Origin of the sequence: Catellatospora sp. NPDC049133 (genome assembly GCF_040648455.1) — a bacterium.
GTDB classification, from domain to species: domain Bacteria; phylum Actinomycetota; class Actinomycetes; order Mycobacteriales; family Micromonosporaceae; genus Catellatospora; species Catellatospora aurea.
Map to the genome: position 1 here is coordinate 115,344 of NZ_JBEZDT010000002.1, position 56,809 is coordinate 172,152.

At 71.6% G+C, this 56,809-nt stretch carries 49 protein-coding genes, 2 tRNA genes and 2 pseudogenes (1 of these 53 running past the window's edge); 27 read left to right on the plus strand and 26 right to left on the minus strand.

Annotated elements, in window-relative coordinates; all coding sequences use genetic code 11:
• Positions 1-7: 7 nt before the first annotated feature.
• Both AB0B35_RS02775 and AB0B35_RS02780 read left to right on the plus strand, forming a co-directional pair.
• Positions 8-1,282: an Ig-like domain-containing protein gene (locus tag AB0B35_RS02775; RefSeq protein WP_361039883.1), complete on the plus strand. Its 1,275-nt coding sequence runs from the start codon at positions 8-10 to the stop codon at positions 1,280-1,282.
• Between the two features lie 195 nt (positions 1,283-1,477).
• Positions 1,478-2,746 (plus strand): Ig-like domain-containing protein, encoded by a 1,269-nt coding sequence (locus AB0B35_RS02780; protein WP_361040273.1) that lies wholly within the window; start codon positions 1,478-1,480, stop codon positions 2,744-2,746.
• A gap of 212 nt (positions 2,747-2,958) precedes the next feature.
• Here the strand turns inward: AB0B35_RS02780 and AB0B35_RS02785 are convergent.
• A tRNA-His gene (locus AB0B35_RS02785) sits at positions 2,959-3,031 on the minus strand.
• 97 nt (positions 3,032-3,128) lie between these two features.
• Complete coding sequence (gene orn, locus AB0B35_RS02790; protein ID WP_360522949.1) at positions 3,129-3,734, minus strand: oligoribonuclease; 606 nt, start codon at positions 3,732-3,734, stop codon at positions 3,129-3,131.
• 105 nt (positions 3,735-3,839) lie between these two features.
• Here orn and AB0B35_RS02795 point away from each other — a divergent pair, with 105 nt between their 5' ends.
• Positions 3,840-5,051 (plus strand): glycosyltransferase family 87 protein, encoded by a 1,212-nt coding sequence (locus tag AB0B35_RS02795; RefSeq protein ID WP_361039886.1) that lies wholly within the window; start codon positions 3,840-3,842, stop codon positions 5,049-5,051.
• Between the two features lie 141 nt (positions 5,052-5,192).
• Here the strand turns inward: AB0B35_RS02795 and AB0B35_RS02800 are convergent, their stop codons facing one another.
• The 4 genes from AB0B35_RS02800 to AB0B35_RS02815 all read right to left on the minus strand — a co-directional run bounded on the left by AB0B35_RS02800 (position 5,193) and on the right by AB0B35_RS02815 (position 9,728).
• Positions 5,193-6,422, minus strand: a complete 1,230-nt coding sequence (locus AB0B35_RS02800; RefSeq protein WP_361039888.1) for a hypothetical protein — start codon at positions 6,420-6,422, stop codon at positions 5,193-5,195.
• 136 nt (positions 6,423-6,558) lie between these two features.
• Positions 6,559-7,254, minus strand: a complete 696-nt coding sequence (locus AB0B35_RS02805) for a YcnI family protein (RefSeq protein ID WP_361040276.1) — start codon at positions 7,252-7,254, stop codon at positions 6,559-6,561.
• A 39-nt stretch (positions 7,255-7,293) separates the two neighbouring features.
• Positions 7,294-8,967 (minus strand): copper resistance protein CopC, encoded by a 1,674-nt coding sequence (locus AB0B35_RS02810; protein WP_361039890.1) that lies wholly within the window; start codon positions 8,965-8,967, stop codon positions 7,294-7,296.
• Positions 8,968-9,080: 113 nt separating this feature from the next.
• The gene (locus AB0B35_RS02815; RefSeq protein WP_361039893.1) at positions 9,081-9,728 is read right to left on the minus strand and encodes a hypothetical protein; all 648 of its coding nucleotides are present in this window, start codon (positions 9,726-9,728) and stop codon (positions 9,081-9,083) included.
• A 190-nt stretch (positions 9,729-9,918) separates the two neighbouring features.
• On the opposite strand from AB0B35_RS02815, the gene AB0B35_RS02820 reads away from it, so the two are divergent.
• From AB0B35_RS02820 to AB0B35_RS02840, 5 genes are all read left to right on the plus strand, one after another.
• Positions 9,919-10,497 (plus strand): sigma factor-like helix-turn-helix DNA-binding protein, encoded by a 579-nt coding sequence (locus AB0B35_RS02820; protein ID WP_360522943.1) that lies wholly within the window; start codon positions 9,919-9,921, stop codon positions 10,495-10,497.
• A gap of 30 nt (positions 10,498-10,527) precedes the next feature.
• Positions 10,528-11,097, plus strand: coding sequence for a MauE/DoxX family redox-associated membrane protein (locus tag AB0B35_RS02825; protein WP_360522489.1), 570 nt, complete (start codon positions 10,528-10,530; stop codon positions 11,095-11,097).
• A gap of 21 nt (positions 11,098-11,118) precedes the next feature.
• A complete protein-coding gene (locus AB0B35_RS02830; protein WP_360522486.1) occupies positions 11,119-11,847 on the plus strand; it encodes a thioredoxin domain-containing protein in 729 nt (242 codons plus the stop codon).
• Positions 11,848-11,862: 15 nt separating this feature from the next.
• A complete protein-coding gene (locus tag AB0B35_RS02835; protein ID WP_361039895.1) occupies positions 11,863-12,987 on the plus strand; it encodes a hypothetical protein in 1,125 nt (374 codons plus the stop codon).
• A 191-nt stretch (positions 12,988-13,178) separates the two neighbouring features.
• Positions 13,179-15,014 (plus strand): hypothetical protein, encoded by a 1,836-nt coding sequence (locus AB0B35_RS02840; RefSeq protein ID WP_361039897.1) that lies wholly within the window; start codon positions 13,179-13,181, stop codon positions 15,012-15,014.
• Between the two features lie 25 nt (positions 15,015-15,039).
• Here the strand turns inward: AB0B35_RS02840 and AB0B35_RS02845 are convergent, their stop codons facing one another.
• From AB0B35_RS02845 to AB0B35_RS02855, 3 genes are read right to left on the minus strand one after another with little or no spacing between them, the layout of a single operon-like run.
• Positions 15,040-15,798: an ATP-binding cassette domain-containing protein gene (locus AB0B35_RS02845; protein ID WP_361039900.1), complete on the minus strand. Its 759-nt coding sequence runs from the start codon at positions 15,796-15,798 to the stop codon at positions 15,040-15,042.
• Positions 15,795-16,565, minus strand: coding sequence for a cobalt ECF transporter T component CbiQ (gene cbiQ / locus AB0B35_RS02850; RefSeq protein ID WP_361039902.1), 771 nt, complete (start codon positions 16,563-16,565; stop codon positions 15,795-15,797). Before cbiQ ends, AB0B35_RS02845 begins: the two co-directional genes overlap by 4 nt.
• 2 nt (positions 16,566-16,567) lie before the next feature.
• A complete protein-coding gene (locus tag AB0B35_RS02855; RefSeq protein WP_361040278.1) occupies positions 16,568-17,611 on the minus strand; it encodes an energy-coupling factor ABC transporter permease in 1,044 nt (347 codons plus the stop codon).
• 107 nt (positions 17,612-17,718) lie between these two features.
• On the opposite strand from AB0B35_RS02855, the gene bcp reads away from it, so the two are divergent.
• Complete coding sequence (gene bcp, locus AB0B35_RS02860) at positions 17,719-18,195, plus strand: thioredoxin-dependent thiol peroxidase (RefSeq protein ID WP_361039904.1); 477 nt, start codon at positions 17,719-17,721, stop codon at positions 18,193-18,195.
• A 95-nt stretch (positions 18,196-18,290) separates the two neighbouring features.
• A tRNA-Leu gene (locus tag AB0B35_RS02865) sits at positions 18,291-18,363 on the plus strand.
• A 7-nt stretch (positions 18,364-18,370) separates the two neighbouring features.
• Here AB0B35_RS02865 and AB0B35_RS02870 read toward each other — a convergent pair.
• Positions 18,371-18,724, minus strand: a complete 354-nt coding sequence (locus AB0B35_RS02870) for an MmcQ/YjbR family DNA-binding protein (protein ID WP_361039907.1) — start codon at positions 18,722-18,724, stop codon at positions 18,371-18,373.
• Positions 18,725-18,905: 181 nt separating this feature from the next.
• On the opposite strand from AB0B35_RS02870, the gene AB0B35_RS02875 reads away from it, so the two are divergent.
• Complete coding sequence (locus AB0B35_RS02875; RefSeq protein ID WP_361039910.1) at positions 18,906-22,013, plus strand: M14 family zinc carboxypeptidase; 3,108 nt, start codon at positions 18,906-18,908, stop codon at positions 22,011-22,013.
• An 86-nt stretch (positions 22,014-22,099) separates the two neighbouring features.
• A complete protein-coding gene (locus tag AB0B35_RS02880; RefSeq protein WP_361039912.1) occupies positions 22,100-22,615 on the plus strand; it encodes a GNAT family N-acetyltransferase in 516 nt (171 codons plus the stop codon).
• Here AB0B35_RS02880 and AB0B35_RS02885 read toward each other — a convergent pair.
• Positions 22,608-23,447 (minus strand): MOSC N-terminal beta barrel domain-containing protein, encoded by an 840-nt coding sequence (locus AB0B35_RS02885; protein WP_361039915.1) that lies wholly within the window; start codon positions 23,445-23,447, stop codon positions 22,608-22,610. The two genes, AB0B35_RS02880 and AB0B35_RS02885, sit on opposite strands and share 8 nt — an antisense overlap.
• A gap of 219 nt (positions 23,448-23,666) precedes the next feature.
• A complete protein-coding gene (locus tag AB0B35_RS02890; protein WP_360522456.1) occupies positions 23,667-24,509 on the minus strand; it encodes a class I SAM-dependent methyltransferase in 843 nt (280 codons plus the stop codon).
• A gap of 123 nt (positions 24,510-24,632) precedes the next feature.
• Between AB0B35_RS02890 and AB0B35_RS02895 the strand changes: the two genes are divergently transcribed.
• From AB0B35_RS02895 to hutH, 6 genes and pseudogenes are all read left to right on the plus strand, one after another.
• Complete coding sequence (locus tag AB0B35_RS02895) at positions 24,633-25,490, plus strand: MurR/RpiR family transcriptional regulator (protein ID WP_361040281.1); 858 nt, start codon at positions 24,633-24,635, stop codon at positions 25,488-25,490.
• 12 nt (positions 25,491-25,502) lie between these two features.
• Positions 25,503-27,152: a urocanate hydratase gene (hutU, locus tag AB0B35_RS02900; protein ID WP_361039918.1), complete on the plus strand. Its 1,650-nt coding sequence runs from the start codon at positions 25,503-25,505 to the stop codon at positions 27,150-27,152.
• A complete protein-coding gene (locus tag AB0B35_RS02905) occupies positions 27,149-28,348 on the plus strand; it encodes an allantoate amidohydrolase (protein ID WP_361039920.1) in 1,200 nt (399 codons plus the stop codon). Before hutU ends, AB0B35_RS02905 begins: the two co-directional genes overlap by 4 nt.
• Complete coding sequence (locus tag AB0B35_RS02910) at positions 28,342-29,724, plus strand: formimidoylglutamate deiminase (protein WP_361039923.1); 1,383 nt, start codon at positions 28,342-28,344, stop codon at positions 29,722-29,724. Before AB0B35_RS02905 ends, AB0B35_RS02910 begins: the two co-directional genes overlap by 7 nt.
• Positions 29,712-30,827 (plus strand): annotated as a pseudogene (gene hutI / locus AB0B35_RS02915) (imidazolonepropionase); the annotation flags it as partial. The gene AB0B35_RS02910 and the pseudogene hutI, both read left to right, overlap by 13 nt.
• A gap of 98 nt (positions 30,828-30,925) precedes the next feature.
• On the plus strand, positions 30,926-32,461 hold the full coding sequence (gene hutH / locus AB0B35_RS02920; protein WP_361039926.1) for a histidine ammonia-lyase: 1,536 nt from the start codon (positions 30,926-30,928) through the stop codon (positions 32,459-32,461).
• Between the two features lie 261 nt (positions 32,462-32,722).
• Here hutH and AB0B35_RS02925 read toward each other — a convergent pair whose 3' ends face one another.
• From AB0B35_RS02925 to murI, 5 genes are all read right to left on the minus strand, one after another.
• Positions 32,723-33,922: an FAD-dependent oxidoreductase gene (locus AB0B35_RS02925; RefSeq protein WP_361040283.1), complete on the minus strand. Its 1,200-nt coding sequence runs from the start codon at positions 33,920-33,922 to the stop codon at positions 32,723-32,725.
• A 131-nt stretch (positions 33,923-34,053) separates the two neighbouring features.
• The gene (gene rdgB / locus AB0B35_RS02930) at positions 34,054-34,677 is read right to left on the minus strand and encodes an RdgB/HAM1 family non-canonical purine NTP pyrophosphatase (RefSeq protein ID WP_361039928.1); all 624 of its coding nucleotides are present in this window, start codon (positions 34,675-34,677) and stop codon (positions 34,054-34,056) included.
• Positions 34,674-35,450 carry a ribonuclease PH gene (gene rph / locus AB0B35_RS02935; RefSeq protein WP_361039931.1) on the minus strand — a complete coding sequence of 259 codons (777 nt, stop codon included), beginning with the start codon at positions 35,448-35,450 and terminating at the stop codon, positions 34,674-34,676. The genes rdgB and rph overlap by 4 nt, the downstream gene beginning before the upstream one ends.
• Positions 35,451-35,467: 17 nt before the next feature.
• On the minus strand, positions 35,468-36,214 hold the full coding sequence (locus AB0B35_RS02940; protein ID WP_203695014.1) for an MBL fold metallo-hydrolase: 747 nt from the start codon (positions 36,212-36,214) through the stop codon (positions 35,468-35,470).
• Positions 36,211-37,005: a glutamate racemase gene (gene murI, locus AB0B35_RS02945; protein ID WP_360522435.1), complete on the minus strand. Its 795-nt coding sequence runs from the start codon at positions 37,003-37,005 to the stop codon at positions 36,211-36,213. The genes AB0B35_RS02940 and murI overlap by 4 nt, the downstream gene beginning before the upstream one ends.
• A gap of 167 nt (positions 37,006-37,172) precedes the next feature.
• Here murI and AB0B35_RS02950 point away from each other — a divergent pair, with 167 nt between their 5' ends.
• The gene (locus AB0B35_RS02950; RefSeq protein WP_361039934.1) at positions 37,173-37,670 is read left to right on the plus strand and encodes a hypothetical protein; all 498 of its coding nucleotides are present in this window, start codon (positions 37,173-37,175) and stop codon (positions 37,668-37,670) included.
• 256 nt (positions 37,671-37,926) lie between these two features.
• Here AB0B35_RS02950 and AB0B35_RS02955 read toward each other — a convergent pair whose 3' ends face one another.
• The 5 genes from AB0B35_RS02955 to clpS form a co-directional block, all read right to left on the minus strand.
• The gene (locus tag AB0B35_RS02955; RefSeq protein WP_361039937.1) at positions 37,927-38,892 is read right to left on the minus strand and encodes a cysteine synthase; all 966 of its coding nucleotides are present in this window, start codon (positions 38,890-38,892) and stop codon (positions 37,927-37,929) included.
• Positions 38,893-39,076: 184 nt separating this feature from the next.
• Positions 39,077-39,391, minus strand: a complete 315-nt coding sequence (locus tag AB0B35_RS02960; protein ID WP_361039940.1) for a MoaD/ThiS family protein — start codon at positions 39,389-39,391, stop codon at positions 39,077-39,079.
• Positions 39,392-39,458: 67 nt separating this feature from the next.
• The gene (locus AB0B35_RS02965; RefSeq protein WP_361039943.1) at positions 39,459-39,974 is read right to left on the minus strand and encodes a M67 family metallopeptidase; all 516 of its coding nucleotides are present in this window, start codon (positions 39,972-39,974) and stop codon (positions 39,459-39,461) included.
• Between the two features lie 237 nt (positions 39,975-40,211).
• Positions 40,212-40,727, minus strand: a complete 516-nt coding sequence (locus AB0B35_RS02970; protein ID WP_361039946.1) for a DUF2017 domain-containing protein — start codon at positions 40,725-40,727, stop codon at positions 40,212-40,214.
• 10 nt (positions 40,728-40,737) lie between these two features.
• Positions 40,738-41,040 carry an ATP-dependent Clp protease adapter ClpS gene (gene clpS / locus AB0B35_RS02975; protein ID WP_120316753.1) on the minus strand — a complete coding sequence of 101 codons (303 nt, stop codon included), beginning with the start codon at positions 41,038-41,040 and terminating at the stop codon, positions 40,738-40,740.
• 152 nt (positions 41,041-41,192) lie between these two features.
• Here clpS and AB0B35_RS02980 point away from each other — a divergent pair, with 152 nt between their 5' ends.
• From AB0B35_RS02980 to AB0B35_RS02995, 4 genes are all read left to right on the plus strand, one after another.
• Positions 41,193-42,494, plus strand: coding sequence for a nicotinate phosphoribosyltransferase (locus AB0B35_RS02980; RefSeq protein ID WP_361039948.1), 1,302 nt, complete (start codon positions 41,193-41,195; stop codon positions 42,492-42,494).
• A gap of 93 nt (positions 42,495-42,587) precedes the next feature.
• On the plus strand, positions 42,588-43,163 hold the full coding sequence (locus AB0B35_RS02985) for an isochorismatase family protein (RefSeq protein WP_361039951.1): 576 nt from the start codon (positions 42,588-42,590) through the stop codon (positions 43,161-43,163).
• 118 nt (positions 43,164-43,281) lie between these two features.
• A complete protein-coding gene (locus AB0B35_RS02990) occupies positions 43,282-44,922 on the plus strand; it encodes a glycosyl hydrolase family 18 protein (RefSeq protein ID WP_361039954.1) in 1,641 nt (546 codons plus the stop codon).
• Between the two features lie 148 nt (positions 44,923-45,070).
• A complete protein-coding gene (locus AB0B35_RS02995) occupies positions 45,071-46,384 on the plus strand; it encodes an MFS transporter (protein ID WP_361039956.1) in 1,314 nt (437 codons plus the stop codon).
• Between the two features lie 98 nt (positions 46,385-46,482).
• Here the strand turns inward: AB0B35_RS02995 and AB0B35_RS03000 are convergent, their stop codons facing one another.
• The 3 genes from AB0B35_RS03000 to AB0B35_RS03010 form a co-directional block, all read right to left on the minus strand.
• Positions 46,483-47,310, minus strand: coding sequence for a DNA-formamidopyrimidine glycosylase family protein (locus AB0B35_RS03000; protein ID WP_361039958.1), 828 nt, complete (start codon positions 47,308-47,310; stop codon positions 46,483-46,485).
• Between the two features lie 168 nt (positions 47,311-47,478).
• On the minus strand, positions 47,479-49,203 hold the full coding sequence (gene ctaD / locus AB0B35_RS03005; RefSeq protein WP_203689164.1) for a cytochrome c oxidase subunit I: 1,725 nt from the start codon (positions 49,201-49,203) through the stop codon (positions 47,479-47,481).
• Between the two features lie 200 nt (positions 49,204-49,403).
• On the minus strand, positions 49,404-49,694 hold the full coding sequence (locus tag AB0B35_RS03010) for a hypothetical protein (RefSeq protein WP_360522402.1): 291 nt from the start codon (positions 49,692-49,694) through the stop codon (positions 49,404-49,406).
• Between the two features lie 108 nt (positions 49,695-49,802).
• Between AB0B35_RS03010 and AB0B35_RS03015 the strand changes: the two genes are divergently transcribed.
• Together AB0B35_RS03015 and fdhD are read left to right on the plus strand one after the other, a co-directional pair.
• A complete protein-coding gene (locus tag AB0B35_RS03015; RefSeq protein WP_361039961.1) occupies positions 49,803-52,073 on the plus strand; it encodes an FdhF/YdeP family oxidoreductase in 2,271 nt (756 codons plus the stop codon).
• Complete coding sequence (fdhD, locus tag AB0B35_RS03020; protein ID WP_361039963.1) at positions 52,073-53,140, plus strand: formate dehydrogenase accessory sulfurtransferase FdhD; 1,068 nt, start codon at positions 52,073-52,075, stop codon at positions 53,138-53,140. Before AB0B35_RS03015 ends, fdhD begins: the two co-directional genes overlap by 1 nt.
• 111 nt (positions 53,141-53,251) lie before the next feature.
• Here fdhD and AB0B35_RS03025 read toward each other — a convergent pair whose 3' ends face one another.
• The gene (locus tag AB0B35_RS03025; RefSeq protein WP_361039966.1) at positions 53,252-54,076 is read right to left on the minus strand and encodes an NUDIX hydrolase; all 825 of its coding nucleotides are present in this window, start codon (positions 54,074-54,076) and stop codon (positions 53,252-53,254) included.
• A 214-nt stretch (positions 54,077-54,290) separates the two neighbouring features.
• On the opposite strand from AB0B35_RS03025, the pseudogene AB0B35_RS03030 reads away from it, so the two are divergent.
• Positions 54,291-54,926, plus strand: a pseudogene (locus AB0B35_RS03030) (ATP-binding protein); the annotation flags it as partial.
• 351 nt (positions 54,927-55,277) lie between these two features.
• Positions 55,278-56,809 carry the 5' portion of a lysine--tRNA ligase gene (gene lysS / locus AB0B35_RS03035; protein ID WP_361039969.1) on the plus strand. The gene runs 193 nt beyond the window's last position, so only the first 1,532 of its 1,725 coding nucleotides appear in the window; it begins with the start codon at positions 55,278-55,280; the stop codon falls past the right edge of the window.

Here is a 56,809-nt window from a genome sequence, read left to right on the forward strand (position 1 = left end):
TGGCGTCATGGGTGCACTGCGCAGGTTCGGCATCGCCGCGGCAACGGCCGCGGTCCTCGTACCACTGGGCTCCTGCGACACCGGCGACCCCGCCGGCTTCAAGCAGAACGCGGCCCCCCAACCGGCCCCACCCGCCCAGACCCTGGAACTCACCCCGGCAGCCGAGCAGAAGGACCTGCCGGTCAGCACCGAGATCGGCATCACCACCGCGAACGCCTCGGTCCGCTCGGTCGCCCTGGCCGACGCCAAGGGCCGCCTCCTGTCGGGCCGGATGCGCCCCGACAACAGCGCCTGGATCCCGGACAAGCCCCTGGACTACAAGGGCCGCTACTCGGTCACCGTGACGGCCACCGACGGCCGGCGGGCGATCACGAAGTCGACCTCGTTCACCACGATGGCGGAGCCGCAGCGGCAGGTCGGCACGGGCATGTACCTGTTCGATGACCACACCTACGGTGTCGCGATGCCGGTGGTCGTGGAGTTCTCGGAGCAGATCCCTGAGAAGTCGCGGGCGCAGGTGGAGTCGCGGCTGTTCGTGACCACGACACCGGCCCAGCCCGGGGTGTGGCACTGGATGAGCGGGCGGCAGGTGACCTACCGGGCGCCGGAGTACTGGAAGCCGGGCACGGTGCTCAGCGTACGGGCGGCACTGAAGGGCGTGCCGATGGGCGAGGGCCGGTACGGCGACGACGACCGCAAGGCCACCGCGAAGATCGCGGGCGAGAAGCTGGAGCTGATCGTCAAGAACTCGAACAAGCACATCGACGTCTTCCGCAACGGCAAGAAGGTCAAGTCGATGCCGGTCAGCCTGGGCAAGGCGAGCACCCCGTCGTCCTCCGGCACCATGGTGATCATGGACAAGCAGGAGTCCACCATCTTCGACACCACCGGCGAGCCTGGCGACCAGTACCGGGTGCAGATCCAGTACGCGCAGCGGCTGACCTGGGGCGGGGAGTTCATCCACTCGGCTCCGTGGAGCGTCGGCGACCAGGGCAACCGCAACGTGTCGCACGGCTGCCTGAACGTCTCCCCCAGCAACGCGGTCTGGCTGTTCCAGAACACGCATGTCGGCGACCCGGTGACGGTCAAAGGCACGGGCGTGAAGCTGGAACGCGGCAACGGCTTCACCGCGTGGGACCTGAGCTGGAAGGAGTTCGTCAAGGGCAGCGCGCTGCCGGTGCCGCAGGAGCTGCTGGAGCCGGTGCCCGCGGTGGCTCCGTCACCGTCGGTGAGCGCGTCGCCCTCGGCGGCGGTCCCGTCCCCGACAGATTCGATCAACTAGCCCGTTTTGTCACTGTATGCGTCGGTGGTCGTGCTCACCGGATGCAACGCGTAACCTTGATCGAGCGTCTTTGAGGCAGTATTGGACAAGCGCCTCGCGCACACACCCCTCGATCTTGGTGAGGAGCCTATGCCCACCCCCGATCTCCCCGCCCCCATGTCCATGACCCGGCGGCGCGCGCTCACCGCGCTCGGCCTGGCCGGCGCGGGTGTCGCCGGAGTGGCCGGCCTGGCTGCCTGCACGGGCGACAAGTCCCCGATCTGGAACGGCTCGACCGGTGACGGCGACAAGCCGGCGGAGACGCCGCCGAAGGCGACCGTCACCATCAGCGGCCCGGCCGCCGACGCCAAGAACGTCCCGGCGAGCGCGGAGATCGTGTTCGCCGCGACCGAAGCCGTGCAGACCACGGTCTCGCTGAAGGACGCCAACGGCGCTGAAGTACCGGGCGCCATGCACCCCGACGGCGCCGGCTGGCTGCCGGAGAAGGCGCTGGCTTTCGGCGCGACGTACACGGCGACGGTGACCGCGACCGGTGACGACGGCAAGCCCGCCACCGCCACCAGCACGTTCACCACCATGGCCAAGCCGACGAAGCTGGTCGGCATCAGCAGTTTCCTCGCCGACAACGCCGTGATCGGCGTCGGCATGGTGCTGATCTTCAAGACCAGCCGGGACATCGCCAAGGCCGACCGGGCCGCGGTGCAGCGCCGGCTGATGGTGGAGACCCAGCCGCTCCAGGAAGGCATCTGGACCTGGTACACCGCCCGTGAGCTGCACTGGCGGCCGAAGACGTTCTGGCAGGCCGGCACGCAGATCAACGTGACGGTACGGGCCGGCGGCCTGCCGATGGGCGGCGGCTACTACGGCCGCCGCGACTCGACGCTGGTCTGCAAGGTCGGGCCGGACCTGCAACTGCGGGTCGACGACAAGACCCACAAGATGACGGTGCACAAGGACGGCAAGGTCATCAAGACGATCCCGGTCAGCCTGGGCCGTCCCACCATGCCGTCGTCCAGCGGCACGATGATCATCATCGAGAAGAAGCGGAACACCGTCTTCGACACGATGGACGCCCCGAACCCGGCCAACCGCTACCGCACCCCGGTGGAGTACGCGCAGCGGATGACCTGGGGCGGCGAGTTCATCCACGCCGCGCCGTGGTCGGTGCAGCACCAGGGCCGCCGCAACGTGTCGCACGGCTGCGTGAACGTGTCCATGGCCAACGCGGCCTGGCTGTTCGCCAACACGCTGGTCGGCACCCCGATCACGACCAAGGGCACGCCCCGCGAGCTGGACTACGGCAACGGCTGGACCGACTGGGACAAGACCTGGGAGCAGTACGTCAAGGGCAGCGCCATCCCGTACGTCCCCCCGGCCGACCCGACCCCGGACCCGTCGACGACCCCGTCGACCGACCCGTCCGCCACCCCGTCCCCGGCCGTCTCCGGCACCCCCAGCGCCTGACGCCCGTCGACGACCTCGCCACCACCTGGCGCAACTCTTGAATAGTCGCGCCGTCAGACCGCCTCTCGGGCCGCGACTCTTCAAGAGTTGCGGCCCGAAGCGTGTCCGGCCCGAAGTGCCGGGCGGGGGGCAGGGCCGGGAGGCCGGAGGGTGTGGGGTGCGGCGGGCAAGCGAAAAGCCCCGGCGGAATCCCGCCGGGGCTTTTTCATCTGGGTGATCGACGGGACTCGAACCCGCGACCCCCGGGACCACAACCCGGTGCTCTACCAGCTGAGCTACGACCACCATTGCACGCCGCTGACCGTATGGCCGCGGCGACTGACCAATGATAGCCATACCCCCCGGCGCCACGTCGAGCGGGTATCGCTGTGTCCCCGACTACTTACGGCAGGACCATGGTCGCGGCGATGCGCTTGGCCTCGTCGACGTCCGGGCCGGGCTGCGGGACGAAGATCGCCTCGCGGTAGTAGCGCAGTTCGCGGATGCTCTCGCGGATGTCGGCCAGGGCCCGGTGGGCCAGGCCCTTCTCGGGCTGGCCGAAGTACACCCGGGGGTACCAGCGGCGGCACAGCTCCTTCACCGACGACACGTCGATCATGCGGTAGTGCAGGTGCGTGTCGAGGCGGGGCATGTCCCGGACGATGAAGCCGCGGTCGGTGGCGATCGAGTTGCCGCACAGCGGCGCGGTGCGCGGCTCGGTGACGTACTTGGTGATGTATTCGAGCACCATGTCCTCGGCCTGCTCGACGGTCACCGTGGAGCGGCGCACCGCCTCGGTCAGGCCCGATTTCTCGTGCATCTGCTTCACCACGTCGACCATGCCGTCGAGGGCGGCGTCGTCGGTGTGGATCACGACGTCCACCCCGTCGCCCAGCACGTTCAGGTCGGCATCGGTGACCAGGGCCGCTACCTCGATCAAGGCGTCGCTGCCCAGGTTCAGGCCGGTCATCTCACAGTCGATCCATACCAGATGGTCGGCGCTTCGCAGATCTCCCACCGGCACAGCGTACGCCGTATGGGCGCACTGTCAGTGCCGCCACTGTCGGGCCCACGGGCGTGCCCCGCCGGCCGCGTGGCGGATAGGGTGGCGACCATGTCTCAGGTCCGCACCCGCGACCCGCTCGTGCGGGTGCTCACCGTGATCGCCGTGCTCGCGCTGGCCGCCGTGGCCTTCTGGCGGCTGCGGGTGGAGCACGGCTTCTTCGACCTGAAGATCTACATGTCCGCCGTGAACTGGTGGGGCGACGGGCACGACCTCTACGACTACGCCCAGCCCGACCGGGTGCAGGGCGCGCTGTACTTCACGTATCCGCCGTTCGCGGCGCTGCTGCTGTTCCCGTTCGGCCTGCTGCCGCTGGGCGTGACCCAGGCGCTGTTCACGCTGGGCACCGTCGCCGCAGTGGTGGTGACGACGTACTGGCTGGTGGCTCCGCTGGCCCGGCGGCAGGGGTGGCCGGCCTGGTATGCGGTGGCGATCGCCGCGCCGCTGGTGCTGGTGATCGAGCCGCTGCGCGAGACGATCACGTTCGGCCAGATCAACATGCTGCTGATCCTGCTGATCATGATGGACCTGCTGGTGCTGGGGCCGCGCGGCTCGAAGTGGACCGGCGTCGGCATCGGCGTGGCCACCGCGCTCAAGCTGATTCCCGGCCTGTTCATCGTGTACCTGCTGGTCACCAGGCAGTGGCGGGCGGCGTTCACGGCGATGGGCGCGGCCGCGGGCGTCACCCTGCTGGCCGCCGCGATCGCGCCGCGCGCCTCGTGGGATTTCTGGACCTCGGCACTCTGGGACACCGCCCGGGTGGGCCGCCTGGACTACACCGGCAACCAGTCGCTGCAAGGGCTGCTGGCTCGCCTGGTCGCGCCGGAGCAGCCCGCGAAGTGGCTGTGGCTGCTGCTGGCGCTGGCGGTGCTGGCTTTCGGCATGTGGCGCGCGGCGCGGGCCGGGCTGGCCGGGGACGCGGTCACCGGGCTGGCGCTGACCGGCCTTGTATCGGGGCTGATCAGCCCGATCACCTGGCCGCACCACCTGTACTGGTTCGTGCCCGCGATCGTGACCCTGCTCGCCGCGGCGCAGCGGGCGCGGGCCGGCCGGCGGTGGGGCTGGCTGGCCTTCGCCGCCGGCGTGTACGCCGTGTGCGTGATCGGTGTGGTCTCGCTGGTGGACTGGGGCGTGGCCGCGGTGCCCACGGACACCGTGGGGCTTTTCCTGGCCCGCAACGCGTACGTCCTGCTCAGCCTGGTGCTGCTGGTCTTCCTGCCGGTCAACCGACCAGGGGATTATCCCACGTCAAGGGCCATATAGCCAGTCTTGTCCGTTCTGACGGTTTTGCCGTAACATGAACGGCAGGGACAACGTCTCCCCCGGGACAGGTCCCCAAGTGGTGACACCGTTCCCCCGGTGAGAGCGGCCCGTACGCCGGTACGTGCGGGCCGCTCGACTTGTCTAGGCGCGCTGACGCGAGCGGTCCAGCCGTAGCTCGCAGCCCGGCCGGGGCAACCACACCCGCAGGAACTCCTCGGTGATCACTTCCCGGACCGGCTCGGTCGCGGGCAGCGTGCCGCGCAGCGGCGGCCAGGGCAGCTCAGGGACGGCGACGGTCCGCATGGCGGGCACAGCGCCCGCAACGGCCTCGGCCGTCAAAACGCCGGGCATGGTGTCGCCGAGCCCGATCCCGGGCACCGTGTCGGCGAGCCGGGGGTCCGGCACCGTGGCGGCGGCCTGCAGGCAGGTCATCATCGGCGCGGCGGCCGGGCCCGTGTAGGGCGCCCCCGCCCACGGAACGGTCAGCGGCGCGCGCCTGTCCGGCTCGAACCCCTGCCGCGCGGGGTCGTCCGGCTCCCGTTCCTGCGGGCTGCGTACACCAGGCTGGGTTTCCCGCGGCGCACGCTGCTCGGGCGCGGGCAGCACGGTGACAGCGTCGGGGTCGCCGGGCAGCACCGGCCGGGTGTGGTCCGACAGCAGCGCGGTCAGCGCGCCGTCGCCGTCCGTGTCGGCGGGCGGTTCACCCACCCGGGCCGGCCAGGACAGGGTCACGAACGCCAGGATCAGCAGCACCATGCCGAGGATGAGCAGGCCCCAGGAGGCCGAGCCGAGCCAGCTCGCGCTGAGCGCGACGTCCAGGGTGGCGGCGTCCGACGGCAGCGCGGGCTCGCCCGCCGGCGTGTCCCGCAGCACCACGACCAGGGCCAGGTGCCGGCCCCGGTCCAGCTGCGGGTTCCAGGACAGCGAGCCCAGCCCCTGCCGCAGCCAGAACCCCTGGGCCAGCGGGTCGCGCGGATCCCGGCCGGGCGCGTCCATCCGGTTGGTACGCAGCACCACCGGCCCCGTCCCGATGACCGTCTGCGCCACCTCGGTGTAGCGGATGCCCGCCAGGTACGCGGCGACCTCGTCGGGCGCGGCGACGCCGATGAACGCGGGCGTGCTCGCCGAGCTGGCCGACAGCCGCAGCGTGGTCGTGCCGACCCGCACGTACGGGACGTCGCGCTGCAGCAGGGCGTCGAGGTCGGGCACGACCAGCACCCGGTTCGGGTCCTTCGGCGGGGCGATCGCGGCGTGGAACGCCCCGTCGGGGCTGTCGTGGCCGGACAGCCAGGCCGCACCGCCGCCCGCGGCCAGTGCGGGCACCGCCACGAGCAGGGCCAGTAGACCGACGACAACACGGACAGCGCGCATCGGGTGACCTCCCAGGGCTCGCCGGTGGGGCGGCGAGGCTCTCCGCGCGCCGGTGATCGAGGCGCGCTCTCCCGGGACAACGCGGCCGGGCGCCCGGCAGATGCGGGCACCCGGCCGATGACGACCGTGCGGATGACTAGCGCACCGGCTCCTTGCGGGTACGCGCCAGCGCCAGACCGGCGAGGATCAGCGCCAGTACGCCGGCGATCAGGCCCGCCACGCCGAACCAGTCCGTGTCACTGCCCTTGGTGTCGCCGACGGCGAGGGTGTTGTCCGTCGCCGGGGTCGCCGCCGCGCCCGCCGCCGCGGGCAGCAGGATCAGCACCGGGGCCGGGCTCTCCGGCTCCGCGCCGTCGTTGGCCGGCGGCTCGATCCAGCGCACCACCGTGCCGTCGGAGTAGGTCTGCAGCGTCTTGAAGACCATCTTGTCGACCTTGGGCAGCGGGCCCATGGACACCGGGAACTCCTGGAACTGGCCCGGCTTGACCGCCGCGTCGGGCGAGGTGGCGGTCCAGGTCAGCGTGGAGACGACCTCGCTGACCGGGCTGCCGTGCACCTCGATGGGGGTGGTCAGCTTGCGCTTGGCCACGGCGACCGTCCAGCCGGGCACCGGCATCGTGGTGACCGACGCGACCGGGGCGTCCTCCGGCAGGTACACCTCGATCTTGGTGGTGTTCGTGTCGTCGGACTCGTTCGGCACCCGGAACGCCACGCGGGCGTAGCCGCCCTGCACGGCCTCCTTCGGGTTGACCGTGACGTGGGCCGACGCGGGCACGGCGACGGCCAGCAGGCCGAGCACCGTCATCGCGACCACACCGAACCGGCGCGTCATCTTCATGCCTGGACCTTTCGTACGGCTCGGAACCGAGCGCTATGAGATCGGCACCGTCGCGGCGACCGAATCCTGATCGATCTCGGAGAGGCGAAGGGTGAAGCGCAGCTGCCAGTCTCCGGGCGTGGGCAGGGTGACCTGCCCGCTGGCGTGGTTGTCGGTGAGTTTGAGCAGCGGGAACGTGATCGGTTCGATGCCGGCCGAGGGCAGCGCCGCGGTGGCCTTCCACTCCACGACCGGCAGCGGCGAGCCGTCGGCCTTGTACGCGTACAGGTGCACCGCGTTGTCGCCGAGCTTCGCCGGGTCGACCTCCACCTGCAGCGTGTACAGCGAGCTGGTCAGGGTCGAGGAGTAGATGACCGGCTGGGCGGGCAGCTGCGCGGTCTCCTGCGCGGTGCGCGCCGGGGTGGTCTGCGTCAGCGCGCCGGTCACCGCCAGCACGACGGCCGCGATGGCCAGTTCGGTGGTGACGACCCGGCGCAGCGGGCGCGGGTTGTCCGCGGCCCCGTTGTTCGTCCACCGCCGCGCGAAGAAGGCCGCGGCCAGGATCAGGCCGACCAGCACGATCTTGGCGATCATGAGCTGCCCGTACGTCGTGTCGACCAGCGCCTGCGGCGTGCCGATCTGGATCAGCCCGGACACGACGCCGGCCAGCAGCACGGTCGACACGGCCAGCGCCGCCCAGCGCGACCAGATCGGCAGGATCGCGCCCAGCTCGCGGTTGTCGGCCTGGCGCAGCAGGAAGAGGGCGAGCATGAGCAGGCCGCCCAGCCACACCGCCGCACCGGCCAGGTGCAGCGCGTCGACGACCACCGACACCGCGGGCACCGGCGAGGCGGCCGGGTGCCCGGCCAGCGGCCAGGTCAGCGCGGCCCCGGCGGCGACGGCGAGCAGCAGCACCCGGTCCACGATGCCGTCACGCCCGGCCAGCAGCGGGCGCACCAGGAACGCGGCCACCGCCAGCAGCGCCAGTCGCACCAGCAGCGCGATGCCGTACTGGCTGCCCAGCACGTCGCCGAGGTCGCTGCCGGTGACCCCGGTCAGGCTGCTGCCGGTCGAGTACGGGGCCTGCAGGTACAGGCCGGCGAGGGTGACCAGGGCGACCACGCCGAAGCCGGTCCACATGACCCGGCGGGGCCCGCGCTGGCTGAGCCGGGCCGGCCACAGCAGCGTCAGCACCAGCACCGGCCCGACCAGCAGCACCAGTCCGGCGTAGCCGATCGCTTTGGCGATCGCGATCAGGTTGCGGATCGTGGTGTCGACCTTCTCCTCCGGCAGCGCCGTCGGGGTGGCCGAGGGCGCGCCGACCGAGAAGGTGAACCCGCCCGGGATCGGGTGGCTGTCCGCCGAGATCACCCGGTAGCTGACCAGGTAGGTGCCCTTGGGGGCGTCCTCGCGCAGCCCGATGCTCAACACGTTGCCCTCGACCGTGGGCTTGCCGCGGTCGGCCCGCTGCCCGTCCGGCCCGATGATCCGGATCTTGTCGGCGACCGGCGACACCGGCTCGCTGAACGTCAGCGTCACGTCCCGGGGCGCCTCGGGCACCACCGACCCGGCGGGCGGGCTGGTGCGCAGCAGCGCCGCGTGCGCGTACGCCGGGGAGGCGGGCAGCAGCGTCAACGCCAGGAACGCCACCGCGGCCAGCAGCGCCCGCATCCGGCCGCGCCGCGCCCGCCGGCCACGCGCGCCGTGCGCGCCGTGCGCGCTGTCCATGATCGTCGGACTTGCCTGGCATACGTGCGTATCTTGGCCACTCATTCGCACAGGTGCCTGGCAAGTCGAGTGATCATGGGGCGCGGGGGCGCTGCGGGGGGCAGTCATCTGACTCACGGGGCGACCGTAACGGGGCGGGCGGGTTCGCGCGAGGTGGTGGTGCGGCTCAATGCCCAGAGCAGCCCGGCCTGCGCCAGCGCCGCCGCGTGGCCGATCTCGTGGGCCAGCGCGGTCACGCCCTCGGCGACGTCGAACGCGCTGGTCATGATCAGGCAGGCGGCGAGCACGAAGGCCACCGGCACGAACGCGCGGGCCCGGTCCGGCCGCCAGGCGGCCAGCGCGAAGCCGACCGCGAGCGCGATGTCGAACGAGGCCGCCTCCCGGCCGGTGTGCAGGTCGCCGCCGCCCGCGAACAGCGCCGGCAGCGCCAGCAGGACCTGGACGACGGCGGTCGCACCGAGCGCGATCCGCAGGATCTGCCGCCGCCCCTGCGCCTGCCGCCGGGCGGCCGACGCCGCGCCGTGCCGCTCGGCCGCGACCGCGGCCAGGATCGGCGCGGTCAGGTCGGGCACCGCCACCGCCTGCACCCGCACCGCGCGGGTGAGCTGCTCGGCGGCCCGCGACCAGGTGCGGCAGTCCGCGCAGGCGGCCAGGTGCCGGTCGAGCACGTCCGCCGCGAGCCCGGCCTGCGCGGCCCAGGCGTCGGCCTCGCCGTCCAGCCGCGCGGACAGCCCGACGCGCACCTCGTCGCAGTTCGTCATGGGCGGGTAGTCGCCGCGCGGGTCCGTTCAGTTCCCGCCGGTGTCCCAGGACACGCGTGCCGTCACCGCCCGGAGTGGGGCCGGACGGCGGTTAGGCTTGCTCCCCGTGCCCCCCGTGCCCCGAGACGACACGCTCGCGGACGACGGTGTCCCCGTCGCCCGTGATGGCGGGCGCGCGGAACCGGCCCCGATGATCGAGCTGCCGCTCGCCGCGGCCCAGGCGCGGCAGGCGGATTCCGCCGTCGACCCGGCCACCGAGTGGGCGCTGGCCGCCCGCACCGGCGACCCGGTGGCGCAGGCCGCGTTCGTGCGGTCCACCCAGGCCGAGGTGTGGCGGTTCGTGGCCGCCCTGGTCGACCCGGGCAGCGCGGACGACCTCACTCAGGAGACGTATCTGCGGGCGTTCCGGGCGCTGCCCGCGTTCGAGGGGCGCTCGACGGTGCGCACCTGGCTGCTCGGCATCGCCCGGCGGACCTGCGCCGACCATCTGCGTACGGTGGTAAGGCAGCGCCGGCTGGGCGTCCGCCTGGCCGCACAGGTGCTGGTCAGCGGGCCGCATCCGGACCCGGCGGGCCAGGTCGGGGCGGCGCAGCTGCTCGACCGGCTGTCCCCGGAGCGCCGGGAGGCGTTCGTGCTGACCCAGCTGCTGGGGCTGTCGTACGAGCAGGCGGCCGCGGTGCAGGAGGTGCCGGTCGGCACGATCCGGTCCCGGGTCGCGCGTGCCCGCGCCGAACTGGTGGACGACGTCGTTAGCGCCTTAGCCGCCTGAGGCGGCGCGCGGGGGCGAAGGAGGAGAACGATGGACGAGCGCACCGGCTGGAGCAGGGCCCAGCCGTGGGTGAGCCTGCTGGTCAGGCTCGGTCTGGCCGGGATCTTCCTGGTCGCGGGCGGGCTCAAGGTCACCGACCTGGCCGCCAACGGCCGCGCCGTGAACGCGTACCAGATCATGTCGTACGACGCCGCGATGGTAGTCGGCGCGATCCAGCCCTTCGTGGAGATCGTCGTCGGCCTGCTGCTGCTGGTGGGCCTCGCCACCCGGCTGGCCGCGTGGCTGTCGGCGGGCATGATGGTCGCCTTCATCGCGGGCATCAGCTCGGCCTGGGCCCGCGGCCTGAACATCGACTGCGGGTGCTTCAGCAAGGGCGGCCAGCTGCCGCCCGGGGTGACGCCCAACTATCTTCCGGAGATCTTCCGGGATGTGGCCTTCCTCGCGATGGCCATCTTTTTGATCATCTACCCGGTCAGCCGTTTCTCCCTCGACGCACGACTGGACCGACCGTTCTCCGCCGGACTCCCGGCGGATGACGACGTGCTGGAGGAAGAAAGTGAATCGAGCGAGCACACCGCGCCCCGCCGCGAACGGGCCTGACCGCGCCGGGCGGGTGAGCGCATGAGCAGCCGGAAGGACCAGAACGCGGCTGCCCGGATGGTGCGGGACCAGATCGCCAAGGAGCAGCGCCGCAAGCGCACCATGTGGATCTCCATCGCCGCGGTGTCGGCGCTGGTCATCGCCGGTCTGATCGGCTGGGGCATCTACGCGGGCTCCAAGACGACGGACTACACCGCCCCTCGGGGCGCCAACGCCGCCGGCAACGGCATCGTCACCGGCAGCGGGCCGGTCGTCGTCGACGAGTACGTCGACTACCTCTGCCCGCACTGCAAGAGCTTCCACGACGAGGCCGCCGCCTCGATCGCGCAGCTCGCCGCCGACGGCAAGATCACCCTGGTGACGCACCCGGTGGCGTACCTCGACGGCGCGTCCACCAACCGGTACTCGACGCGCTCGTCGGCCGCCGCGGGCTGCGCCGCCGAGTACGGCAAGTTCACCGAGTTCTCGGACGTGCTGTTCGACAACCAGCCCGCCGAGGGCGGGGCCGGGCCCACCGACGACGATCTGATCGTGCTCGGCCGGCAGGCCGGGCTCGGCGACGACTTCGCCCAGTGCGTACGCGACAAGCGCTTCCTCACCTGGACCAACCACGTCAGCGAGGAGGCCGGCCGGGCCGGGGTCACCGGCACCCCGACCGTCCTGGTCAACGGCAAGCCCACCCAGGCGAGCGCGGCGCAGATCGCCGCCGCGGTCGCCGCCGCCGGCGGAGCCACCCCGTCGGCGAGCTGACCTGAGCAGGAGCAGATGACACCCCTCACGGCACGGCGGGTGGGCGCGGTCCTCGGGACCGCGCTCACCCTGCTGTTCACCCTCGCCTCCCCCGCCGCCGCGCACGGGGCCGACGCCCCCGACGCCACCAACTACCGCACCGTCATCACCGGCGCGCCCGACCTGCCCGGCCTCGAAGTGATCACGATCGAGGCGGGCGCGCGGCTGCAGCTGACCAACCACAGCGGCAAGCCGGTCGAGGTCCTGGGCTACAGCAACGAGCCCTACCTGGAGGTACGCCCCGACGGGGTGTACGAGAACATCCACTCCCCGGCCACGTACCTCAACATCACCATCGCGCACGTCGACCCGCCCGCGCACGCCGACCCGACGGTGCCGCCGGAGTGGCGCAAGGTCAGCGACGAGCCGGTGTACCGCTGGCACGACCAGCGCGCCATCTGGACCGAGCCGGCAGAGCCACCCGCCGTGGCCGCCGCGCCGGACCAGCCGCACCGCATTCGCGAGTGGACCGTGCCGATGCGCACCGAGGTGACCCCGTTGCAGGTCACCGGCGTGCTCGACTGGGTGCCGCCGCCGAACCCGACGACGTGGTGGATCGCCGCCGTCGCCGGTGCGCTGGCCGTCGCCCTGCTCGGCCTGGTCCGCGGCCGCCCTCGCGCGATCACCGTCGTGCTCTCCGCCGCCGCGATCGCCGCCGGGGTGCTCGCGCTCGCGTACGCGGTAGGGCGCGAGATCGACGCGGGCAACCACACCCTCGGCCCGATCCTGCTGGAACTGCTCACGGTGCAGCTGTGGGCCGTGGTCAGCGCGCTGGCCGCGATCGCCGCCGGGGCGTACTCGCTGTCCCGCCGGGCCGCGGGCGACTTCGCGCTGGCGCTCGGCGCGGCCGCGGTCGGGCTGTTCGCGGGCATGGTCAACGCGGCGGTGTTCCATCGCTCGATCGCCCCGATCCCGTGGGGCGACACCACGGCCCGGGTCATCGTCGCCACCGTGATCGCCCTCGGCGTGGGTGTCGCCGCGGCCGGCATGCTCCGCCTGCGCGGCACCACCTCCGGCAGCGCGGCAGACCCGGCTCACGGCGCGGTGCCGACCGACGTCAGCCCGCCGGCGGCCGGCACCAATCCGGCAGCGCCCGCCTGACCCCGGGTGGCGGATCGCCGCCTGATCCCCGGTCAATCTGAGGTCAGCTTTTCGGTCGGCTATCCCCCCGAACAGGAATCGGGGACAGCGACAACGTTACGAGCGCGTTAAGTTGCGCCCTCAGCAGTCGACCTGGGGGTAGTTGCATGCAGCTCATGCTGTGCTGGTTTGCCCATGTCGCGGTGTCCGATGTGGCGCGATCGCAGCGTGCGGCCCGGTTCACGCAGGCGCTCGACGGGCTCGTGCCGGCATCGTGGACGCGACACGACTTCGGTGGCGAGGACTGGGGCGTCACCGTCCTGCACCCTGCCGACCGGGGAGCATTCCGGTGGCCCTCGGTGGAGACCGCCGGTCCGGTCACCGCGGTCTCCCTCGGCATCCCCGTCGGGGTCGACGCCGACGGCGGCGCGGCGGCGCTGGCCAAGCGGCTGCTGGCCGCCGAGGACGTGCACCGTGCCGTGGTGCCGCCGTTCGGCCTGCTGGCGCTCGACACCGACCGGTTCAGTCTGCAGCAGGACTGGCTCGGCATGGCCCGGGTGTTCACCGGCACCGCCGACGGGGTCACCGCCTACTGCACCCGGCCGGGACTGCTCGCCACGTTCCTGCACGGGACGCCGCGGCCTGACCTGGCCGGCTGGACCTCGTACACCGTCTGCGGGCACTTCGGCGGGGACCTGTCCCCGGTGGCCGGGACCCGGCAGCTGCGCCCAGGCGAGCGGGCGACCGGGCGACGCCTTCCCGGCGGTGGCTGGCGCCTGGACAGCGAGCTCCGGTACGCGGTCGACGACGTGGTCGCCGAAGGGCTCGCCGGCCAGGACCGCCCCGTCGCGGAGCAGCTCGACCGAGCCGCCGACGCGCTCACCCGCGTCGCCGCCGGCGTGCCCCGGCTCTACGCCGACCAGATCACCCTCGGCCTGTCCGGCGGCAAGGACTCCCGCCTGATCGCCGCCACGCTGGTCGCGGCCGATCGTCTTCCCCGCTTCCTCACCTACCAGGACACCGCGGCCGAGGGGCGGGTGGCGCAGCAGCTGGTGCAGCTGCTGCGCGACCGGCGCGGCCTCGATCCCGAACACGTGCTCCGGTTTGCCGGGGCCCCTGCGAAGGTACTGAACACCGGCCTGCGCGAGCGCGCCCGATACCTGCGCGACCGCTACGACCACCAGTTTCCGTCCAGCTACCTGACCCGGCCGGCCGACTCACCGCTGCCGCCCGAGCGGATGAGCCCCGCCACGTACACCGGCGCGGCCGGCGAACTGGCCGTCGGCTACTGGTATCCGGCGGCCGCCGGACCGACGGTCACGCCCCGGCAGGCGGGCATGGGCAAGCTGCTCGCCGGCGCACCCGCGGCGGCCATCGCGCCGGCCGTGTTCGCCGCCGAACGCGACCGGATCGAAGGCATCTTCCAGCACGCCGAGGCGAGGGGCGTACGCGGGCTGCACCTGCTCGACTACCTCTACCTCGTGGAACGGATGCGCCGCTGGTCCACCTCCGCGTACACCACCGGCATGATCACTCCATTCCTGGCGCCGGGCTTCGTCGCCACCACGTTCGCGCTGACCCCGGAACAGAAGCGCGAGCGGCTGCTGCACACCGGCATCATCGCCCGGCTGGTGCCGGAGTGGGCGGACGTGCCCTTCGTCAGCCTCCACACCGGGCGGTCCACGGCCACCCGCGTCTGGGAGGGCGACGGCGTGGCGGCGGTGAGCGACCTCCTGGACACCGCGGACGGCACGCTCGCCGGGCTCATGCACAAACCGGCAGTCGAGAAGGCGCTGCGCAGCACAAGGCTGGGTGGTCGCCCGGACGCGCGCATCCTGCAGCAGTTCACCACGCTGGCGGTCGCCGCCGAGCACCTGGAGCCGGAGACCACGCTCCCGGCCACCGGCAGCACCTACGCCCGGGTCACCGCGCGGCCGGCGGCGTTCGGGCCCGAGAGCGCCCCGGTGCGCCTGCTGCGCCGGATCCGGCACACCAGGTTCGGCAACCGCGTCTGGACCACGGTCCGCCAGCAGGTGCGCGGGCGCTGACGCCCGGTGGCGGGTCCCGGTGGCGTCAGGCCACCGGGACCGCGAATCCGTACGGCAGTTCCAGCCGGTGCCGGGCCAGCAGTTCGGTGTCGGACAGCAGCTCGCGGGTCGGCCCGTCCGCCACGATCCGGCCGCCGTCCAGGATCACCGAGCGCGGGCACAGCTGCAGCGCGTACGGCAGGTCGTGGGTGACCATCAGCAGCGTCACGTCCAGCCCCAGCACGATCTCGGCCAGCTCGCGCCGCGCCTGCGGGTCCAGGTTGGACGACGGCTCGTCCATGACCAGCAGGTCGGGCCGCATCGCCAGCACCGTGGCGACGGCGACCCGCCGCCGCTGGCCCAGCGACAGGTGATGCGGAGCCCGGTCCTTGACGTCGCCCATGCCGACCGCGGCCAGCGCCTCGTCGACCCGCGCCACCAGTTCCACCCCGCGCAGACCCAGGTTGGCCGGGCCGAACGCCACGTCCTCGCCGACGGTCGGCAGGAACAACTGGTCGTCGGGGTCCTGGAAGACCAGGCCGACACGGCGGCGGATCTCGGCCAGGCCGGGCCGGTCCTTCGGGTCGACGGTGCGGTCGCCGACCGACACCGAGCCGGACGAGCCGGTCAGGCCGGACGCCGGCAGGATGCCGTTGAGGTGCAGCACCAGCGTCGTCTTGCCCGCGCCGTTCGGGCCGAGCAGGGCGACCCGCTCGCCGGGCTCGATGCGCAGGCTCACGCCGTGCAGCGCCTGGTGGCCGTCGGGGTAGGCGTATCGCACGTCGTCGAGCAGCAGCGCGGTCATAGGAGGAACCTATCCGCCAGGAGCACCACGACGGCGAGCGCGGGCACCACGGCCCCGATCGCCCACTGCCGCGCGGTGGCCCGGGTGTGCTCCTGCAGCGCCGCGGGCAGCCGCCCCGTGTAGCCGCGCGAGCGCATGGCCAGGAAGACCCGCTCGCCGCGTTCGAACGCGCGCAGGAACAGCGTGCCGAGCCCGGCCGCGAAGCCGCGCACCTGCCACAGGAAACGCGGGTCGTCGAGCCGGGACAGCCGGGCGATGCGCATGCGCCGCGCCTCGTCGGCGAGCACGTCCAGGTAGCGCAGCATGAACAGGGCGATCTGGGTGATCGCCTGCGGGGTGCGCAGCCGGTCCAGGCCGATCAGCACGTCGCGGGCCGGGGTGGTGCCCGCCAGCAGCAGCGCGATGAGCACGCCGAGCGTGCCCTTGACCAGGATGTTCCAGCCGGCCCACAGGCCTTCGACGGCCACCGACAGCCCGAGCACGTCGGTGCGGGGGCCCGCCGCGAAGAACGGCAGCAGCACCGCGGTCGCCACGAAGGGCAGCTCGATGAGGCTGCGCCGGGCCAGCCACCCGGCGGGGATCCGCGCCAGCACCGCGAGCACCGCGACGATCACCGCGTACGCCCCGAAGGCCGGCAGTAGCTCGCGCGGCGTCGCCACCACCACGACGGTGAACAGCACCGACGCGGCGATCTTGACCTCGGGCGCGAAGTGGTGCACGGACGAATGCCCGTGCACGTACATCGGATGGGTGTGCCCCGCGCCCACGGCTACTTCTCCGCGGCCACGGCGGTCGGGGCCTGCTCGGCCGCAGCGTGCCGGCGGCGGCGCACGGCCCAGAAGATCGCCAGGCCGATCGCGAAGGTCAGCGCGACGCCGATGAGCCCGGCTAGACCGGTCGCGTTGTCCAGGCCCTTGATGCCGTAGTCGGCGAGGAACGAGCCGCCCAGCTCATGGTCCTGTGCCTGCTGCGCGATGCAGCTGCCGCCGGTGATCACCCCGTCGGCGTCGACGGTGCAGCCGGTGAGGGTGGTCGCGTCGAGACCGTCCGGGGAGCCCGACGCCAGGTAGCTGACACCGCCGGCCAGCGCCGCGGCGACGGCCAGGCCACCGATCACGAAGACCCTGGTGGGTACGCCGCCGGTCGCGGGCTGCTCCAGGCGGGAGCCACGCAGCGCGTACACCAGATCGGGTCGCACCTTGGCCACCGTGGTGACGGCGGCCGCCGCGATGAGGCCCTCGCCGATGCCGATCAGCGCGTGCACACCGGCCATGGTCGCCGAGATCTGCCCGTAGCCGATGGTCAGCGGCACCTCGCCGCCGAGCGCGAACTGCAGCACGAAGCCCTGCGAGGCGAGCACCACCGAGACGATCGAGGCCAGGAACACGGCCAGGCCGACGCCCGCGGCGGTGCGCGGGAGCAGCTTCATCAGCGCGACCAGCACCAGGTAGCCGACGGCGGTGCCGAGCAGCGCCATGTTGGAGATGTTGAGGCCCAGCGCGCTGATGCCGCCGTCGGCGAAGACCAGCGCCTGCACGATCAGGACCACCGAGACGCACAGCGCGCCGACCCACGGGCCGACCAGCGCCGCGGCCAGCGCGCCGCCGAGCAGGTGCCCGCTGACGCCGGGCAGCACCGGGAAGTTGAGCATCTGCACCGCGAAGATGAACGCGGCCACCAGGCCGGCCATGGGGGCCAGCCGGTCGTTGAGGTCCTGGCGCGCGCGGCCCAGGCAGAGTGCCAGCAGCCCCACGGCGACCACGCCGTACGCCAGCGAGACGGGCCCGCCGATGATGCCGTTGGAGATGTGCATCGCGATATTCACTCAGCCAGCCTAGGGTTGTTGCAAAAGACTTGCAATAAGCTGCGTCGGTCCTGCCCTCACCTGCGCAGGCAGACGGCACGGATAGGGTGGCCGGTGTGACGGAGAACGTACGACTCGCCCCCGGCGACGCCGCCCCCGACTTCAGCCTGCCGACCGCCGACGGCGGCACGCTCCACCTGTCCGACCTGCGTGGCAAGAAGGTCGTCCTGTACGCCTACCCGGCCGCGATGACCCCCGGCTGCACTACCCAGGCCTGCGACTTCCGCGACTCGCTCGCCTCGCTCACCGCCAAGGGGTACGCCGTCGTCGGCATCTCCCCCGACGCGCCCGCGAAGCTGGCCAAGTTCGTCGAGCGCGACGCGATCACGTTCCCGCTCGTCAGCGACCAGGACAAGGCCGTGCTCACCAGCTACGGCGCGTTCGGCGAGAAGAAGAACTACGGCAAGGTCGTGCAGGGCGTCATCCGGTCCACCTTCGTCATCGACGAGAAGGGCCAGATCGAGCACGCCTTCTACAACGTCAAGGCCACCGGTCACGTCGCCAAGCTCCGCCGCGACCTGAAGATCGACTGAAACCGCCCCGGGGCACGCGCGAGATGTGGCGTGCCCCTGGGTCACGACTGCCGCCACCGATGAGCGAGAATGGCTCGGGCACATCAGATGCCCCTGGGGCCGTAGCCCAACGGCAGAGGCACGCGGTTTAGGTCCGCGCCAGTGCGGGTTCGAATCCCGCCGGCCCTACTCACCTTCACTTCAGCCCGAGCGTGCGCAGGTGTTCGGCGGCGACGCGCTTCGGGACGCACATGCGCCAGGCATCGGTGATCAGCTCGTGCAGCTCGTCGGAGTCGAGCGCGGCCATCCGGGCCTCGACCCAGTGGTAGCGCAGGTCGGACGCCCGGGGCAGGAAGTACTTGTCCGGCTCGGCCGCCACCAGCGCGTCGCGCGCCTCCTTCGGATAGCCGAAGCCCAGCTCCGTCTCGTCGGCTGACAGGGCTGCGAACACGATCCGCCCCACCCGGAACTTGACCCGGTCGCGCACCAATGCCTCGTACGCCCGGGGTAGCGACAACGCGACCTGCCGCACCTGTTCCGCCGTGACCATCCGCGCCTCCCGTGCCGCCGGTCGCGGCACCTCTAGCCTGGGCCAGGCGCCGCGTCCACCAGTCTGCCCCTCACCGGTGACATTCCCGACCACACGGCCGGGAAAGGGCCTGTTCTATTGACACATTTAACGGTGTTCCGAAAGGCTCCTTGCGCGAGTCCTTCGACACCCTGGAGGGGCAGTGAGGAAACTTCGAGTCGTGGCGGTGTGCCTCGGCATGGTCGGCGCGATCGCGCTGGTCGTGCCGGCTAGCGCGAAACCCGTCGGTGACGGCGATCGGGCCAGGAACCCGCTCGACGTGTACGTGGGCGAGCTGGATCAGAGCCAGCTGGAACAGTTCCGCAAGCTCGGCATCGACAACGAGGAGTTGCGGACGGCGCCGCTGCCCGGCGGCAAGGTGAAGGTCGAGGCGGTGCTCTCCGAAGTGGAGGCGTCACGGCTGGCCGGTCGCGGTGTGCCGCTGTCGGTGAAGATGATCCGGGGCCAGAAGGCCTCGGACGCGCTGCGCAAGCAGACGCTGGCGGGCAACGTGGTGTACCGGCCGTACAGCGGGCCCGGCGGCCTGCGCGAGGAGCTGGAGAAGATCGCGGCGCAGTACCCGTCGATCACCAAGCTGCTGACGATCGGGCACACGGTGCAGGGCAAGCCGATCAAGGGCATCAAGCTGAGCCTGGGCGCGCGCGTGCTGCCCGACGGGCTCAAGCCGTCGGTGGTCTACAACGGGGCCCAGCACGCCCGCGAGTGGATCACACCGGAGATGGTGCGCCGGCTGCTGCACCACTACCTCGACGGCTACGGCACGAACGCCGAGCTGACCAACCTGATCAAGACGCGTGAGCTGTACTTCTTCCCGGTGGTCAACCCGGACGGCTACGACTTCACGTTCACCGAGGGCAACCGGTTGTGGCGCAAGAACCTGCGGGACAACAACGGCGACGGGCAGATCACGGCGGGCGACGGCGTGGACCCGAACCGCAACTACGCCTTCAAGTGGGGTTACGACAACGAGGGTTCCTCACCTGACCCGTCCAGTGAGACCTACCGGGGCAGCGGCCCCAACTCGGAGCCGGAGAGCAAGGCGCTCGACTCGTTCTTCAAGCGGGTGCGCCCGGACTTCTACGTCAACTACCACTCGGCCGCGGAGCTGCTGCTCTACGGCACGGGCTGGCAGGTCAGCACACCCACCCCGGACGACACCATCTACCAGGCGCTGGCCGGCGACGACGCGAACCCGGCGGTGCCCGGCTACGACCCGGACATCTCGGCCGAGCTGTACACCACCAACGGCGACGTCGACTCGCACATGCAGGCCAAGTACGGCACGCTCGGCTTCACGCCCGAGATGACCACCTGCGAGACGGTGTCGAACTCCATTCCGGACGACGAGTGGCTGGCCGAGGACTGCGCCAGCGGCTTCAACTTCCCGGACGACGAGGAGCTGATCCAGGCGGAGTTCGCCAAGAACATCCCGTTCGCGCTGTCGCTGGCGAAGTCCGCGGCGCGGCCGGACGACCCGGTGTCCGTGCTGGGCCACGTCACCCCGCACTTCGTGACCGACAGCTTCGACGTGTCGTACGGCCGCAGCCAGGCGGTCGCCGCGACGATCCGCCGGACGCTGAAGAACGTCAAGGTGAACTGGAAGATCAACGGTGGCGCGACGAAGTCCGGCTCGGTGAAGGAGTGGAAGGGCGGCGAGCGCTACGGCGACGAGAACGACGACTTCTACGCCGAGTTCCGCGGCACGGTGACCGGGCAGAAGCCCGGTGACCAGGTCGAGGTGTGGTTCAGCGGGTTCTCCGTGACACCGGGCCGCTCCGGCGCGGTGACCGGCGACCACTTCACCTACCGGGTGCACGACGACGTCGGCGGCAAGGTGCTGATCCTCGCCGCGGAGGACGTGACGGGCATCAGCCCGGCCCAGGGCGTGACCACGGCGAAGTACGCCGCGGACTACGCCGCGTCGCTGACCGCGGCCGGCTACTCCAGCGACGTGTACGACTTCGACGTGATGGGCCGCAAGGCGCCGCACCACCTGGGCGTGCTGTCGCACTACAAGGCGATCGTCTGGGAGACCGGCGACGACATCATCCTGCGGTCGACCGGGCAGCCCGGCGGCACCTCGGCGAAGGCCGCGCTGGACATCGAACTGGCCGTGCGCGACTACCTGAACGAGGGCGGCAAGCTGCTGCTCACGGGCCAGAACGCGCTGTTCGCGCAGTCGGCGGACGGGGCGTACTTCTACCACCCGGACGCGCCGGCGCAGCCGGAGTGCACCGTGCGGGCGTACCCGTGTCTGCCGCTGCTGAACGACTTCATGCAGTACTACCTCGGGGCGTACACCTACGTCAGTGACGGCGGCACCGACCCGGACGGCGAGCCGTACGACGTCGGCGGCGGGACGGGCGCGTTCAGCGGGTTCTCGGGCACGCTCAACGAAGCCGGCTCGGCGGGCAACCAGACGCACAGCGCGTCGTTCCTGACCACGTCGAGCTTCCTGCCCCCGGCACAGTTCCCGCAGTTCAACAGCTCGTCCCCGGTGGACTGGCTGCGCCCGGGAGCGGCTCCGTTCGATCCGCGCACCGGTGACTGGTACCTCTACAGCGACCGGTCGGACGTGTCGTACAAGCGGCTGTCCCGGACCGTGGACCTGACCGGGAAGTCCTCGGGCGAGCTGCGGTTCTGGTCGTCGTACGACACCGAGCCGAACTGGGACTTCATGTTCGTGGAGGTCCACCCGGTCGGCTCGGACACCTGGACCACGCTGCCGGACACCACCGGGCACAGCACCCAGGAGACCGGTGACAGCTGCGCGAGCGGCTGGGCCACCCTGCACCCGTTCCTGGCGCACTACCAGACGGCGGACTGCGCGCCGACCGGCACGACGGGCGCGTGGCACGCGCTGACCGGTCCCTCCGGGGGCTGGACGGAGCTCGCCTACGACCTGACCCCGTACGCGGGCCAGCAGATCGAGATCTCGATCTCGTATGCGTCCGACTGGGGCACGCAGGGCCTCGGCGTGTTCCTCGACGACGTGACGGTCAGCGCCGACGGCGCGCCGCTCACGACGACCTCGTTCGAGGACGGTCTCGGCGGCTTCACCGTCGCCGCCCCGCCGGACGGCTCGTCGGGCGGCAGCAACACCTGGGTGCGCAGCCAGCAGGCGTTCGAGGAGGGTTCGATCGTGATCACCCGTGACACGGTCTTCACCGGATTCGGCGCCGAGGGCCTGACCCCGGCGGAGCGCGACGACCTGGTCAAGCGCTCGATGAAGCACCTGCTCGGGTACTGAGTGCAAGGAAGGGCACCTTCTACAACGCATGCGTTGTGGAAGGTGCCCTTCCTTCTGCTCGGGGCGGGCTTCTTAAGATCAGGATCATGCGGTTTGAGCTGGACCCTGAGCTGACGGACGTCGTACGTGAGCAGATCATCACGCTGTGGACCGACGCGTCGAACGCGGGCGGCTCGATCGGCTTCGTGGGGCAGGTGACCCGCGACGACGTCGCGCCGGTGGCGCGGGCGGCGTTCGACGGGATCGCGGCCGGGATCGACCGGCTGCTGCTCGGCTACGACGAGGACGGCGTGGTCGCGGCGATGCTGATCCTGGTGAGTCAGCGGTTCGCGCTGAGCGAGCACTGGCGCACGCTGGGCCGGGTCATGGTGCACCCGCGCCGCCAGGGCCGCGGCGAGGGCGCGGCGCTGATGCGCGAAGGCGAGCGGATCGGCCGCGAGATGGGGCTGGCTGGCCTGCACATCACGGTGCGCGGCGGCATGGGCCTGGAGCGCTTCTACGGGCCGCTGGGCTACCGGGAGGTCGGCAGGCTGCCGGGCGCGCTGCGGGTGGCCCCCGGTGACGACCGCGACGAGGTCCTCATGTGGCTCGACCTCAACTGAGCTCGGTGCGGAAGCGGTCCAGCAGCTCGACCTCGTCGCCGACCCCGATCTCACCGAACGTGTCGGGGATCAGGTTGGAGCCGAACAGCAACTGCTGGCCGACGTTGCGGTGACGGGCCAGGGTGCGCAGCGGTTCGCGGCCGCGTTCGCCGCTCTCCTGGTCGGTGGTGGTGACCACGCAGCGACCGCACGGCTTGGCGACCCGGAACACGAGCGTGCCGATCCGCAGCCGCCGGCCCAGCCACTCGTCCTCGGCGAACGGCGGCGCGCCGTCGACCACCACGTTGGGCCGGAACCTGGCCATCGGCAGCGGGCCCTCGTCGGAGCCCGACTCGGCGATCCAGTCGTTGAGCCGGTCCAGCGAGGCGGTGTTGGTCAACAGCAGCGGGAAGCCGTCGGCGAAGGAGACCCGGTCGGTGGGTACGGCGTAGTCGGGGTCGACCGGTCGGCGGTTCGCCGGGTCGTCCATCCAGACCAGCCGCACGTCGCGGCCGAGTTCCTTGCTGAGCAGCGCGTCGGCGTCGGGGCCGGCCGCGGTCGCGGTCATCGTGACGCGCCCCCACAGCGTGGCGGTCACCACCGGGTCGGGCGACGGCTGGGCGACCAGCAGCGGCTCGCCGCCGGGGAAGGACAGTTCCAGACCGCTACCCATCGGCACGGCGCGCAGCAGGGCGAGCCGAGCGATGTCACGCTGCGTGACCTGCGCCCCGTCCGGGTCGATGATCATCCAGCGGCGATCGCCGGCCAGACCCCAGGGCTCGACGGTCGCCCGCTGGTGATCGATCCGGCGGCAGCCCTTGATCGGGTACGTGTGCAGCGCGCTCACTCGCATGACGCGACGTTATCAGCGCCCTCGCCCTGAGCGGCCCCACGCGACCAGCGTCCCGCCACCCCCCGGATTCGGGCCGCGTCGCGCCCCGGGTGCACGGCAGCTCAGCCGGGCGGATCCGGGAAAGATCGCCGTCTGCGGTCAAAACCTGCGGTGCAGCCGCAGATCATGACCGGAAACAGCGATCTTCGCTCAGCTGCCGTGGGACCGGCCGGGCGCGGCTCAGCGCCAGGCCGCGCCGATGCCGTCGCCCGGGTACCAGTGCTCCTTCGGCTGCTCGCGGAAGGCCAGGAAGCGGCGGCCGGTCTTCTCCGCGTGCTTGAGCAGCACGGTGGTGATGGTGACGTTGTCGGTGAGCAGCAGCGCCCGCTCGGACAGGTGCGGCTCGACGGCGGTGAACTCGCGCTGCTCGTGCCCGGCGCTGTGGTCGCTGTCGTGCAGGAACATGTCGACCGGGCGGTCCAGGGCGTTCAGCGTCGCGATGGAGTCGCCGATGACCAGGTCCACGACGCCGGCCCAGGGCTCCGCCTTGGCCAGGTAGCCGGCCTCGGGGTTGATGTCCAGGGAGGTGACCCGGCCCGGGTGCCCCTCGGCGGCATTGCGCAGCAGGGCGGCGGCCAGCACGCAGGTGCCCAGGCCCTTGTCCACACCCGTCTCCACCACGTGCCGCGGCTTGCGGGCCCGGACCAGGGCATACCAGCCGACCCGGCGGGCGTAGCGCACCTGCTTGTCGGCCAGGCCCCGGCGGGCGGAACGGGCGGTGGTCTGCTCGATGTGCGTGCGCAGCGCCGTGTCGGACTCGATCTCGGCCATCCAGCCGCGCACGTCGGCGACGGGGGCCTCGGCGACGATGCTGACGAACCAGGCGAGGTGCTCGCGGTTCAGCGGCGTCAGGTCATAGGTGTAGTTGTGGTGCTCGCGGGAGGTCACCAGCCAGCGCGCGGACTGGCGGATCACCTTGGCGTCGTGCTTGGCGACCCTGGCCAGACGCTTGGGCAGGGCGGCCAGCGGGGCCAGCGCGGTGCGCGACACGGCCCGCCTGATCCGGGTCTTGCGGTCGGGCATGGGGCGCACCTTCCACCGGCGAACATGAATTCGTGTGCGAGTTCTATCATGTCCGGCCGCCTCGCGGACAGACCCGAGATTGTCGCTGAATGAAATTTTGCATACAGTGTCGTCGTGAATGTGGTGCCAACAACCGATGCGCCGACCGGGGCTGCGGCTGACGTGCGCTCGCTCGTGCAGGGCGCCCGGCTGACGCCCACCCAGCGGCGTATCGCCCGCGAACTCGTGCACCACGCCGACACCGTCGCCTACCTGTCCGCCGCCGAGGTCGCCGAGCTGGCACAGGTCAGCCAGCCGTCGGTGACCCGCTTCGCGATGGCGCTGGGCTTCGACGGCTACCCGGCGCTGCGCCGTCGGCTGCGCGAGCTGACCGCGGGGCCGCGCACCGCCACCGCACCGAACGGCGACAACGACCTGCAGCGCGCCGTACGCGACGAGATGGCCAACCTGAACCGCCTCGCCGACCACCTCGCCGACCCGGCCGCCGTGCACGCCGCGGCGGGGCTGCTGGCCGCCAGCCGCCCGCTGCCCGTGGTCGGGCTGCGCGCCGCCGCCCCGCTCGCCGGCTACTTCGGCTACTTCGCCGCCAAGATCCACCCCGAGGTGCGGGTGCTGGACACCGGCGGCAGCCTGCTCGCCGAACGGCTCGAACAGGCCGCCGACTCCGGCGCGCGGGCCGTGCTGGCGTACGCGCTGCCGCGATACCCCCGGGAGCTGCGCGACGCCCTCACCGAGGCCCGCAACCTGGGCCTGAAGATCGTCGTGGTGACCGACTCCCCGGTCAGCCCGGCCACCGATCTCGCCGACGTGACGCTCACCGCCGCGGTCGGCTCCCAGCTCGTGTTCGACCTGCACACCGCCCCCATGGTGCTGACCATGGTGCTGCTGCAGGCCATCAGCGACGTCGACCCGGCGGCCACCCAGCGCCGGCTCGAACACTTCGAGAGCTCGGCCACCCGCCGCAGCGTCTTCATGGAATAGGCAGGGGAAACGATGGAGCAGATCATCCGTGCCGCTACCGGCACCACCCGCACCGCACTGGGCTGGCCCCAGGAGGCGGCGATCCGGATGCTGTGCAACAACCTCGACCCGGACGTCGCCGAGCGCCCCCAGGACCTGGTGGTGTACGGCGGCACCGGCAAGGCGGCCCGCGACTGGCCCAGCTTCCACGCGCTGATCCGTACCCTGACCACGCTCAAGGACGACGAGACCATGCTCGTCCAGTCGGGCCGCCCGGTCGGCGTGTTCCGCACCCACGAGTGGGCCCCGCGCGTGCTGCTGGCCAACTCCAACCTGGTTGGCGACTGGGCCACCTGGCCCGAGTTCCGCCGCCTGGAGCAGCTCGGCCTGACCATGTACGGCCAGATGACCGCCGGCTCCTGGATCTACATCGGCACCCAGGGCATCCTGCAGGGCACCTACGAGACGTTCGCGGCCGTCGCGGCCAAGAAGTTCGACGGGACCCTGGCCGGGACGCTGACGCTGACCGGCGGCTGCGGCGGCATGGGTGGCGCGCAGCCACTGGCCGTCACCATGAACGGCGGCGCGTGCCTGATCGTCGACGTCGACAAGACCCGCCTGGACCGCCGGGTGCAGACCCGCTACCTCGACGTGGTCGCCGACTCCCTCGACCACGGCATCGAGCTGGCCCTGGCCGCCAAGCGCGACCGGCGGCCGCTGTCCGTCGGCGTCGTCGGCAACGCCGCCACGATCTTCCCCGAGCTGCTGCGCCGCGGCGTCGCCATCGACATCGTGACCGACCAGACCAGCGCCCACGACCCGCTGTCGTACCTGCCCGAGGGCGTCTCCATGGAGCAGTGGCAGACGTTCGCGGCCGACAAGCCGGAGGAGTTCACCGAGCGGGCCCGCGCCAGCATGGCCAAGCACGTCGAGGCCATGGTCGGCTTCCTGGACGCGGGCGCCGAGGTGTTCGACTACGGCAACTCGATCCGCGGCGAAGCCCAGCTCGGCGGGTACGACCGCGCGTTCGCGTTCCCGGGCTTCGTGCCCGCGTACATCCGGCCGCTGTTCGAGGAGGGCAAGGGACCCTTCCGGTGGGCCGCGCTGTCCGGCGACCCGGCCGACATCGCCGCCACCGACAAGGCCGTGCTCGACCTGTTCCCCGAGAACGAGTCGCTGTCGCGCTGGATCAAAATGGCGCAGGAGAAGGTCGCCTTCCAGGGCCTGCCCGCCCGCATCTGCTGGCTCGGCTACGGCGAGCGCGACAAGGCCGGCGTCCGGTTCAACGAGATGGTCGCCGACGGCACGCTGAAGGCCCCGATCGTCATCGGCCGCGACCACCTCGACTGCGGCAGCGTCGCGTCGCCGTACCGGGAGACCGAGGCGATGCTCGACGGCTCCGACGCGATCGCCGACTGGCCGCTGCTCAACGCCCTGGTCAACACCGCCTCCGGCGCCTCGTGGGTGTCCATCCACCACGGCGGCGGTGTCGGCATCGGCCGCTCCATCCACGCCGGGCAGGTCACCGTCGCCGACGGCACCGCCCTGGCCGCCCAGAAGATCGAGCGCGTCCTCACCAACGACCCCGGCATGGGCGTCATCCGCCACGTCGACGCCGGCTACGACCACGCCGCCTCGGTCGCCACCGACCGCGGCGTCCGCATCCCGATGCGTGAGTCATGAGCGCTTTCGGGGAGTTGTGGGCGCAGCTGGCGCCGGTGGGGCGGGACGCAGGCTCCGGCGGTTACCTGCGCTACGCGTTCGGGCCGGCCGAGACGACCCTGCGGAGCTGGTTCGTCGAGCAGGCCAAGGCGCGGGACCTGGTGGTCGAGCAGGACGGCAACGGCAACATCTTCGCGTGGTGGGGTGATCCCGCCGCGGGGGACGCCGTGCTGACCGGCTCGCATCTGGACTCGGTGCCGCACGGCGGGGCGTACGACGGGCCGCTCGGTGTGGTCAGCGCCCTGCTCGCGGTCGACGAGCTGCGGGCCCGGGGCGTGACCCCGGCCCGCCCGATCGGCATCGCGGTCTTCGCGGAGGAGGAGGGTTCCCGGTTCGGGCTCGCCTGCCTCGGCTCGCGCCTGCTCGCGGGCCTGGTCGACCCGGCCGCCGCGGCGGCGCTGACCGACCGCGACGGCGTCACCCTCGACACGGCCATGCGCGAGGCGCTCGGCTCCGGCCCGGCCGGGGCCCGGCCGGAGCTGCTGGGCCGGATCGGCTGCTACGTCGAGCTGCACGTCGAGCAGGGCCGCGCCCTGGTGGACCTGGACCGCCCGGTCGCCGTGGCCAGCGCGATCTGGCCGCACGGCCGCTGGCGGCTGGACTTCACCGGCGAGGCCAACCACGCCGGCACCACGCTCATGGCCGACCGCCGCGACCCGATGCTGACCTTCGCCGCCACCGTGCTCGCCGCCAACGACGAGGCCCGCCGCCTCGGCGCGCACGCCACCATCGGCCGCGTCCAGGTCTACCCGAACGCCACCAACGCCATCCCCGGCAAGGTCAGCGCCTGGCTCGACGCCCGCGCCGACTCCCCCGACACGATGGAGCAGGTCGTCGCCGGCGTCCACCTGCACGCCCAGCACCGCGCCCTGGCCGACGGCACCAAGGTCACCCTGACCGCCGAGTCGGTCTCCCCCGAGACCGAATTCCACACCGGCCTACGCGACCGCCTGGCAAAACTCCTCGACGACGCCCCCATCCTGCCCACCGGCGCAGGCCACGACGCGGGCGTCCTCAGCGCCTTCGTCCCCACCGCGATGCTCTTCGTCCGCAACCCGACCGGCATCTCCCACTCCCCCGCCGAACACGCCCCCGACGCCGACTGCGAATCCGGCATCCAAGCCCTCGCAGACGCCCTCCAGGACCTCGCGTGCTGATCCACTGCCAGTACGCCTGGCTCCCCACCGGCATCTCCCCGGACGTTGTCCTGGAGATCCGCGAAAACCGCCTGACCCGCATCACCCGCCTCCAAGATCGCGATGATCTTGCGCAAACTGGTGCTGATACTCCCGATTCGGGTGTGTCGCACCCCCACGTCACGCAAGATCGTCACGATCTTGGCGGGGGTGGGTTGGTGTATCGGGTTGGGTTGACGATGGCGGGGTTCGCCAATGCGCACTCCCACGCGTTTCATCGGGCCCTGCGGGGGCGGACTCATGCCGACCGGGGGTCGTTCTGGACCTGGCGGGAGCAGATGTACCGGGTCGCCGCGGCGCTCGATCCGGACTCGTATTACCGGCTGGCGCGGGGCGTTTACGGGGAGATGGCGCTGGGCGGGATCACGTCGGTGGGCGAGTTCCACTACCTGCATCACGGGCCGGACGGGACGCCCTACGGCGACCCGAACGCGATGAGTCACGCACTGATCGCGGCGGCGCAGGACGCGGGGCTGCGGATCACACTGCTGGACACGCTCTACCTGACCGCGTCCGTGGACGGCAAGCCTCTGGAGGGGCCGCAACTGCGGTTCGGGGACGGGGACGCGCTGCGGTGGGCGGATCGGGTGGACGCGCTGCCCGACGCGCCTCATGTGGTGGTCGGGGCGGCGATCCACTCGGTGCGGGCGGTGCCGCTGACGCAGATGGCGACCGTGGCGGCGTGGGCGGCGGGGCGGCCGCTGCACGCGCACGTGTCCGAGCAGCGGGCCGAGAACGAGGCGTGCCTGGCCGAGCACGGGCGTACGCCGACCGAGGTGCTCGCGGACTTCGGGGCGGTGCACGAGACGTTCACGGCGGTGCACGCCACCCATCTGACGCACTCGGACATGGCGCTGCTGTCCGACTCGTACGCCTGCTTCTGCCCGACGACGGAGCGCGATCTCGGCGACGGCATCGGCCCGGCGCGTGCCCTGGCCGACGCGGGCACCCGGCTGACCTTGGGCAGCGACAGCCACGCGGTCATAGACTTCTTCGAGGAGTCACGGGCCCTGGAGCTGCACGAACGCCTCGCCACCGAGCGGCGCGGCCACTTCACCGCGGCGGAGTTGCGGGCTGCGGCGACGGCGACCGGGCACACCAGCCTGGGCTGGCCCGACGCCGGGCGGATCGAGGTCGGGGCACGTGCCGACCTGGTGACCGTGGCCCTGGACAGCCCGCGCACCGCGGGGATCGACCCCGAGGGCGTGCTGTTCGCGGCGAGCGCCGCCGACGTCACCCACGTGCTGGCCGACGGCCGGGAGATCGTCCGGGACGGGCGGCATGTCGCCGTCGACGTGGCCCGCGAGCTGCAGGAGGCGATCACGTGTCTCTTCTGATCACCAACATCGGCGAGCTGACCACGAACGATCCCGAGCTGGGCCTGCGGCGGGACGCGGCGATGGTGGTCGGCGAGCGGGTCGAGTGGGTCGGCCCGGCCTCGGCCGCGCCCGCCGCCGACGAGCGCCTCGACGTGCGCGGGGCGGCGGTGCTGCCCGGCTTCGTGGACAGCCACAGCCACCTGGTGTTCGCCGGGGACCGCGCGCCGGAGTTCGCGGCGCGCATGGCCGGGGAGCCGTACACCGGCGGCGGCATCCGTACGACGGTCGCCGCGACCCGCGCCGCCACCGACGACGAGCTGCGCGCCAACGTGGCCCGCCTGGTCGGCGAGGCGCTGCGGCAGGGCACCACCACCATCGAGATCAAGAGTGGGTACGGCCTCAGCACCGTCGACGAGGCCCGCTCGGTCCGCATCGCCCGCGAGTTCACCGACGAGGTCACCTTCCTCGGCGCGCACGTCAAGCCCGCCGACTCCCCCGACGGCTACGTGGACCTGGTCACCGGCCCGATGCTGGACGCCTGCGCGCCGTACGCGGGCTGGGTCGACGTGTTCTGCGAACGCGGCGCGTTCGACGTCGAGGAGTCGCGCCGGGTCCTCAAGGCGGGCATCGCCGCCGGGCTGCGCCCCCGCATCCACGCCAACCAGCTCACCATGGGCGGCGGCGTGCGGCTCGCCGTCGAACTCGACTGCGCCAGCGCCGACCACTGCACCCACCTGTCCGACGCCGACGTCGACGCCCTCGCGCACTCGAACACCGTCGCGACGCTGCTCCCCGGCGCGGAGTTCTCGACGCGCTCGCCCTACCCCGACGCGCGCCGCCTGCTCGCCGCCGGAGTCACCGTCGCGCTGGCCTCGGACTGCAACCCCGGCTCCTCGTACACCTCATCCATGCCCTTCTGCATCGCCCTGGCGGTGCGGGACATGTTCATGACCCCCACCGAGGCCGTCTGGGCCGCCACCGCAGGCGGCGCCCGCGCCCTGCGCCGCCCCGACCTCGGCCACCTCGGTATCGGCGCGTCCGCGGACCTGATCGTCCTCGACGCCCCCTCTCACCTGCACCTGGCCTACCGGCCCGGCGTGCCGCTGATCCGCTCCGTAGCAAGGAAGGGCACCTTGCAATCGCTATGCGTAGCGGAAGGGCACCTTCTTAACGCTTCGGGGCCGCACCATCCGGAATCTCCGCACAAGGGAGTGCTCTCATGACCGTCATCGTCGAACCCACCGGCATCGCCCCCGGCGACGTCGCCGCGGTGGCCCGCGCCGACGCGCAGGTGTCCATCAGCGACGCCGCCATCGCCGCGATGCAGGCCAGCCGCGCCATCGTCGATGACATCGAACGCGACGGCCGCCCCGTCTACGGCGTCTCCACCGGCTTCGGGGCGCTGGCCAACACGTTCATCGCCCCCGAGCGCCGGGCCGAACTGCAGCACGCGCTGATCCGCTCGCACGCCGCCGGCGTCGGCGCGCCCATGCCGCGTGAGGTCGTGCGGGCCATGATGCTGCTGCGGGTGCGCTCGCTGGCGCTGGGCCACTCCGGCGTACGGCCGCTCGTCGCCCAGGCGCTCGTCGACCTGCTCAACCACGACATCACCCCGTGGGTGCCCGAGCACGGCTCGCTCGGCGCGTCCGGCGACCTGGCCCCGCTCGCCCACTGCGCGCTGGTGCTGATGGGTGAGGGCTGGGTGCTCGGCAAGGACGGCGCCCGGGTGGCCGCCGAGGACGCCCTGCACGCCGCCGGGCTCAGCGGGATCTCCCTGTCCTCCAAGGAGGGCCTGGCGCTGATCAACGGCACCGACGGCATGCTCGCCATGCTGCTGCTGGCCTGCGACGACCTGGGCCATCTGTGCACCGTCGCCGACGTGACCGCGGCCCTGTCGATCGAGGCCATGCTCGGCACCGACCGGCCGTTCCACCCGTCGATCCACGAGATCCGCCCGCACCCGGGCCAGGGCGCGAGCGCCGCCAACATGTACAAGCTGCTCCAGCAGTCCTCGATCATGGACAGCCACCGGGACGACCTGGAGCACGCGGTGCAGGACGCGTACTCGATGCGCTGCGCTCCGCAGGTCGCCGGCGCGGCCCGGGACACCCTGGACTTCGCCCGCACCGTCGCCGCGCGGGAGCTGGTCAGCCTCGCCGACAACCCGGTGGTGCTGCCCGACGGCCGGGTCGAGTCGACCGGCAACTTCCACGGCGCGCCGCTCGGGTTCGCCGCGGACTTCCTCGCCATCGCCGCCGCCGAGATCGGCTCGATCAGCGAGCGCCGCGTCGACCGGCTGCTCGACATGACCCGCTCGCGGGACCTGCCGCCGTTCCTCAGCCCCGACGCCGGGGTCAACTCCGGCCTGATGATCGCGCAGTACACCGCGGCGGGCATCGTCGCCGAGAACCGGCGGCTGGCCTCGCCCGCCAGTGTGGACACCATCCCGACCTCGGGCATGCAGGAGGACCACGTCAGCATGGGCTGGGCCGCGGCGAAGAAACTGCGGATCGTCCTGGACAACCTGACCAGCCTGCTCGCGGTGGAACTGCTGGCAGCGGTACGCGGCCTCCAGCTGCGCGCCCCGCTGACCCCGTCCCCCGCCGGCCGGATCGCCATCGAGCAGCTCACGCCGCTCATCGGCACCCCCGGCCCCGACGTCTTCATGGCCCCGATCCTGGAACAGGTCCGCGCCGCCGTCTCCGGCCCCGACCTCCTCACCGCCATCGAATCCGAGGTAGGCCCCCTGTCCTGACCCACCCCGGCGCGGCGCGGCGCGGCGATCTTGCGCGAACTGTGGGTACGACACGCCCGAATCGGGCAAGTCGGTAACAGTTCGCGCAAGATCGTCGCGATCACGGGACGGACGGGCGCGATGATCGCTGTCTCAGGTCAAGAAGTGCGGCCCCACGCAAGGTTCTGACCCGAAACAGCGATCATCGCCCGCACCGCGATCCTCGCCCACCGCGATCCTCGCCGCACCGCGATCCGCGGGGCGGCGGAGCCACCGCGCCCCTCAGGAGATGCGTTCGGGGCGGATGCCGCGGCCGACCAGGCGGGCCGGGATGGTCTGCAGAATCGGGAAGCGCTGGAAGAGTTTCAGCGCGCCGGGGGCCTTGATCGGGGCGTCGGCGCGAAGCACCGCGCCGACCAGGCGGCTCTGGGCGATCCGCTGGGCCCGCTGGGTGACCCGGGTCGGGAACATCCGCCGCTTGCGAACCAGATCGAGATCCTCGGTACGCAGCCGGCCCGTCTTCAGTTTTGGCCCGAGCAGCCGGGCCGTCGCGACCGCGTCCTGCACCGCGAGATTCACCCCGACCCCGCCCACCGGGCTCATCGCATGGGCGGCGTCGCCGATGCACAGCGCGCCGGGCACGTGCCACGTCTCCAGCCGGTTGACCTGCACCGTGAGCAGGTGCAGCTGGTCCCACGAGCTGATCTCGCCGACCCGCCGCGCGACCATCGGCGCGAGCCCGGCCACCCGGTGCCGAAAGCCGTCCAGGCCCTCGGCCTGCAGCCGCGCGTAGCCGCCCTTCGGGATGACGTACCCGCACTGGTAGTAGTCGTGCCGGTCGATCATGATGAGGATCGCGCCCGGCCCGACCCGCCCGAGCAGTCCTTCCGGATCCCCGGGCTCCCGCGACATCCGGAACCAGAGCACGTCCATCGGCGCGCCGAAGTCCACCGGCACCAGCCCCAGCTTCTCCCGGATCACCGAGGCACGGCCGTCACAGGCCACCGTCAGCTCCGCGCGCACCCGCACCGCGACCCCGTCCGGGCCGACCCCGGCGACACCGGTGACCCGCCCGGCCGGGTCCCGCAGCACGTCCACCGCCTCGGTCGAGCGCAGCAGCGTGAACCCGGGCAGCTTCGCGGCCTCGGCGGCGAGCAGGTCCAGGAAGTCCCACTGCGGCAGGATCAGCAGGTAGTTGTGCGGCTTCGGCAGCCGGGTGAAGTCGCCGACCCGGTACGTGCCGTCGTCGAACGACACGGCCACCCCCGGCTCACGCCGCCCCGGCAGCTCGGCGATCGCCTCACCGAGCCCCAGCTCATCCAGCACGTCCAGCGTTGACGGATGAATCGTGTCCCCGCGGAAGTCCCGAAAGAAGTCGGCATGCTTCTCCAGCAGCACGACCTCGATCCCCTGCCGCGCCAGCAGGAACGCCAGCATCAACCCCGCCGGCCCGCTCCCCACCACGCAGACCCGCGCCCTCAACTCCCGCTCCGCCACGCCCCGCTCCTCATGATCGCGACGATCTTGCACGAACTGTTGGGGATATGCCCGTTGCGAGTGTGTCGTACCCACACTCCACGCAAGATCGCCGCCCCGGGGGAGGGGCGGCGGGGCTAGGAGAGGTTTTTGGCGATGACGGCGGCGAGGGCCCGGAAGGCTTTGCCGCGGTGGCTGATGGCGTCCTTCTCGGCGGGTTCGAGTTCGGCGTTGGTGCGGGTGTTGCCGTCGGCCACGAAGATGGGGTCGTAGCCGAAGCCGCCCTCGCCGCGGGGGGCGCGCAGGAGGCGACCCGCCATCTTGCCGCTGACCAGGTGTTCGCGGCCGTTCGGCGACGAGCCGCCGCCGGGCAGCACCAGGGCCGCCGCACACACGAACGCCGCGCCGCGGTGCTCGTCGGGCACGTCGCCGATCTGCGCCAGCACCAGGTCCAGGTTGGCCCGGTCGTCGCCGTGCTTTCCGGACCAGCGGGCGCTGAACACCCCAGGCATGCCGCTGAGCGCGTCCACGGCCAGGCCGGAGTCGTCGGCGACCGTCGGCAGGCCGGTGTGCTTGACGCCCTCGCGCGCCTTCAGCAGCGCGTTCTCCGCGAAGGTCAGCCCGGTCTCGGGGACCTCGACGTACGGCGGGACGTCGTCGAGGCCGACCAGCTCGACCTTCAGCAGCTCCGGCGAGCTTGCCAGGATGCGGCGCAGTTCGTCGAGCTTCTTCACGTTGCGCGTGGCGAGCAGGAGCTTCACCGGCGGAACACCTCCAGCAGGCCGGCCGCGTCCAGCGTGGGCAGGCCCAGCGTCTGGCGCTGCAGCGTGGTCAGCGTCTCGCAGCCCGCCACGCCCAGGTCGAGCAGGGCGTTGAGCTGCTTGCGGTCGAAGACGCCGTCCTCGCCCGTGCCCTGCACCTCGACGAAGTCGCCGGTGCCGGTGCAGACCACGTTCATGTCGACGACGGCCGTCACGTCCTCTTCGTAGCACAGGTCCAGCCGCGGCTCGCCGCCGATGATGCCGACGCTGACCGCCGCGACCGAGCGGTGCAGCGTGGTCTCCACGGTCTGCTTGCGGGTCAGCATGTTCTTGGCGGCCAGCCAGCTCACCGCGTCGTGCAGGGCCACATACGAGCCGGTGATCGCGGCGGTGCGGGTGCCGCCGTCGGCCTGCAGCACGTCGCAGTCGATGACGATGGAGTTCTCGCCCAGCGCCTTGAGGTTGATGCAGGCCCGCAGCGCGCGGCCGATCAGGCGGGAGATCTCGTGGGTACGCCCGCCGACCTTGCCCTTGACGCTCTCCCGGTCGGACCGGGTCGTCGTGGCGCGCGGCAGCATCGCGTACTCGGCGGTGACCCAGCCCTGGCCGGTGCCCTTGCGCCAGCGCGGCACGCCCTCGGTGACGCTCGCGGTGCACAGCACCCGCGTGTTGCCGAACTCCACCAGCACGGAGCCCTCGGGATGCATGCTCCAGTTCCGCGTCAACGTGACCGGTCGAAGCTGGTCGGGCGCACGCCCGTCAGGTCTCGTCATGCGCCCACCCTATGGGGTCAAACTTCGTACCGGGCACCGGGGCGGACGATCTCGACGGGTCCGGCGAACGTGGCGGCGGCGTTGTTCAGCGTCTCCGCCTCCGAGCCCCACGCGGTCACCAGATGCGTCAGCAGCAGCCGGCGCACCCCCGCCTTGGTGGCGATCTCGCCCGCCTCGCCGCCGGTCAGGTGCAGATCCGGCGGGTTGTCGACGCCGTCGAGGTAGCTCGCCTCGCACAGGAACAGGTCGGCGCCCTGGGCCAACCGCAGCAGCGCGTCGCAGCCCGCGGTGTCGCCCGAGTACGCCAGCACCCGCCCTTCGTGCTCCAGGCGCACGCCGTACGTCTCCACGGGGTGGTTCACCCGGTCCACGCTGACCTGGAACGGTCCGATCGGGAAGCTGCCCGGCTGCAGCGCGTAGAACGTGTAGACGTCGTCCAGCGGACCCTCGTCCAGGCTGTACGCGGTCGCGATGCGCTCCGGCGCGCCCGCGGGCGCGTACACCGGGATCGGCGGGTACGGCCCGTCCGGCGCGTACCGGCGCACCACGACGTACGAGCAGGCGTCCAGCATGTGGTCGCAGTGCAGGTGGCTGAGCAGGATCGCGTCGACCGACTTCAGGCTCGCGTAGCGCTGAAGCGCCGACAGCGAGCCGGTGCCGAAGTCCAGCAGCAGCCGGAACCCGTCCGCCTCCACCAGGTACGCCGAGCAGGCCGACTCGGGCCCCGGAAAGCTGCCCGCGCAGCCCAGTACCGTCAATCTCATGCCCGCGCTCCCGCAGGGTCCAGCGCGGATCCGAGGAACCGCTTCGCCAGCCGGTCGAAGATCTCCTGGTCGCCGGTGCACAGCAACTCGTGCGCAGGAGCCGGGGCGTCGTCCGGGCGCACCAGGTCGCGCTCCACGAGGACACGATAGACGTCACGTGCCGTCTCGTCCGCGCTCGACACCAGGGTCACCTGATCCCCCATCACGAGGCTGATCACACCGGTGAGCAGCGGATAGTGCGTGCAACCCAGCACCAGCGTGTCCACCTGGGCCCGCTGTAGCGGCTCCAGGTAGGCGCTGGCCAGACCGAGCAGCGCCCGGCCGGACGTCACTCCCCGCTCCACCAGCCCGACGAACTGCGGGCAGGCCGCAGCGGTCACCGCGAGGTGCGGCGCTGCGGCGAACGAGTCCTGATACGCCCCTGAGTTGATCGTAGCCGTGGTGCCGATGACTCCGACCCTGCCGTTGCGCGTGGCGGCGACGGCACGTCGCACCGCGGGGCGGATGACCTCCACCACGGGCACCCGGTAACGCTCCCGAGCGTCGTGCAGACAGGCGGCGGAGGCGGTGTTGCAGGCGATGACCAGCATCTTCGCGCCGCGCTCGACGAGGCTGTCCAGGCAGGCCAGCGCGTAGGAGCGCACGTCGGCGATGGGTTTGGGCCCGTACGGCACGTGTGCCGTGTCGGCCATGTAGACGACCCGTTCATGAGGCAACTGGTCGAGGATGGCCCGGGCGACCGTCAGCCCCCCGACCCCCGAGTCGAAGATGCCGATCGGCGCGTCCGTCACGCTGCGCAGCCTACTTGGCCAACCCCCCTTCCGGGGAACGGTCCGTTCCGAGATGTCGCGAACGTGACACGGTAATCAGCCTGCCGTTACGCACGGTCGCCGGAAACCGTTGCACTCAGTGCACGGCCCGATCAACGGGCAGGTCAGGCAGAGGATTGGCGAGCACAGTGCGTACTGAGTCGAACTCCGAGCGCGACGCCGACGGCGTCCTCGCCACCGCGGTCCCGGCCGGCACCGCCGGCAACCCTGCAGGCACGGCCAGTGACGAGCACACCGGGATGCCGTCGGCCCGCACCGCGCCCGACGACCAGGACGGCACTCGCGCACCAGGCCGCGTGCGCACCGCCGTGACGTCGCGGTTCCGGCTGCCCGGCGAGGACGACCCCGCCCCGCGTACCGGCCGCCTGCTCGGCCTGTGCGCCTGGGCCGCCGCACTGGGCTTCCTCGGGCTGATCCCCGGCGGCCGCCTGGCCGTCGCGCTGGCCATGAACCTCGACGTGCCCACCTGGTACGCCCCCACCGCCCTCACCATCGGCGTGCTCGGCGTGGCCGCGATCGCCGCCGGCTTCGCCGCGATCCACCGCTACCGCCTCCCCCTCATCCTCTTCACCATCTCCACCGCCCTCCTCCTGGCCAACATCACCCTCGCCTACACCACCCGCTAGCCCCCCGCCCCGCCGAGTTGATCATGAACTTATGGCACGGCTCGACGGCGCGCCATGACCACAACTTCATGATCACCCTCCCGCGCGGGCGCAAAGCACACCGGCCACCCTCCCGATCCGCGCCACCAGGCCCACACCGAAAGAGCCCGACCGGTTGCCGGTCGGGCTCTTCGATCATGAAGTTGTGTCACCGACATGCCGCTGACCCGTGCCATAAGTTCATGATCAACGCGGCGAGGCGGCGAGGCGGCGGGGGTCAGGCCCAGAGCTGGCCCTCGAGGGCGGTTTCGGCGTCGTTGAGGGTGCCGGTGTAGGCGCCGGTGGAGAGGTATTTCCAGCCGGCGTCGGCGACCAGGAAGGCCACGTCCGCGCCCCGGCCGTTCTTGGCGGCGTCGTGGGCGACGGCGAGCGCGGCGTGCGCGACGGCGCCGGTGGAGAAGCCGACGAACAGGCCCTCGACCTCGACGAGCTGGCGGGTGCGCAGCACGGCGTCGCGGGTGCCGACAGAGAAGCGCCGGGTCAGCACGGAGGCGTCGTACAGCTCGGGCACGTAGCCCTCGTCGATGTTGCGCAGGCCGTACACCAGCTCGCCGTAGCGGGGCTCCGCCGCGATGATCTGGATGTCGGGGTTCTTCTCCCGCAGGTAGCGGCCGGTGCCCATGAGCGTGCCGGTGGTGCCCAGGCCGGCCACGAAGTGGGTCAGCGTGGGCAGGTCGCGCAGCAGCTCGGGGCCGGTGGTCTCGTAGTGGGCGCGGGCGTTGGCCTCGTTGCCGTACTGGTACAGCATGATCCAGTCGGGGTGCTCCGCCGCGATCTGCTTGGCGGTCGCCACCGCCTGGTTCGAGCCGCCCGCCGCCGGCGAGAAGATGATCTCCGCGCCGTACATGCGCAGCAGCTGGATGCGCTCGGTGGAGACGTTCTCGGGCATCACGCAGACCAGCCGGTAGCCCCGCAACTTGGCGACCATGGCCAGCGAGATGCCGGTGTTGCCGCTGGTCGGCTCCAGGATCGTCGCGCCGGGGCGCAGCCGCCCGTCGGCCTCGGCGGCGCGCACCATGTACATGGCGGCCCGGTCCTTGACGCTGCCGGTCGGGTTGCGGTCCTCCAGCTTGGCCCACAGCCGCACCGGCGGCGCGCCCTCGGGCACGGCCGGGCTCAGCCGGGGCAGCCCGATCAGCGGCGTGTCCCCGCAGACGTCGAGCAGTGAGTCAAAACGTGCCATGATCAGCTCCGTTCGCGTGAGCAGCTGCGACGACCTCGCGCGAACCGCGGGCCGGGCGCGCCGAGCGCCGGGTACGGACAGCGCCGGTGACCGGTCCGGCCGGTCCGCCATCACGGCGGACCGGCGAGCCAGGGTCACCGGCGCTTGCGCCCACGGTTCGCGAGGTCGTCGCGGCGAGGAAAGGTCAGCGGCCGAGGACGGCGGCAGCGGCGGCGAGGCCGAACGCGCCACCGGCGACGGCCGGCAGGATGGTGACCGTGTCGCCGTCACTGATCTTGGCGTCGAGCGAGCCGAGGAAACGAACGTCCTCGTCGTTGACGTAGATGTTCACGAAGCGGTGCAGGCCGCCCTCGGGCGTGATCAGCCGGCCGCGCAGGCCCGGGTAAACGCCGTCGAGGTTGGTGAGCAGCTCGGCGAGGTTGTCCCCGGCGCCGGCGACGGCCTTGGCGCCGCCGGTGTAGGAGCGCAGGATCGTGGGGATGCGAACGTCGATGGCCATGGCAGAGAACTCCTGTAAGAAGAAATAGTCGTATGGGCGGTCGATCGGGACTGGGCGTCGAGTCAGCTCAGTGCTGACACTCGTAGTCCACCGCCGCCGGGCTCTGCCCGAACATGAACGACTGCACGGCGTGCGGGTCGCCGCTCTCCTCGTAGCTCCGCATGACGTCCATACTCTCACCAACGAGCTGGACCGGCTCTTCGGACACCTGCCCGTCCACGATGCGGAACGAGCGGATCTCCGCCGTCTGCGCGTCGCGGGTCGAGACGAGAAGGTAGTGGGCGTTCGGTTCGCCCGCGTAGGAGATGTCGGTCCGCGAGGGGTACGGCTCCGTCGCCGTGTGCGAGTGGTAGATCACCACCGGCTCCTCGTCGAGGTCGTCCATCTCCCGCCACACGCGCAGCTGCTCCGTCGAGTCGAAGCGGTAGAACGTGGTCGAACGCTCGGCGTTCTCCATCGGGATGTGCCGCTGTGGAGCGTCCGAACCCACGGGACCGGCCACCACGCCGCAGGCCTCGTCCGGGTGGTCCCGGCGGGCGTGGGCGACGATCGCCTCGATGATCTCCCTGTGGATGGTCAGCACGGCGACCAGCCTACCGATCCCCACCCACCCGCGAACAGCCTTGTGACTTGCGCCATGGCATGGCGACCCCGCACCGACCTGGCCGCTCCGCAGCCCTCAAGCGGGGCGCCGTGTGCACCAAGGTCGTTCGACTTGCCAGGCACCTGGGCGAAAGCAGGCTCAAGATACGCACAAGTGCCTGGCAAGTCGAACGGTCATGGGCCACAAGGCGGCGGCCAAACCCGGCCAAGCTCGCCGCTAGCGCCGGAACTCTGCCCCGATGATCGCCTCAAGGAGGGACTCCTGGAGGTAGCCGAGGTACGAGTACACGCTGAGCTGGAACACCCGGGCGGAGCCGGCGTCCTGCTCCAGCGCCTCCTCCAGCTCGTACTCCACCACCGTGTCGTCGGTCAGCTCCAGCCGGATGCCGAGCGCGAGCCGGGCGTCGTTGATCGCGCGCAGCCACGCCTCGGCGGACTCCGGGTCGAGGCGCACCTCGCCCTTGCCCGCCTCGGGCAGCCCGGCCAGCACCGCGCCGGCCTGGTCGATCTTGGCGGTCTTCAGGTCGCCCTCGGTGAAGCGCCGGAACTCGGCGGAGTTCTTCACGTCCTCGGGGTACACGTCGGGGAAGAGCCGCTCGACCACGGGGTCCTCGCGATCGAAGCCGTCGGTCAGCAGACCGACGACTTCTTCGGCGACCTTGCGCAGTACTCGTACCTCGTCCTCGCGAAAGTCCGCCACGCACTCCGCGCCGACTCTGCGGAAGATCGTCATGCGCGCTCGCTCACTGTCTGTCGACCGTGGCCCACAGGCCGTACGTATGCAGCCTGCTGGCGTCGTGCTCCATGCGCTCGCGGGCGCCCGCCGACACGACGGCACGGCCCTTCTGGTGCACGTCGAGCATCAGCAGTTCGGCCTTGTCCCTGCTGTAACCGAAGAGCTGCTGGAAAACCCAGGTCACGTAGCTCATCAGGTTCACCGGATCGTTGTGCACGATGGTGACCCAGGGTCGGGCGAATTCCGACGCTTCGTCTATGTCCGGTTTATCAACCGGAACTGTCTGTGGGGCGGCGGTCACGTCCCCCATCCTACGAGTTGATTCGGGCAACACACAGGCACGCGGAAGTGCCGTCCTGCGGAGCACTTCCCGATCTTGCGGGAAGTGCTCGCGGCCAGGCCACACACCACAGCTCACGGGGGACACCGGCGCAAGATCGGGCGAGGCCATAGGGTGTGAGGATGTTTGCCGGTGCGCCGAGTCTGCTGACGGACCACTACGAGCTGACCATGATCAGCGCAGCGCTGCGCGACGGCACGGCGCATCGCCGCAGCGTCTTCGAGGTGTTCGCGCGGCGGCTGCCGGTGGGCCGGCGCTATGGCGTGGTCGCCGGCACCGGCCGCCTGCTGGAGCTGCTCGCCGCGTTCAGATTTCACCCGGACGAGGTCGCCTTCCTGCGGGACCGGGGCGTCGTCGACGAGCAGACCGCCGCCTGGCTGGCCGACTACCGCTTCCAGGGCGACCTCGACGGGTACGCCGAGGGCGAGCTGTTCTTTCCCGGCTCCCCGATCATGACGGTGAGCGGCACGTTCGCCGAGTGCGTGGTACTGGAGACGCTGATCCTGTCGGTGCTCAACCACGACTGCGCGATCGCGGCGGCCGCGGCCCGCATGGTCACCGCGGCCCGGGGCCGCCCGCTGATCGAGATGGGCTCACGCCGGGCGCACGAGGAGGCCGCGGTGGCCTCCGCCCGCGCCGCGTACCTGGCCGGATTCGCGTCGACGTCGAACCTGGCCGCGGGCCTGCGCTACGGCATCCCGACCGCGGGCACCGCCGCGCACGCCTTCACGCTGCTGCACGACGACGAGAAGGCCGCCTTCGCCTCGCAGGTCGCGGCGCTGGGCGAGCAGACCACGCTGCTCGTCGACACGTACGACATCAGCCAGGGCATCCGCAACGCGATCGCGGTCGCCGGGCCCGGCCTGCGCGCGGTGCGCATCGACTCCGGCGACCTGTCGGTGCTGGCCGCGCAGTCGCGCGCGCTGCTCGACGAGCTGGGCGCGCCGGACGTGAAGATCGTCGTCAGCGGCGACCTCGACGAGTACGCCATCGCCGCCCTGGCCGCCGAGCCGGTCGACGTGTACGGCGCGGGCACGGCGGTGGTGACCGGCTCGGGCGCGCCGACCGCGGGCCTGGTCTACAAGCTGGTCGAAGTGGACGGCCGCCCGGTGGTCAAGCGGTCCGAGAACAAGGCGACGATCGGCGGGCGCAAGACGGCGTACCGCCGGCACAAGCCGACCGGCACCGCGGTCGAGGAGATCGTGCTCGCGCAGCAGGCCACTCCCCCGGCACAGCCCGGCGACCGGCTGCTGCAGCGCCCGTTCGTGCGCGGCGGCGAGCTCGTCGCGGACCTGCCGACCCTGGCCGACAGCCGGGCCCACCTGCGCGACTGTCTGATCACGATCCCCTGGGAAGGCCTGAAGCTGTCCGCCGGCGACCCCGCGGTGCACGTGACCGTGACCACCACCGGCCCGCGAGCATGAGCCCGGTCACCTGAGCGTTGCGGGACGGCTCCGACCGGAGCAGCATGGGCAGCGGTGGAGAGGCACCACCGTTGACTGTCCGGGGAGGCGGCCATGGCCCGCGCACTGATCATCGTGGACGTGCAGAACGACTTCTGCGAGGGCGGCTCGCTGCCGGTGACGGGCGGCGCGGCGGTGGCGGCCGGGGTCTCGGCGCACCTGGCCGCCGACGCGGGCGCGTCGCCCCGCCGCTGGGACCACATCGTCGCGACCAAGGACCACCACCAGGACCCGGGCGGTCACTTCGGCAACCCGCCGGACTACTCCAGCAGCTGGCCGGTGCACTGCGTCGCGGACACCGTCGGCGAGCAGTTCCACCCCGCGCTGGACACCGAGCGCATCGACGCGGTCTTCCTCAAGGGCGAGTACGCCGCGGCCTACTCGGGGTTCGAGGGACAGAGCAACGGCGTCGGGCTGACCGCGTGGCTGCGCGCGCGCGACGTGACCGAGGTGGACGTGGTGGGCATCGCCACCGACCACTGTGTACGGGCGACCGCGCTGGACGCGGCCCGCGAGGGCTTCGCGACCACCGTGCTGCTCGACCTGACCGCGGGCGTCGCTCCGGAATCGACGGAGGTCGCGCTGACCGAGCTTCGCGAGTCCGGCGTGGAGATCACCAACGCGGAATGAAACCGCAGGTCAGTGGCCCTTAAGGGATGTTTTAGGTAAACGCTCTTCCATTTTAAGGAAAGTTAACTTAATGTTTGGCCGCATCGGGGGGATAGGTGTCAATCATTAAGGGAGAGCCATGCTCAGAACACGGGCCCGCCTGATAGCCGCCACCGCAGCCATGGTCGTCGCCGGTTCCATCGGGGCCGTCACCATGGCGAACGCGGCAGGCACCGTCACCGCCTCCTACACCCAGACCTCCAACTGGGGCAGCGGCGCCGAGGGCAAGTACACGATCACCAACGGCACCGGCGCGGCGGCCACGTGGACCCTCGTGTTCACGCTGCCCTCGGGCACGACCGTCAGCTCCTTCTGGGACGCCAACCTGACCGGCACGGGCCAGACCCGCACCGCGACCGGCACCTGGAACGCCACCATCCCGGCCGGCGGCTCCGCCTCGTTCGGCTTCGTGACAGCGGGCTCCGGCCAGCCGACCGCCTGCACCATCAACGGCGCGAACTGTGCCACCGGGGCCAGCCCGTCCGTCGTGCCGACCACGCCCGGCACCAGCCCCAGCAGCTCCCCGTCGGCCCGGCCCAGCACCTCGCCGAGCTCGTCGCCGAGCACCCCGCCGAGCCCGTCGAGCAGCCCGACCAACCCGACCCCGGGCAAGAAGGTCATCGGCTACTTCACCAACTGGGCGCAGTACGGCCGCAACTTCCACGTGAAGAACCTGGTCAGCAACGGTTCGGCCGCGAAGCTGACGCACATCAACTACGCGTTCGGCAACGTGACCGGCGGCCAGTGCGTGATCGGTGACTCGTACACCGACTACGACCGGGCCTACTCGGCGGCCGAGTCCGTCGACGGCGTCGCCGACACCTGGGACGCCGGCGCGCTGCGCGGCAACTTCAACCAGCTGCGCAAGCTCAAGAAGGCGTACCCGAACATCAAGATCGTGTGGTCGTTCGGCGGCTGGACCTGGTCCGGTGGCTTCGGCGCGGCCGCGGCCAACCCGACCGCGTTCGCGAACAGCTGCTACAACCTGGTCGAGGACCCGCGCTGGGCCGACGTGTTCGACGGCATCGACATCGACTGGGAGTACCCGAACGCCTGCGGTCTGTCCTGCGACAGCAGCGGCCCGCTCGCGTACCGCAACCTGATGCAGGCGCTGCGCAACCGCTTCGGCTCCGCCCTGGTCACCTCGGCGATCACCGCCGACGGCAGCAACGGCGGCAAGCTCGACGCCACCGACTACGGCGCGGCCGCGCAGTACGTCGACTGGTACCTGCCGATGTCGTACGACTTCTTCGGCGCCTTCGCCGCGCAGGGCCCGACCGCCCCGCACTCGCCGCTGACCTGCTACGCGGGCATCCCGCAGCAGGGCTTCTGCACCGAGGCGGCCATCGCCAAGCTGAAGAGCAAGGGCGTTCCGGCCAGCAAGCTGCTCATCGGCATCGGCTTCTACGGCCGCGGCTGGACCGGCGTCACCCAGTCCGCCCCCGGCGGCTCGGCGACCGGCGCGGCCCCCGGCACCTACGAGGCGGGCATCGAGGACTACCACGTGCTCAAGACCAAGTGCCCGGCCAACGGCACCGTCGGCGGCACCGCCTACTGCTTCAGCGGCGGCCAGTGGTGGAGCTACGACACCCCGGCGACGATCCAGGGCAAGATGACGTGGGCCAAGAACCAGAGCCTGGCCGGCGCCTTCTTCTGGGACACGTTCGGCGACACCTCCAACGGTGAGTTGATCACCGCGATCAAGAACGGCCTCGCCTGATCCAGCGAGACCAGCGGCCCGTCGGAACCTCGGGGTTCCGGCGGGCCGCCGCCGTTCGCGGTGACAGAGATAACCCCATGCGCGGTCGTTAATCACTGACGCGGTGTCGGGGGCCTCAGGCAGGATGGGCGCGGAGGTAAAGACCAAAGTGACCATCGAGCCTTACCGCAAGATCCTCGGACTCCCCGGCGTACGCGCACTGATGCTGGTGGGGCTGGTGGCTCGTGTCCCGGTCATCGCGGCCGGCATCGTGCTGACCCTGCACGTGGTCAACACGATGCACCTCGGCTACGCCCAGGCCGGTCTCGTCGGCACCGCCTCCACCCTCGGCTCCGCGATCGGCTCCCCGCTCGCCGGGCGGCTGCTCGACCGGCACGGCCTGCGCCCCGTGCTGATCGTCACCACCGCCGCCCAGGCGCTGTTCTGGAGCATCGCGCCCCAGCTCGACTACCACACCCTGCTGGTCGGCGCGCTGGTCGCGGGCGTGCTCGGCCTGCCCGTGTTCAGCCTCGTCCGGCAGTGCATCGCCGCGCTCATCCCCGCCGACCAGCGCCGCCCCGGCTTCGCCCTGGACTCCATGGCCGTCGAGCTGTCCTACATGCTCGCCCCGGCCGCGGCCGTCGCCGCGGTGACCGCCTTCGGCAGCCGCCCCACCATGTACGCCGTCGGCATCGGCGTGGTCGGCGCGGGCCTGGCCCTGATCGCGCTGAACCCGCCGACCCGTTCCGCGGCGGAGCAGGCCGCGCCGGAGGCCGCGGTGCCGCGCCGGCAGTGGCTGCGCCCGCGCCTGTTCGCGCTGCTGTCGATCACCGCGGTGCTGACGTTCGTGCTCACCGCCACGGACCTGACGCTCATCGCCTCGCTCAAGGGCAGCGGGCAGGAGACCTGGATCGGCCTGGTCATCGCCGTGTGGTGCGGATACTCGCTGATCGGCGGCTTCGTCTACGGCGCGCTGCACCGCAGCATCTCGCCGCTGCTGCTGGCGGGCCTCATGAGCGCGCTGACCATCCCGCTCGGCCTGGTCGGCGGCGGCTGGTGGTGGCTGCTGCTGGCGCTGATCCCGGCCGGGGTGCTGTGCGCGCCGTCGCTGTCGGCCACCATCGACACGATGAGCCAGTGGGTGCCCGCCGGAGCCCGGGGCGAGGCGATGGGCCTGCACGGCACCGCGCTGACCGTCGGCGTCGCCGCGGGCGCGCCCTTCGCCGGCACCATCATCGACGCGTACGGCCCCGCCTGGGCCTTCGCCGCCACCGGCACCGCCGGCCTGATCCTGGCCCTCATCGCCCTCCCCTTCTGGCGACTGGCCGGCGCCGGCTCCCGCCCCGCCGAAGCCGTGCCGGCAACCCCGGCCGAGGACTGGGACGGCGCGCTCATCGCCGAGGCCGCCATCGCCGGCGCGGGCTCGACCATCCCCACCGCAGACGCCGCCGACCCCGCCCGCACCCCCGCAGCCCACCGCTGACCCGGCACACGGGCACCTCCGCCTCACCCCGAGGCCCCGCCTGAAGGAAGGGCATCGTCGGCTCGCGTCAGTGAGACGAGCGGCGGCTCGGCACATCGCTATGCGTTGTGGAAGGTGCCCTTCCCAACGGTGTCGGCGGTTTGTGGCTGGCAGCGGGGGCACCAGTAGGTGATGCGCTCGGTGTCGCCGTCCCGCTTGGCGATCGGGCCGTTGCAGCGGCGGCAGGGCTGGGCCCGGCGGCCGTACACATAACTGGTCTCGCCGCGCCGCAGCGAGCCGGTGGTGGACTGGGTCCAGCGGCCTCGGTTGGCCGCCAGCAGCCGTTGCCCGAGGGTCACCATGCCCGGCAGGTCCGGCACGTCGCCGACCGGCGTCCACGGCCACACGCCGCGCAGGAACAGCAGCTCGCACCGGTAGAGGTTGCCGATCCCGGCAAGATTGCGCTGATCGAGCAGCGCCTCGCCGACGGGGCGGGCGGGGTCGGCCGACAGCCGGCGTACCGCCTCCTCGGGGTCCCAGTCGGGCCCGAGCAGGTCCGGGCCGAGGTGGCCGACCAGCTCCGCCTCCCGTGCCGTCGGCACGAGTTTGAGATCGTGCAGGTGGTAGCCGACGGCGACGGACTTCGCGGTGCGCAGCACGACCCGGATCAGGAACGCGGGGCGGCCGGTCCAGCGCTCACCGGGGGCATACACCCGCCAGGCGCCCTCCATCCGCAGGTGCGAGTGCAGCGTCAGCTCGCGGTGCTCGGGCGAGACCACCCGCAGCAGCAGGTGCTTGCCCCGGCTCAGCGAGTCGGCTACCCGGTAACCCGCCAGGTCGACGGTGGCCAGGTGCGGCACGCGGAACTCCGACCCGGTCAGCTCCGCGCCCTCCAAACCGTCCCGCAGCACCTTGGCGGTGTTCCAGACGGTGTCCCCTTCCGGCATGGCTCCATCCTGCCCCAGCCACCCATCGGCGGTCCCGCCGCACCGACGATCATGAAGTTGTGGCAGCGACACACCGTCGAGCCGTGCCATAAGTTCATGATCAACGCGCCGAAAAAGCCGGGGCCCGGCCGCGTGGTGCGGACCGGGCCCCGGGTGGGCTGGTGGTGGCTAGACCTCGTGGTCGCCGCCGTGGCGGCCGTGGGAGTAGCTGGGGGCCTCGATGACCGGGGCCTTGGTGCCGGTGCTGACGGCCAGGTGGGGGAACTTGGCGTCGAAGGCGGGGCGCTCCGAGCGGATGCGGGGCATGCGGTCGAAGTTGCGCAGCGGCGGCGGGCAGCTGGTCGCCCACTCCAGGGAGTTGCCGTGGCCCCACGGGTCGTCGACGGTCACCAGCGGGCCGGTGCGGTACGACTTCCACACGTTGTAGAGGAACGGCAGCGTGGAGGCGCCCAGGATGAACGCGCCGACGGTGGAGAAGGCGTTCAGGAAGGTGAAGCCGTCGCTCGGCAGGTAGTCGGCGTACCGGCGGGGCATGCCCTCGGCGCCCAGCCAGTGCTGCACCAGGAAGGTCCAGTTGAAGCCGATCACGGTCAGCCAGAAGTGCACCTTGCCGAGCTTCTCGTCGAGCATCCGGCCGAACATCTTCGGGAACCAGAAGTACACGCCGGAGTACACCGCGAACACGATGGTGCCGAAGAGCACGTAGTGGAAGTGCGCGACGACGAAGTACGAGTCCGAGACGTGGAAGTCGATCGGCGGGCTGGCCAGCAGCACGCCCGACAGGCCGCCGAAGAGGAAGATCGCGAGGAAGCCGATGGCGAACAGCATCGGTGTCTCGAACGTTATCTGCCCTCGCCACATGGTGCCGATCCAGTTGAAGAACTTCATACCGGTGGGCACGGCGATCAAGAAGCTGAGGAAGGAGAAGAACGGCAGCAGCACCTGGCCGGTGGCGAACATGTGGTGCGCCCACACGCTCATCGACAGGGCGGCGATCAGCAGGGTCGCGGCGACCAGACCGGTGTAACCGAAGATCGGCTTGCGGCTGAAGACCGGGATGACCTCGGAGATGATGCCGAAGAACGGCAGCGCGACGATGTACACCTCGGGGTGGCCGAAGAACCAGAAGAGGTGCTGCCACAGCATGGGGCCGCCGGTGGCGGGGTCGAACACGTGCGCGCCGAGGCGGCGGTCGGCCAGCAGGGCCAGCAGGGCGGCGGCCAGCAGCGGGAAGACCATGATCACGAGCAGGCTGGTGACCAGGATGTTCCAGGTCATGATCGACATGCGGAACATCGTCATGCCGGGGGCGCGCAAGGTCAGGATCGTCGTGATCATGTTGACCGCGCCGAGGATGGTGCCCAGACCCGACAGCACCAGGCCGGCGATCCACATGTCCGCGCCGATGCCGGGCGAGTTGATCGCGTCGTTCAGCGGCGCGTACGCGAACCAGCCGAAGTCGGCGGCGCCACCCGGCGTGATGAACCCGGCGGTCGCCAGGCTCGCGCCGAACAGGTAGAGCCAGTACGCGAAGGAGTTCAGTCGCGGGAACGACACGTCCGGCGCGCCGATCTGGATCGGCACCACGAAGTTCGCGAACGCGAACACGATCGGCGTCGCGAAGAACAGCAGCATGATCGTGCCGTGCATGGTGAACAGCTGGTTGTACTGCTCCGGGGAGAGGTACTGCATGCCCGGCGCGGCCAGCTCGGCGCGCATGAGCAGCGCCATCAGGCCGCCGATCAGGAAGAACACGAAGGCGGTGACCATGTACATGATCCCGATCTGCTTCGCATCCGTGGTGCGCAGCAGGCGCGCGATCGCGGAACCCTTGACCTGCTTGCGCACGGGGTAGGGCCGGGTCGCGATCGGCTGCGGTGCGACGGTGGTCACGTCTGGCCTCCTGTAGCTGGCCCGGCTGCCGCGCCCCACTCTCGCGCCGTCACCCGGATTGATCATTCGAGGCGTACCTCGGAGGCAGAATAATCCTTCGCAGGCGGCCTCGGAGCACGGGGTGCCCAGGCGCGCCGGGCCGTCTATACGAATGGCCCGGCATTCTCATGCCGGGCCATTCGTATAGGACGGTGCGCAGCTCAGCGTGTTCCGGCCGACGCGCCGAGGTTGAACTCGATCGCACCGGCCGCGACGGCGCCCAGAGCGAGCAGGATCACGCCCCAGCCGATGAGCCGGTCGGCCGCGTTGATGCGGTGCAACCAGCGCGAGAACCTGTTGCCGTTGGTGGTGGCGGTCCCGCCCAGCGGGTCCGTGCCGGCCGCGGCGCCGGCCGGGTCGGGGGTGAGCGTCTTGACCACGGTGACCGTTGCTCCGGCCAGGACGAGCAGGGTGCCCAGCACGGCCAGCAGGCCGGCGATCCAATCCTTCATGATCATCCTCCCCAGCAGGGATGTCGCCGGTCGGGGTACCGGCGAACGACTCAGGTTAGACCTGCACCACACTCGGCGGCGCACCGCGGACGTGAGATCGTTTGAGGTATGGCGAAGAAGCCCCCACGCGACGACGTCGGTGACCGGAATCTCACTGTGCGCGGCCCGCAGGCCGCCGCGGCGGGCCTGCCCGGGGTGGGGCACGGCCTGGCCGCCGCGGTGAACCAGATGGGTGTCCGCCGCACCGCGCTAACCCTGCTCAAGGTGAACCAGGCCGGCGGCTTCGACTGCCCCGGCTGCGCCTGGCCGGAGCCGTCACCCGAGCACCGCGCGCATGCCGAGTTCTGCGAGAACGGCGCGAAGGCGGTGGCCGAGGAGGCCACCCTGCGCCGGGTCACGCCCGAGTTCTTCGCCGCGTTTCCCGTCGCCGAACTGGCCGGGCGCAGTGACTACTGGCTGGGCCAGCAGGGCCGGCTGACCACGCCGATGGTCAAGCACCCGGGCGCGACGCACTTCCGGCCGCTCGGCTGGGAGCAGGCGTTCGCGCTGGCCGCCGAACACCTCAAGGCGATCGAGCCGGACCAGGCGCTGTTCTACACCTCCGGGCGCACCTCGAACGAGGCCGCGTTCCTGTACCAGCTGTTCGCGCGGGCGTACGGAACCAACAACCTGCCCGACTGCAGCAACATGTGCCACGAGTCGTCGGGCGTGGCGCTGGGCGCGACCATCGGCATGGGCAAGGGCTCGGTCACCCTCGACGACATCCACGAGGCGAAGCTCATCGCGGTGGTCGGCCAGAACCCCGGCACCAACCACCCTCGCATGCTCGCCGCGCTCGAGAAGGCCAAGCAGCGCGGCGCGAAGATCATCTCGGTCAACCCGCTGCCCGAGGCCGGGATGATGCGGTTCAAGAACCCGCAGAAGGTCTCCGGCCTCGTCGGCTCCGGCACCGCGCTGGCCGACCTGCACCTGCCGATCCGGGTCGGCGGTGACCTGGCCCTGTTCCAGGCGATCGGCGCGAAGCTGGTCGAGTGGGGAGCCGTCGATGAGGCGTTCGTCACGGCGTACACCTCGGGGTTCGAGGCCTACGCCGCCGCGGTGCGCGAGGTGGACGCGGACCTCGTGGCCCGCGCGACAGGGCTGAGCGCCGACGAGATCGAGGCGGCGGCGCGCCTGTTCGCCGCGTCCGAGGCGACCGTGGTCTGCTGGGCCATGGGCCTCACCCAGGGACGCGACGCCGTCGCGACGATCCGGGAAGTCGTCAACGTGCAGCTGCTGCGCGGCATGATCGGCAAGCCTGGCGCGGGCCTGTGCCCGGTGCGCGGGCACTCCAACGTGCAGGGCGACCGGACCATGGGCATCTGGCATGAACCGCCGACGTGGCTCGGCAAGTTGGGCGAGCGGCTCGGTGTGGCCATGCCGACCGGCCGCGGGCACGACACCGTCGAGGCGATCCGGGCCATGCGCGACGGCCACGCGAAAGTGTTCGTCGCGGTCGGCGGCAACTTCGCCGCGGCCAGCCCCGACACCGACGTCACCGAGGCCGCGCTGCGCCGCTGCACGCTGACCGTGCACGTGTCCACCAAGCTCAACCGCTCGCACGTGGTCACCGCCGACGAGCAGACCGTCCTGATCATGCCCACGCTGGGCCGTACCGAGCGGGACACTCAGGTCGGCGGGGACCAGTTCGTCACCGTCGAGGACTCGATGTCGAACGTGCACGCCTCGCGCGGCCGCCTAGACCCGGCCTCGCCCATGCTGCTCTCCGAGGTCGCCATCGTGTGCGGGCTGGCCCGCGCGGTGCTGCCGGAGTCGACGATCCCGTGGGAGTCGTACGCGCGGGACTACCGGGTGATCCGGGCGCTGATCGAGCAGACCGTGCCCGGCTTCGACGGCTTCGAGGCGAAGGTGGGCACCCCGGCCGGGTTCACCCTGCCGCACCCGCCCCGCGACAGCCGCAGCTTCCCCACCCCGGACGGCAGGGCACGGTTCACCGTCAGCCCGCTCGAGGTGCTGACCGTGCCCCCGGGCCGCCTGCTGCTGCAGACCCTGCGCAGCCACGACCAGTACAACACCACCATCTACGGCCTCGACGACCGTTACCGCGGCGTCAAAGCCGGCCGGCGGGTGGTCTTCGTCAACCCCGACGACCTGGCCGAACTCGGCATCGCCGACGGCTCGACCGTCGACCTGATCTCGGAGTGGGCCGACGGGGAGCGGCACGCGCCCGCGTTCCGGGTCATCGCTTACCCGACGGTGCGCGGCTGCGCCGCCGCCTACTTCCCCGAGGCGAACGTGCTGGTGCCGCTGGACTCCACGGCGGCCGGGTCGAACACGCCGACCTCGAAGCAGATCATCGTCCGGCTGCGGCCCGTCTGATGGGCCGGGCCAGCGACCGCAGGCAGGTGACCCGGATCGATCTCGGCGGGTCGGCTCCCGTACGCCGCCAGGACACCCTGGCCGCCGAGGAACCCCTGGAGATCCGCGTCGGCCACCGCCGCGGCCCCCGCCCGCCGCTCGCCGTCACCATGCGCACCCCCGGCGACGAGCTCGACCTGGCCCTCGGCTTCCTCCTGACCGAAGGCATCATCACCACCCCCACCGACATCCTCACCGCCCAACTCTGCGCCGGCCAAGGCGAAAGGAAGGGCACCTTGCCAACCACATCCGTAGAGGAAGGGCACCTTCTTAACATCGGCGGAGCGGGAGCTGCGGCGGGGCTGCGGGCGGCGGACCCACGTGCTGCCGGGCCGCGCACGGGCGGCTCGCGGGCGGCCGGCGGCTCGGCGGTGATCGGCACCGACGGCGGGGCGACGGTCCAGGCCGGCGGTCCGGCCGTGATCGAGGAACCCGACGAGGAGCCCACACCCGCGAACACGTACAACGTCGTCGACGTCGTGCTCGCCGACCACGTGCCGCCACCCGCCGCGGGGACGGAGCGCAACTTCTACACCACGTCCTCGTGCGGCGTATGCGGCAAGGCCAGCATCGACGCCATCCGCACCCGCTCCCCGCACGACGTGGCCGCTGACCCGGTCACCGTCGACGCCCGCGTCCTGACCCTGCTCCCCGACCGGCTCCGGGCCGCCCAGCGCACTTTCGAGCGCACCGGCGGGCTGCACGCGGCGGGCCTGTTCACGCCCGACGGCGAGCTCGTCGGGACACGGGAGGACGTGGGCCGGCACAACGCGGTCGACAAGCTCATCGGCATGCAGCTGCGGGCCGGGCGGCTGCCGCTGGCCGGGCACGTGCTGCTGGTGTCCGGCCGGGCCAGTTTCGAGCTGACCCAGAAGGCGTGGATGGCCGGGATCAGCGTGCTGGCGGCGGTGTCCGCGCCGAGCACGCTCGCCGTCGACCTGGCCGCCGAGGCGGGCATGACGCTGGTCGGCTTCCTGCGCGGCCAGACCATGAACGTGTACGCAGGCCCGCAGCGCGTCACCACCTGAACCTCCCGGCACCGCGCCGTTGGAGCGCGAACAGCCCCAGCTCACGGCAGGTCCGGAGTTAAGAAGGTGCCCTTCCTCTACCTATGGCGATGGGAAGGTGCCCTTCCTTCGTCAGGGGCGGAGGGCGTGGGAGCGGTGGTAGTCGCCGTCGGGGGTGATCACCCAGCTGTGGAGGGGGGTGTCGGTGACGAGGGCGGTGGTAGCGGTCAGGCGGCACAGATGGGTGGCGAGTTCCAGTTCGCTGACGCCGGTGGCGCGGGCAAGGGAGTCGCCGGCGCTGAGTTCGCAGCCGTACTGGGGGTCGCCGGCGTCGGGGTTGATCCACACCGTGGCGCGTACGTCGGCGGCGGCCATCAGGTCCTCGGCGGTGCCGGTGAAGACCTCCGCCGGGTCCAGGCCGTATGCCTCGTGCAGCGCCTGGCGCAGCGACCCGGCCGGGGTGCCGGACGCGAAGGACACGCTGTAGCTCGCCCGGCCGTCCTGGGCGGCCTGCCACACCTGGTCGATCGCCGTCATCAGGTAGGCCGCCACCCCTTCGGGCTGCATGTTCAGGTCTCCGATGGCCTCGGCCGTGAACGGCACCCGCACCACGTCGTACGTGCCCTTGGCGGGGTCGCCGAACTCGGCGCCGTAACGGCCCGCGACGTCCATCGAGACGAGCTTGCAGGCGAACAGGTGCTGGCGCTGCCAGAGGCCGTCCTCGCGCCGCGTGTCGACGAAGGTCAGCGGCACCGGCGCGGTCACCACCGCGCACAGTTCCTCGTCGAGTTCCCGGTAGAGCGCGGCCAGCAGGTTCGCGTCGCCGCGGTCCACGCCGCCGCCGGGCGTCGCCCAGTAGCGCCGCGGCACGCCGGGGCGGGTCCGTTCGAACAGGATCATGTCGTCGCCGTCGAGGAGCACGGCACGGACACGATGACGGTCGGGCACGGCAACCATGTCTCCAGCGTCGCTGCCCGTGACGCCTTTGTCGACCGGAAGCCCGATTCCGCCGCCCGTCCGGGGACCGCAAGAAACGTGATTGAGTCTCGCCAAGCACGCGCTGTACTGGTATATGTGATTGGCCGTAACCCCGGGTCACAGGAAAGTGGTCATCATGGTGAGCTCAGCCGACCCCACTGCGGGGGAGGAAGAGACGATCAACATGCTGTTCCACCTCTCCCGGCGCTCGCAGGCGATGGTCGACCGGCTGATCAGCTGCCTGGACCGCATGGAGCAGGTGGAACCGGACGCCGACCGCATGAAGGACGTCTTCGAACTCGACTTCCTCGCCATCCGGATGCGCCGCAACGACGAGAGCCTGCTGGTGCTCGCGGGTGGCGAGTCGGCCCGGATCCGCCGGGAACCGGTCAGCCTGGTCGACGTGCTGCACGGGGCCCGGTCGGAGGTCGAGGACTACCGCCGGATCGAGTTCGGCGTGATCGACGAGAGCCTGGCCGTGGTCGCCCCGGCCGTGAACGACCTGGTGCACCTGCTGGCGGAGCTGTTCGACAACGCCGCCGCGTTCTCCCCGCCGGACAGCACGGTGCTGGTCGAGGCGCGTCGGGTGGCCGACCGGGCGGTGCTGCTCATCGAGGACCGGGGCATCGGCATCGGCGCGGAGCGGCTGCGCGAGCTGAACCACCGGCTGGCCCACCCGAGCCCGATCACCGCCGCGACGTGCCGCCAGATGGGCATCGAGGTGGTCAGCCGCCTCGCCCAGCGCCACGAGATGCGCGTCGAACTGGAGCCCGCGGGCGACCGCGGCATCGCCGCCTCCGTGGTCCTACCCGCCCACGCCCTGGTCAACTGACCCGCCCTGACCTGGCCCGCCCTGCCCGCGCGAAGCGCGCGATCGCGAGGCGCGGGCACTGGCGCGCGCGTGCGGGGCGCGGTGTGCACCAAGGTCGTTCGACTTGCCTGGCAGGTGGGCGAATGGGCGGTCAAGGTACGCACAGGTGCCCGGCAAGTCCGACGATCTTGGCGTGCCGCGCGGGCGGGCCGACGACCTTGGCGTGCCGCGCGCGCCGGTTCGGCGGCCCTTGGCGGACGCGGCCGGGTACGGGCCGCCGATCACGGGTGGGTAGGGGCGTCGGAAAACCCGCTGGGCCGATCCGGGAGAATGGGCACGTTCGCTTTCTCTTGGAAGGACGTGCCGATCGTGGCCGCAAACCCGGAGGCCGACTGGGTCTCCCGCTTCGCTGACGAGGTCATCGCCGAGGCAGAGCGTCGCGCTCCGGGCAAACCGATCGTCTGCGCGTCCGGCCTGAGCCCGTCGGGCCCGATCCACCTGGGCAACCTGCGCGAGGTGATGACCCCGCACCTGGTCGCCGACGAGATCCGCCGCCGCGGGCACGAGGTCGTGCACATCATCAGCTGGGACGACTACGACCGCTACCGCAAGGTGCCCGCGGGCATCGACGAGTCCTGGGCCCAGCACATCGGCAAGCCGCTGACCTCGGTGCCGGCCCCGGCGGGCAGCGCGTACCCGAACTGGGCGGAGCACTTCAAGGCCTCGATGATCGAGTCGCTGGCGCAGTTGGGCGTGGAGTACCGCGGCATCAGCCAGACCGAGATGTACACCTCGGGCGCGTACACGGAGCAGGTCCTGCTGGCCATGCGCGAGCGCGGCAAGATCGACGCGGTGCTGGACCGCTACCGCACCAAGGGCCGGACCGGCTCGGGCGCGCCGCAGCAGGGCAAGCTCGACGAGGACGAGGCCGCCGCGGCACAGGAGGCCGCGGAGGGCTCCGGCGCGGCCGCCGAGGACGACGGCACCGGCGCGACGGGCTACTTCCCGTACAAGCCGTACTGCTCGGTCTGCGACCGGGACCTGACGACGGTGGTGGCGTACGACGACGAGACGACCGAGCTGTCCTACACCTGCCAGTGCGGGCACACCGAGACGGTGCTGCTGTCCGAGCACCGCCGCGGCAAGCTGGTGTGGAAGGTCGACTGGCCGATGCGCTGGGCGTACGAGGGCGTCGTCTTCGAGCCGTCGGGCGTGGACCACTCCTCCCCCGGCTCCTCCTTCCAGGTCGGCGGGCAGATCGTCGGCGAGGTGTTCGGCGGGCAGCAGCCGATCGGCCCGATGTACGCCTTCGTCGGCATCTCCGGCATGGCGAAGATGAGCAGTTCGAAGGGCGGCGTGCCGACCCCCGCCGACGCGCTGCAGATCATGGAGCCGCCCCTGCTGCGCTGGCTCTACGCGCGCCGCCGCCCGAACCAGGCGTTCAAGATCGCCTTCGACCAGGAGATCCAGCGCCTCTACGACGAGTGGGACACCCTCGGCCGCAAGGTCGCCGAGGGCGCCGCGAACGCGGCCGACACCGCCGCGCACAGCCGGGCAGTCGGCACCGCTGCGGGCCCGCTGCCGGTGACGCCGCACCCGCTGCCGTACCGCACGCTGGCCTCGATCGTCGACATCACCACCGGCGACCCGGAGCAGACCCTGCGCATCCTGCGCGACCTGGACCCGGCCGACCCGGTCGCCTCGCTCGACGAGACCCGCCCGCGCCTGGACCGCGCCCAGCACTGGATCACCACCCAGGTGCCCGCCGAGCAGCGCACCCGCGTGCTCGCCGAGCCCGACGCGACCCTGCTGGGCAAGCTCGACGACGACCAGCGCGAGTCGCTGCGCCTGCTCCTGGCCGGCCTCGACGACCACTGGTCCCTGGAGGGCCTGACCACCCT

Bases quoted from the DNA above. Each gene is read 5' to 3' on its own strand.
- AB0B35_RS02775 (WP_361039883.1), top strand. From the start codon at position 8: ATGGGTGCACTGCGCAGGTTCGGCATCGCCGCGGCAACGGCCGCGGTC.
- AB0B35_RS02795 (WP_361039886.1), top strand. From the start codon at position 3,840: ATGTCTCAGGTCCGCACCCGCGACCCGCTCGTGCGGGTGCTCACCGTG.
- AB0B35_RS02800 (WP_361039888.1), bottom strand. From the start codon at position 6,422: ATGCGCGCTGTCCGTGTTGTCGTCGGTCTACTGGCCCTGCTCGTGGCG.
- AB0B35_RS02805 (WP_361040276.1), bottom strand. From the start codon at position 7,254: ATGACGCGCCGGTTCGGTGTGGTCGCGATGACGGTGCTCGGCCTGCTG.
- AB0B35_RS02810 (WP_361039890.1), bottom strand. From the start codon at position 8,967: ATGGACAGCGCGCACGGCGCGCACGGCGCGCGTGGCCGGCGGGCGCGG.
- AB0B35_RS02815 (WP_361039893.1), bottom strand. From the start codon at position 9,728: ATGACGAACTGCGACGAGGTGCGCGTCGGGCTGTCCGCGCGGCTGGAC.
- AB0B35_RS02820 (WP_360522943.1), top strand. From the start codon at position 9,919: ATGATCGAGCTGCCGCTCGCCGCGGCCCAGGCGCGGCAGGCGGATTCC.
- AB0B35_RS02825 (WP_360522489.1), top strand. From the start codon at position 10,528: ATGGACGAGCGCACCGGCTGGAGCAGGGCCCAGCCGTGGGTGAGCCTG.
- AB0B35_RS02830 (WP_360522486.1), top strand. From the start codon at position 11,119: ATGAGCAGCCGGAAGGACCAGAACGCGGCTGCCCGGATGGTGCGGGAC.
- AB0B35_RS02835 (WP_361039895.1), top strand. From the start codon at position 11,863: ATGACACCCCTCACGGCACGGCGGGTGGGCGCGGTCCTCGGGACCGCG.
- AB0B35_RS02845 (WP_361039900.1), bottom strand. From the start codon at position 15,798: ATGACCGCGCTGCTGCTCGACGACGTGCGATACGCCTACCCCGACGGC.
- AB0B35_RS02855 (WP_361040278.1), bottom strand. From the start codon at position 17,611: ATGCACATCTCCAACGGCATCATCGGCGGGCCCGTCTCGCTGGCGTAC.
- AB0B35_RS02870 (WP_361039907.1), bottom strand. From the start codon at position 18,724: ATGGTCACGGCGGAACAGGTGCGGCAGGTCGCGTTGTCGCTACCCCGG.
- AB0B35_RS02880 (WP_361039912.1), top strand. From the start codon at position 22,100: ATGCGGTTTGAGCTGGACCCTGAGCTGACGGACGTCGTACGTGAGCAG.
- AB0B35_RS02885 (WP_361039915.1), bottom strand. From the start codon at position 23,447: ATGCGAGTGAGCGCGCTGCACACGTACCCGATCAAGGGCTGCCGCCGG.
- AB0B35_RS02890 (WP_360522456.1), bottom strand. From the start codon at position 24,509: ATGCCCGACCGCAAGACCCGGATCAGGCGGGCCGTGTCGCGCACCGCG.
- hutU (WP_361039918.1), top strand. From the start codon at position 25,503: ATGGAGCAGATCATCCGTGCCGCTACCGGCACCACCCGCACCGCACTG.
- AB0B35_RS02905 (WP_361039920.1), top strand. From the start codon at position 27,149: ATGAGCGCTTTCGGGGAGTTGTGGGCGCAGCTGGCGCCGGTGGGGCGG.
- hutH (WP_361039926.1), top strand. From the start codon at position 30,926: ATGACCGTCATCGTCGAACCCACCGGCATCGCCCCCGGCGACGTCGCC.
- rph (WP_361039931.1), bottom strand. From the start codon at position 35,450: ATGACGAGACCTGACGGGCGTGCGCCCGACCAGCTTCGACCGGTCACG.
- AB0B35_RS02940 (WP_203695014.1), bottom strand. From the start codon at position 36,214: ATGAGATTGACGGTACTGGGCTGCGCGGGCAGCTTTCCGGGGCCCGAG.
- AB0B35_RS02955 (WP_361039937.1), bottom strand. From the start codon at position 38,892: ATGGCACGTTTTGACTCACTGCTCGACGTCTGCGGGGACACGCCGCTG.
- AB0B35_RS02960 (WP_361039940.1), bottom strand. From the start codon at position 39,391: ATGGCCATCGACGTTCGCATCCCCACGATCCTGCGCTCCTACACCGGC.
- AB0B35_RS02970 (WP_361039946.1), bottom strand. From the start codon at position 40,727: ATGACGATCTTCCGCAGAGTCGGCGCGGAGTGCGTGGCGGACTTTCGC.
- clpS (WP_120316753.1), bottom strand. From the start codon at position 41,040: ATGGGGGACGTGACCGCCGCCCCACAGACAGTTCCGGTTGATAAACCG.
- AB0B35_RS02980 (WP_361039948.1), top strand. From the start codon at position 41,193: ATGTTTGCCGGTGCGCCGAGTCTGCTGACGGACCACTACGAGCTGACC.
- AB0B35_RS02985 (WP_361039951.1), top strand. From the start codon at position 42,588: ATGGCCCGCGCACTGATCATCGTGGACGTGCAGAACGACTTCTGCGAG.
- AB0B35_RS02990 (WP_361039954.1), top strand. From the start codon at position 43,282: ATGCTCAGAACACGGGCCCGCCTGATAGCCGCCACCGCAGCCATGGTC.
- AB0B35_RS03000 (WP_361039958.1), bottom strand. From the start codon at position 47,310: ATGCCGGAAGGGGACACCGTCTGGAACACCGCCAAGGTGCTGCGGGAC.
- AB0B35_RS03010 (WP_360522402.1), bottom strand. From the start codon at position 49,694: ATGAAGGATTGGATCGCCGGCCTGCTGGCCGTGCTGGGCACCCTGCTC.
- AB0B35_RS03015 (WP_361039961.1), top strand. From the start codon at position 49,803: ATGGCGAAGAAGCCCCCACGCGACGACGTCGGTGACCGGAATCTCACT.
- fdhD (WP_361039963.1), top strand. From the start codon at position 52,073: ATGGGCCGGGCCAGCGACCGCAGGCAGGTGACCCGGATCGATCTCGGC.
- AB0B35_RS03025 (WP_361039966.1), bottom strand. From the start codon at position 54,076: ATGGTTGCCGTGCCCGACCGTCATCGTGTCCGTGCCGTGCTCCTCGAC.